Here is a 57,257-nt window from a genome sequence, read left to right on the forward strand (position 1 = left end):
AGGTGATGTTTGATCCTGCCTGCATCGCACATGCCGCTGGCTGAGATGATGATCTTTGGATCGGGATTGAAGTTCAATTGGCGTGATTCGTCACTTGTTCGGGTAAATACCAGATTTTTAAAATCGAGAGGGTTATCCCCTTTCAATATGTATTCCCTTGTCTCATCATCAAAGACCTGTGCATTTCTTCGGAATATTTCCGTTGCACTGGTGGCAAGCGGACTGTCCACATATACCATGAGCTTGTCCAGCTCATGTTTGAATTCCTGATGCTCCTCATAAAATATATTCAGTTGATAAATTAGTTCCTGTGTTCGTCCTACCGCAAAGGATGGAATAATGACACTTCCTCCACGCCTTGTTGTGTTTAATATAATCTCAAAAAACTTTTCCAGGCTTTCTCCGCTGGACTCGTGAACACGATCTCCGTAGGTGGCTTCCATAATCAAGAAATCTGCTTCCTCGATGGTTTCCGGATCCCTCAGAATGGGCCTGTTCTTCACACCCAAATCTCCGGAGAAAACTAGTTTTGTAACATGCTCCCCTTCTCTGATCCAAAGCTCTACAATGGAGGAGCCCAGAATATGTCCCGCATCGCGAAAGCGCACCTGAATATCCGGATTGATTTCATAAAGCTGTCCATATAGCACCGGCTCGAGATTTTTTGCAGCATCCGCTGCGTCCTGGAAGGTATACAAAGGCTCTACGAAAGGCTTACCGGAGCGTTCTGCTTTTCGATTGGTCCATTCGGCTTCCTTTTCATGGATATATCCGCTGTCCTTCAGCATGATCTCGACCAGATCAGCCGTTGCATCGGTGCAATAGATTTTTCCGGAATATCCTCTCTTTGTTAGTAGCGGTATTCTTCCGCTGTGGTCGATATGAGAATGACTCAGGATCATGAAATCAATTTCCGAAGGTTGAAAACCAAAGTCCATTGCGTTTAATTCTTCAAGGGCTTTGCTTCCCTGAAACTGTCCGCAATCAAGCAGTATTTTATACTGATCTGTCGTAATAAGATGGCAGGTACCGGTAACAGACATTGCTGCTCCTAAAAATTTAACTTTCATCGTTGTCCTCCTCTTATGTAACTTGTTGCTTTCATGGCAGCCCGCCTGCAATCTGCGGCAGTCTTTTTATCCATTATACATCCAGAAAGAAAAAAACAAAATAGGAATCAAATAAAATAAGTGGCTACGCCACTTCCGCTTCAGTTCGCGAGCTGAGCACCCTCCTTTATCGGCGAGGGGTGCCCCCTCTGCACTCCCCATTTTATCTAACAGGAAATGATATTTCCTACTAGATAAAATAACGCTGCACAGGGTCTCCCGTATGCAGCGCTTGTTTCTTGCCTTATTAATTTTTCAATCAAGTGTGTTCTGGCCTCAGCCAGTCGGAAACTAAAGCACCTTGCTTAAAAAGTTTTTTGTTCTTTCGTTTTGCGGATTTCCGAAAATTTCTTCTGGTGTACCCTGTTCGACAATCATGCCTTCATCCATAAAGAGAACGCGATCGGCAACTTCTTTCGCAAAGCCCATTTCATGGGTGACGATGACCATGGTCATGCCGCGGTGTGCAAGATCCTTCATTACCTGAAGCACCTCTCCGACCATCTCAGGATCCAATGCAGATGTCGGCTCATCAAAGAGCATGATTTCAGGCTTCATTGCAAGAGCCCTTGCAATGGCAGCACGCTGCTTTTGACCACCGGAAAGAGATGCAGGAAAAACGCCTGCCTTATCCTGCAGCCCAACCATCTGAAGCAGTTCTGCACCAGATTTTTCTGCTTCTGCCTTCGAAATTTTGTTGACACGAATCGGACTGATCGTGATGTTTTCAAGGGTTGTCATATGGGGGAACAGGTTAAAATTCTGAAAGACCATGCCTAACTTTTTTCTGATCTTATTGATGTCCACATCCTTTTTATTGATCTGCTCACCATCGATATAAATCTCACCGGAGGTGGGTGTCTCCAGTAGATTGATGCATCTTAAAAACGTACTCTTGCCGGAACCGGAGGGTCCGATAACGCAGACTACTTCATTCTCGCGGATGGTTTCTGTGATTCCTCGTAGAACCTTTAATTTGCCGAATTCTTTTGTGAGATTATTTACTTCGATCACTTTGCGCCATCCTCCTTTCCATATATGCCACCAAACGTGACAGGGGAATTGTTATGCTCAGATATACGACGGCGGTTCCTAAATATGCCGGCCAAAACTCAAAGGATTGGGAAGCCCAAAGCATACTCTTTCGGGTTACCTCTACGACAGCAATAATACTTAAAACCGCAGTTTCCTTCAGCAGAGAGATAAACTCATTTCCAAGAGCTGGCAGGATGATCCGGAACGCCTGGGGAACGATAATAAACCGCATTGCTTGAACATGGTTCATCCCCAAAGACCTGGCAGCTTCCATTTGACCTTTGTCCACCGCCTGAAGCCCGCTCCTGATGATCTCCGCCACATAGGCCGAGCTATTGATTCCGCACACGAGAATTGAGGCCAGGACAGCATCATCCCATCGGAAGGCAATCCCATAACTTTGCAAAAGCGCCGGAAATCCCAAATAGATGATCAATGCCTGAACAACAAGAGGGGTTCCTCTCAATAATTCCACATACACCGAAAATACTACCCTCACCGGCTTCAAAGAAGACATTTTTCCAAGAGCTACGATGAGCCCCAGCGCAACGCCGATCAGAACTGCAGAAATCGTGATCTGAAGGGTCACGGCGATTCCGCTGTATGCAATTTGTAATCCTTTTAAATAGATACCCAAACTGTTACTCCTTAAATTAAATTCCTACTAAAGCGCTGAATGAATCAGCGTTTCCTAAATCAAATCCGGCGCCGAAGGCCGGTGTTTCTTACTTATTATTTCTTACTTCTGACTTCTTCCTTATTCTTTTTCGAATCACTTTAAATTGAGAATTGAAAAGTTTGCCCGTAGGCAAACTCTTCGCAGATTATTTCTATAATCGGGTTTCTCCCGGCTTATTCAAACCACTTTGCATAGATTTCGTCGAATTTACCGTTATCTTTCAGATTCTGCATTCCGGCGTTGATCTTATCGAGCAATTCCTGGTTGCCCTTCTTCACCGCATAGCCATAAGACTCCGCGTTCAGTACATCACCAACGATCTCGATCGTTCCAGGCTTTGAATCCATATAGGCTTTGGTAACAGGAAGGTCATTGATCAATGCGGCAATCGTGCCATTCTGAAGATCCATAACGGCTACATCAAGCCCGTTGTATATCTTCGCTTCACTGATCTTTCCCGCTTCAAAGAGCTCAGTTGCAAGATCTGCTCCTGTCGTTCCGATCTGGCCGCCCACCTTCATATCCTTGGTCAGGTCGTCAATGCTCTTAATTTCTGTATTTCCGGCTTTGATGGCTACCACAAGACCGGAATCATAATAGGTAGTGGAAAAGTCTACCTTTTCTCTTCTTTCCTCACTGGCGTTCATGCCTGATGCGATGATGTCAATATTTCCTGCTTCAAGTGCAGGGATCAGACCATCAAATCCCATGTTAACCCATTCCAGCTTGAAACCCTGATCTTCTGCAATGGCATTCATCATATCAACGTCAAAGCCTGCAAGTTCCTGTGTTTCCTCATCAATGGTATCAAATGGCGGGAATGTGGGTTCCATAGCCACTTTGTATGTAGGTGCATCGCCGCCTTCGGCCGCTGGTTCTTTTCCTCCGCAGGCTGCGAAAGACAGCGCCACAGCAATCACGAGCAATATTGCAACTATTTTTTTCTTCTCCATAATTTGTTCCTTCTTTCTCTCCTCATTTCATCAGCACGTTCCGATGTATAACCTTGATTCGATTGTTGCCTGATGATTTATTTTTCAACGCAAATGGTTAACATGTGAATAATTATACATTATTCACGATATTTATTCAAGTATTTTTTCAAATTGCTTTATGATAAATTACTCTGCAATTAATTTCTTTTTTCTGATTGCATTTTTCGTATGGAATATGTTATAGACCGACACCGATAGATTCTATCAAAAGAAATGCATCTTGTCTCTGTTAAAATGAAAAAACCGCCTGCCCATGGAAATGATCTTCGTTTCCAGAGAAAGCGGTTTGCCTTTTTATTTTTATTCCATCTCGTAGTTGCCTTCCATAGTGAAGACCGTTTCTTCGCAGATATTAGTAGCATAATCCGCAATTCGTTCAAGATGTGCTGCGATAAACAGGAACATGACACTTTGGTTGGTCCTGCTGGAATCCTGATCCACCATACCCATGAGCTCGTCATAGATATTGCGAAAGAGCTCATCAACCTCTTCGTCCGCTTTCCAGACCTTTCTTGCCAAGCGCAGGTCGCGGTTGACAAAAGCATCGATGGCATTCTTTACCATCTTTGCCGCCATCTCAGCCATTCTCGGGATATCGATCAATTCTTTCATATACGCTTCATTTTCAAACCTTAGTGTATATTTTGCAATATCCTCACAGTGGTCTCCGATCCGCTCCAGATCTCTTACCATTTGCATTATCGAAATCATGTAGCGAAGATCTCCCGCAAGGGGCTGCTGAGTCGCAAGGAATTTGAGGCATTTATCTTTGATCGCATCTTCCAAATCATCGATTTCCTCATCATTGTTTATGATGTTTCTCGCCAGATCACTGTCCTTTTCCGTAAGAGATTTTATCGCCAGACGGATCGCCTCTTCTACCAGCCTTGTCATCTCCAGCAAATCGTTTGTTATGATGGACATCTCATGGTCCATCTGCGGTCTTGCAACCATCATCCAAACCTCCCCGTAATATAATCCTCCGTCTTTTTGTTCGCCGGATTCGAAAAAATAACTTCTGTTTTATCGGTCTCAATGACCTTTCCATTCAGGAAAAAGGAAGTGTAATCAGACACTCTTCCCGCCTGCTGCATGTTGTGTGTCACGATAACTATGGTGTACTTTTCAGCCAATTCTTCCAGCAGGCCCTCAATCTTTGAGGTTGCCACCGGGTCCAAAGCAGAAGTAGGTTCGTCCATCAGGATTACTTCAGGTTCTACAGCCAGACATCTGGCGATGCAAAGCCTTTGCTGCTGTCCGCCGGAAAGACCCAACGCCGGCTTATGGAGCCTGTCTTTCACTTCTTCCCAAAGCGCTACTTCCTTCAACGTCCGCTCAACGATATGATCCAAGGTACTCTTGTCTTTTTCACCATGGATTTTAGGGCCATAAACGATATTTTCGTAAATGGTTTTGGGAAAAGGATTTGGTTTCTGAAATACCATCCCTACCTTCTTGCGAAGTTCAATGATATCATAGTCCTTGCCGTAAATATCTTGGTTGTCAAATTTGATCATACCATCTATTTTCACACCCTGAATCAGGTCATTCATACGGTTCAACGTTCTCAGAAAGGTTGATTTACCGCAGCCCGACGGGCCGATCAAAGCTGTGATCTTATTCCCATAGATGCTCATGTCGATTTCTTTCAGTGCCTGAAACGTTCCATAGTACAGATTCAGTTTTTCTATCTCAAATTTAGTTTCCATTGTTTCCTCCTAGTTTATTGCTGATCAGATTGGCAGAGGTATTGATAACCAGTACTATAAAGATTAACAGCGCCGCGGTGGCATAGGTTTTCTCCATGGAAAGACCTTCCGCTGCCAGAATGTACAGATGCACCGCCATAGTTCTTGTTGAATCAAAGACCGATGTAGGCAGCCGCAGGGAACCTCCCACGGTCAGCATAACCGCAGCAGTCTCTCCTATAGCTCTTCCAATCCCAAGGATCAGACCTGTCAAAATCCCCGGCCTGCAACATGGCAGAATGACCCTGACAATTGTCTGCCATTTCGTCGCGCCCAGAGAAAGACTGCCTTCTCGATAGGACATCGGAACTGTTTTCAACGATTCCTCCGTCGCTCTGATAAGCGTAGGCAGAACCATAATCGCCAGAGTCAGACCGCCGGAAAGCACTGACCAGCCCATTTTAAGGAAGATTACGAAAAATGCGAATCCAAAGAGTCCGAATATAATGGAAGGGATTCCTGCCAGGATCTCTGTGAAAAATCGAATCAAGTAAACGCCTTTTCCTTCTTTAGAATACTCGGTAAAGTAGATTGCTGCCGCTATGCCTATGGGCGTCGCAATGAGGATGCCAACGCTTGTTACCATAAGGGTTCCGATGATAACCGAAAAAATACCACCCTCTTTTCCCATACGTTTTGGATCCTGCGTCAGAAACTCAAAGTTGATATGGGATATGCCGTTCACAAGGATGTAGCCAATTATGATGATCAGTGATGCCAGAGTTACAGCGGCAAGCACGCCAATCAAACCATAGAACACCACATTTTTCGTATTTTTGATATTTTTTAATTCCTTCTGTTTTTTCATCTTGTACTGCCTCCCATTCCCCTCATACTGAGCTGAGCAAAGATATTAAGGAGCATGATGATCACAAACAGGATAATTCCAACCGCAAAAAGGGCCTGCTGATGCGTCGGGGACGCATACCCCATTTCCATCGCAATGGTTCCCGTCAAAGTAGCTACAGGATCCAATATTCCGCTTGGGACCTTGGCCATATTCCCTGTTATGAGCAGCACTGCCATAGTCTCACCGATGGCTCTGCCCATCCCCAAAATAATGGAGGATAAGATTCCAGACTTGGCTGCCGGAATCAGAATGCGAACGATGGTTTCCATTTTGTTTGCGCCTAAAGCCAGTGAAGCCTCCTTATATTCCCTCGGTACAGCGGCGATAGAATTTTCTGAGATGCTCACGATAGTGGGCAGAATCATGATTGCCAAAATGACTGCCCCCGCCAAGATACTGAATCCGGTGGCGAAAGCATCTGGATGAAAGATCCTATAAATCGGAAGCACTAAATTTCGAATGGCGGGAACGAGGACTACAAGACCAAAGAAACCATAAACAACTGACGGAATACCTGCTAGTAGTTCAATGGCGGATTTAAAAGCCTTCGCCCATCGCTTAGGAAGGATTTCTGCAAGAAATACAGCACATGCGATTCCTGTTGGAATACCAATCACCAAGGCACCTAATGTTACGGACAACGTTCCTGCAATCAAAGGAAAAATTCCATAAGATCCGTTGGTAGGGGACCAAGTCGTTCCGAAAATAAAGTTAAACACACCATAATCAGCCAAAACCGGCAGCCCCGACTTGAATATAAACAAGGTAATCAGTGCTACCGATATAGTTGCTGTCACAGCACATATCAATATTAATTTTTCAATTATCTTCTCATATGTCTTCATTTATGTTACCTATCTGATTCCTTTAAAATTAGAAACCGGTCAGAGGAAAATTACCGAGTTTCCGTCTGAAAGCGCTGTCTTAATCAAATGTCTGAATGGAATGAACCAGCGTTTCCTTAGGTCCAAAAATGACTTATCGTGGTTGGCCCGGATGCACCTGCCGCAGCATATTCCCAAGGAGACGGTTTATCTCCTTGCGCAGGCAACCTCTGCTTTGGGAATATATGCGGCGGGTGTGTTTCATCTTTTACCAATCACGTTATGTCGTAAATCTATTTAAATCTTGAGGAGAAGCTACAGTACGGATATAAATCCGCTCTCTTCTACAATTGCCTGCCCTTCTGCACTGAGGACGAAATCGATGTACATCTGTGCGGCTTCGCTGAGTTCGCCTCCTGTTACATACAGAAACGGTCTAGAAATTTTATATTCGCCAGAAACTACGGTTTCAGAAGATGGTGCAACGCCTTCGACCGTTACGGCCTTTACAGTGTCACTCAGTGATCCCAGTGAAACGTATCCGATAGTGTGGGGAGTCGTAGCTACAGTCTGCATAACAGCACCTGTGGAACCCTGTACAAGAGCATCTTTTGTGGTATTGTCAACTTCTTCGCCTGCTTCATTTTTCGCTGCAACCTTTGTAATCTCGGTGAATGCACCTCTAGTACCGGAGCCTTCTTCTCTGCTGACTACTACGATAGGAGCATCTTCTCCGCCAACTTCTTTCCAGTTCTTGATTTCACCTGTATATATTTTCTTGATTTGCTCAATCGTTAAATTTTCAACCGTTGAGTCAGGATTTACAACAACTGCCACGCCATCTTTTGCAATGACATATTCTTTTGTTACAGATGCTTTTTCTTCATCCTTTACTTCTCTTGACAAAGCTCCAAAGTCTGCGATCTTTTCCTGAATCGCCTTGATTCCCTGTCCGGATCCGCCGCCCTGAACCTCGACTGTGATTCCGGAGTTGCCATCCATAAATGCAGCTGCAAGTTCCTCGGAAAGGGGCTGTACGGAGGTTGAACCAGCAGTTACTACGGTTCCAGTTACTTGCTCAGCAGGAGGAGTTTCTCCAGTATCTGCACCTTGGTCTTTCGCACCGCATCCTGCAAGTGCAGCGACAGTCAATATCATTACTAATGTAATCGCCAATATCTTTTTCATTCTTCTTTTCCCTCTTTCTCAATTTGTTTAAATTTATTATTATTTCGTTCTATGGTTCTAATCATACAGAGAAAATGTTAAGAGTGAATGAGGCGAATGTTAAGAGTATGTTAAATGAAGAAATTATTTTCTCTCCTATATTTGATGTAACAAAAAACGAATCAATCAGTTTCAGCACAATGTTTGAACCAATAAAAAATGAGCAAATCAAGCTTAATGTAAGATTGATTCACTCATGGGGTCACCCGTTCTCTAAAAAACAGGCAGTACTTTATTCTGATCGTTTCTATTGTCTGTCCGGCATTTTGAAGGATTTACCTTTTTACACCCGTCAGAATTGTAAGATCCACTGTAATAGAAGGAATCTGCGTAAGATGAATTTCCGTTTGCATTTCCGGCTTGAGACTCCAGGTCAAAGGGGTCATCTTCAGGAGTTGGGGAAGAATGACTTCATCCAGCTGGACTTGATACTCAATATTCTGACTGGAGATCTGTTGAAATTTATTTGAAAAATAGTCTGCCACTCTATCGCTTGAGTAGTCGTTTTCTTCAAACATCAGGTTTCTCAGTTCCCTGAGATATGATTTCCCCGGAATTACTTTGATCAAAATACCATCGTCCGATAAAATCCGTTCAAACTCATGGTAGTTGGCTGGTGACAAAATATTTAAAATCACATCAAAGCTGTCCCTCTGAAACGGTAGCCTCGCCAAATCAGCTACGGACCAGATGATATCTGTATCACCTGAGGTTGCAAGTTTAATTCCCTCTTTGGCGATATCGACGCCAAACAAGGTGGAATTTATGTCTGGTACATGTTGAAGCAATTCAGCCAAGCTTCGCAGATGTGAGCCCTCTCCACAGCCTGCATCCAGAACAGAAATTCCATTCTTCGCCGAATTGTCATTGCTGTAACCGGAAATCCTCTCTCCAAGATGTTTAATTAATGGATCAAAGAATCCAAAGGAACAGACCTGCTTCCTCGCTTCAAATAATTCTTTTTCATACTTTGCGCTGCTGCCTGAGGCAAGGAGGTTCAGATAACCCTTTCTCGAGAGATCAAATGAATGATTCTTTTTACATATGAGGTTACATTCATTCTTCAAGGTCATCGCTCCGCTACAGATCGGACATTTGAATTTATTCTGATTGTTCTTTATATTTATCTGTGCTCTACTCTTTTTTGTTTCCTTGTTATGATACACTATAACACCTTTTTCTACTTGAATATCACCGTAAAGGTGGAGCCTTTTCCCAGCTCGCTTTCCACCTTGATCTCTGCTTCAAAAAGGGCTGCAATATGCTTGACGATGGCAAGGCCCAGCCCCGTACCCCCTTCTTTCTGAGAACGGGATTTATCAACGCGATAGAACCGCTCAAACAGCCTTGGCAAATGCTCTTCCGGAATACCAATGCCCTTATCCTGCACACTGATATAAACCCTTCCCTCTTTTCGTTCCGCTGTAACGGTGATGGTTCCGCCTGGCTGAGAATATTTTACTGCATTTTCGATCAAATTGAACATCAACTGTTTAAACCGATCATTATTTCCGCCGATATAGATCTCATAGGCAAAGGACGTTGTGATTTTAATGTTCTTCGCATCGATGATGGGCTCCATGGAAGCAAGAATCTCCATAATAGATTCTCGGACGTTGATATCACTGTCCGTATTGACTTCGCGCTTGTTCTCTATATCCGATATGATCAAAATATCTTCGATGAGCCGTTTTAGTCTTGCTGCTTCAATTGCAATAATATCAAGGAATTTGGTCCTGATCTCAGGATTTTCCGCTGCGCCGTCTTGCAGGGTTTCTACAAAACCAGAAATAGAGGTCAGAGGTGTTTTTAGCTCATGAGTGACATTTGCCACAAAGTCTTTCCTGATCTGCTCCGCCTTCTTGTTTTCCTTCATGGTAATTTTAAGTTGACGTTCCATCTGATTGATTGGTTTCAGCAAGGTATTGGTATAGGCAATGGCGATGACCACTGCAATGAGTACACCGATGACCGATGAAATCAGACTTGTCCGAACAATAAAATCGTTGATCATTCGCAACCGGTGGATTTCCAACGCAACTCGGGTAATCAGCACCTTGTCCCCTTTGTACTCCAGTGTGTCCGCCACATAAAGAAACTCGGCTCCCAGGGTATCGCTCTCACGATTGCTGTTTCCGGTTCCGGTAAGCAGCGCTTCTGTCACCTCTTCTCTTCCAAGATGGTTCTCCATTGTCACATAGGCTGGGCCCTCGACGGAATCTGCAAGCACCTTGCCCTTTGGGTCGATGAAGGTCAGCCGAATCCCCATTTCTGCAGAGTAATCCTTAGCCAGCTCCATATAATCCACGTTGATCCCCATCTCATATTCCTCAGTGATGGCCATGTTGATCAGCCTGCAGTAGGTAAGCATCTCCGCTTCCTTTTCAGCAATAAAATTGTTGATATTCACATTGATGGAAATTGCACTGGTTATGACCACGCTGATCAGAATCAGACAGATGGAAAACAGGAGAAACTTCTTCTTCATATACCCTCCTTTGACAAAGTACAACACGCGCGAAGCATTGAAACTGGTGCGCCGACGCCGTTCTCGTCCCTGCGTTGCGTAAAATTCTCTCAACTTCATTACGGCATCTTATATCCCATACCTCTAATGGTCTGGATGTATTTCCCTTCATTATCCTCATCTCCGAGCTTTTTCCGGAGATAGCGGACATGGACATCTACGGTTCTTGTTTCTCCGATATATTCAAAACCCCAGACCTTGTCCAGCAGCTGATCTCTCGTCATGACACGGCCTCTGTTTTCTGCAAGAACCCGCAATAGGTCAAATTCTTTCAGTGTCAATTCCAGTGTCTTCCCTCCCAGCTTCACTTCATGGCTCTCAGTGTTGATCACAAGGTCACCGATGCGTGTGCCCTCTTGCTCAGTATTATTTTCATACCGCCTCAGCACCGCTTTGATTCTTGCCATAAGTTCTCTGATACCGAAAGGTTTTGAAATGTAATCGTCAGCACCAAATTCCAGCCCCAGCACCTTGTCTATTTCCTCATTTTTGGCGGTCAGCATTATGATTGGTGTTTTTAAACCTTCCGCTCTCAACTCCTTACAAATATCATATCCATTCTTGCCGGGAAGCATAATGTCCAGCAAGATCAAGTCAGGATGCTCACTTCGCACCATGGCGATTCCTATGAGCCCATCTTCTGCCTCCATCCCCTGATAGCCATTCTGATTCAGGTTGTATACTACCAATTCTCTGATATTTGGTTCATCTTCAATAATTAAAATCTTTTGCATTGCACCCTCCATCCAGGTGTCCCCGTTTCGCATCCAGCTGGAAATCACTATTAATTTCCAGATAAGCTCTAAACTCTAATACTGTCACTTCAAATCATTTCGCATTGATTCCATCATCCGTGCAAGCCGTTGCCCCGGCTTGCTTCACCCCGATGCAATAAATGCATCCTATTCAAAATCTGCGCATTCCAAATCGTCATCTGGGTTTGAATTCGCAGATTTTGTACTTTGATCGCATTGATTCCATCATCCGTGCAAGCCGTTGCCCCGGCTTGCTTCACCCCGATGCAATAAATGCATCCTATTCAAAATCTGCGTATTCCAGCTCGTCGTCTGGGTTTGAATTCGCAGATTTTGTACTTTGATCGCATTGATTCCATCATCCGTGCAAGCCGTTGCCCCGGCTTGCTTCACCCCGATGCAATAAATGCATCCTATTCAAAATCTGCGTATTCCAGCTCGTCGTCTGGGTTTGAATTCACAGATTTTGTACTTTGATCGCATTGATTCCATCATCCGTGCAAGCCGTTGCCCCGGCTTGCTTCACCCCGATGCAATAAATGCATCCTATTCAAAATCTGCGTATTCCAGCTCGTCGTCTGGGTTTGAATTCGCAGATTTTGTACTTTGATCGCATTTATTATAACACATCAACTTTAAATGAAAACAAGAATCTGGGAAACTTCTGTTTAAAAGGCGGGGGCTCCAGAGCATGAAAGCAGAACAGCTCCGCTTTCGCGGAGCCATCCTGCTCATTAAGGTCGGTTATTTTGTTAAGAGTATCTCTTTATTCGTAGTTGTGCTTCAAAGCGATTTCAACAGGCTTTCTGCCTTCTTTCCAGGTAAGTTCGCCTGGAGTGATGCATCCCTGTACCGGACAAACATTGAGGCAAAGGTGACAGCCTACGCACTCTTCGTTGAGGTTCGGTCTTCTCTTTTTCTCATCCCAGTCAATCGCCTGGTGAGCAGCATCATAGCAGGAGACGTAGCATCTTCCGCAGCCGATGCATTTCTTGTGGTCAAACTGAGGCAGGATCTTGAAATCTCTGTTCAATTCTTCCGCAGGAATAATGTTGCCCAGTGCAAGACCGATGAAATCGTCAAGCTTGTCATAGCCTCTTTCGTCCATGAAATGGCTTACACCGCTGATCATGTCTTCAACGATTCTGTAGCCGTACTGCATGATCGAAGTGGTAACCTGCAGGTTTCTGCATCCTAACAGCAAGAACTCAACCGCGTCTCTCCAGGTCTCAATACCACCGATACCACTGATTGGTGCTTTGCCCACGATTTCATCCTGCAGCATCTGTGCGATGAATCTTAAAGCAATCGGCTTAACAGCAGCTCCGGAGTATCCGGAGATAGAGGACTTACCGTTTACAACAGGCATCGCTGTCATATTTTCAAAATCTATATTTGTGATGGACTTAACGGTATTAATTGCAGATACTCCGGCAGCTCCGCCTTCGAGGGCAGCACGTGCAGGAAGCACCATGTTTGTTACGTTTGGTGTCATCTTTGCAATGAACGGAATCTTTGTTGTAGAGGATACCGCTTGTGAATACAGCTTAACCAGCTCAGGTGTAGATCCTACATCAGATCCCATTGCATGGCTTGTCATCTGAGGACATGAGAAGTTTCCTTCGATCAGATCCGCTCCGGCCTGTTCGCACATTTTAGCAAGATCTTTCCATTCCTGCTCATTACTTCCCATGATGGTAGCAACCATGATCTTTTCAGGATAATCTTCCTTCAATCTACGCATGAACTCAAAGTTCTTTTCTGTAGGCTTGTCGGAAATCTGCTCCATGTTCTTGAATCCGAGCCATGGCAGACCTTCCTTATTGGTCTGGTCAAATCTTGGTGAGCATTCATCAGCAACAAAGATACCAACGGTTTTGAAGAATACTCCTCCCCAGCCGGCTTCATATGCTTTTCTTACCATATCGTAATTCCCGCCAACCGGTGATGAGGAAAGGAAGAACGGGTTTTCACATTTAACGCCTAAATAATCTATGGATAAATCTTTCTTAACAGCCATCTTACTTTACACCTTCTTTCTTTTCGAGGTAGCTAATGATTTCAGCTGCTGCTTCTTTCCCTGCGGCTACTGCTTCGACAACAGTCTTTCCGCCGTTTACAATATCGCCGGCAGCAAAGAGTCCAACCACGTTTGTCTTGCCTTTTGCATTAGCGGCAATGGCACCCTTATCTGTTACTTTAACAGGAGCAATTTTGGTCATATCTTCCGGAGCCTGACCGATTGCAAATACTACTGTATCCGCGGCAACCTTCGCTTCGGATGCTCCGTCTCTGCCTTTGAAAACAGCAAATTCAACGTTACCGTTACCCAGAATTTCTTTGGGAGCAAAGTTTGTGGTAATGGTTACACCCAAGGATGTAGCATACTGGATTTCAGCCATGTTTGCAGGAGCTTCTTCCAGTGTTCTTCTATAGTAAATCATTACGTTTTCAGCGCCCAGCAGCTTGGCTGTCGTAGCGCAGTCCATTGCAACGTCTCCGCCGCCAATGACAATAACTCTCTTTCCTGGATCAAAGGAACCCTTAGAATCCCTTGCAGATTTCAGGAAGTCGATGGCATTTGTAACGCCTTTCAGATCATTTCCGGGAATCTCAGGAACTTTCGCTTCCCAAAGTCCTGCTCCGACAAAGATCGCGCTGAATCCGCTTTTCTTCAGTTCTTCAACAGTAATGTCCTCGCCAACCTTTGTGTCAAAGACAAATTTCACACCGAGATCCTTAACGGCCTTGATATCAAAGTCAACCACATGCTGAGGAAGTCTTGCAGGAGTGATTCCATATGTAAGTACTCCGCCAGCCTTTTCAGCTGCTTCGAAAATAGTTACCTGATAACCTTCCTGTGCAAGTTTAGCCGCACAAGCCAGGGATGCAGGGCCGGATCCAATACAAGCTACTTTCGCAGCTTTCTTTTTTGCTGGGGCCTTCAAAATCTTCATCTTATGAGCTTTTTCCTGCTCTACGGCAAATCTCTGCAGTTTTCCGATCTCGATCGGCTTATCAATACCACATCTGCTGCAGTATTCTTCGCATAACCTGTCGTAAGGACAGACTCTGGCACAGCTTCCGCCGAGTACATTGTTCTCTCTGATGGTCTCTGCTGCACCTTTAACATTTCTGAATCTGATTGATCTGATGAATTTTCCGGGATCGGTTCCTGCCGGGCAGCCTTTGCTGCATGGGGCGTCGATACATAGTAAGCATCTTGCTGCTTCTTCCATAGCTGTTCTTGGTGTGAAACCATCTACAGCATCAGCAGTGTACTTCGCTTTTACTACCTTACTCAAATCTTTTCAACTCCTTTTCTCATTTTTGAATCTGACTTTCAAGCGCTTCTTTCCAGCTCTCATATGCAGCATATCAGGATGATAGCTACGTGACCCGTGGATACCTCCTGTCCCTAATGGACCGGTTTTTTCTAAAATACCGCCGGGTAAAAATAGGTACTGATTTTCCAAAAAGAAAGAACAATCGATATAGTATTGCTATAATTGTGAAACCAGTTACACTCAATTTCATTGTAACATCTTTTCTGAATTATGCAAGGCTTTTCTCTTATGAAATCTTCATTTTTTTTACGATTTTTTAGATCAATATACTCAACTTTGGTCATAATAATTAATTAAAAAACTCGCTGTGATCAGCTTATTTCAATGGATTCCATTCGTGTGAGGGAAATCCTTCCGGCTGCAAAAAATAACAAAAACCAGATAAGGCCTTCTGCGCTGCTCCTTATCTGGTCTAAATGAAATTTGTTAATGAAGTGGGTTTTGATGGAATGTGGTCAGATGGTTAAGGAAAGATACTGTTCTTCTATACTCTGCACAAACCCATCTTTGGTGATAATCCTGTAAAGAGGTGCTGATGCGAGCTCTTTTTCAGAGTACCGCTGGAGATATGCCTGAAATTCTTCCATGGAAATTTCCTCATATCCAACACCTGTTTTTCTATCTGAAATGCGAAATATTGTTTGCTCTGTACCCTGATAAAAATCCGGGTAGGTATTTGGGTTATAGATATAGAATCCGTTTGGAAGCTCATCGGGACTTATGTTAAGGCTCTCAAGCCGCTTGCCGTCCTCTAATGTAAGCCATTCCACCGCATCCAGATAAAAAGAGAACATCCCCTGCTTGTCGCTATATGTCTTCCAATTGGAAATGTAACCGATATAATGACTCTCCGGAGTCCTCTCAAAATCCGCCGGAACTGCATCATACTGCGGTTTCAGTTCATCTTCTGCAACATGCTGCCCCAGCACATGATTAATATAATCCAACGAAACTGCAATCGGATCAAGGCGCCATAGTTCCTGACCTGCCGCTACTTGCTCCTGCATCTGCGTATAATACTCCAAAGCAGTACCGCTTGTTTCCGGCGTGTCATAGTAAACGGTTCCATTTCCGTCCATCCATCTCTCAACACACCAGATGCCCGAATCATCTTTTTTTACCGGGCGAGACAGGAGCAACTGACAGGTTTCTCCAGTGGATAGCGGGAACTTCATCAGGATGTGTTCTCCGTCATAAGTCTCATGCGCTAAAAGGTTCTGATTTTCCAGGAACACACGAAGCATCGTTTCACGTCCTGCTCTGGTATCAATGCTGCCATTCATACTATCCCCTGTATTCACGCTTCCTAAAAAACGTGGTCCTTCCTTCTCTCTTGCAAATAAGAGAAGAGGTTTTCCCATGCTGCTCTCTTCGGTGAGCCAGCCATCGATCATACCCATTCCGCCTGCAAGCATGACCTTCGAGGGATCATCCGGTTTCAAGCGGTATTCGATACGCCAGACCTCGACGGGAACGTCCAGCATGAAATCAAATTCATCCAGCTTTTCAAAGACTGTAATTTTGTTGTCTATGATCCGAAAACCAGTAAAGTCAGATTGATTATAAGCCGCAATTTGATCATCCACAAACTGCTGTGCAAAATCCTCTACAGTGAGCATCCCGCTCTTTGGATTGCTCATCAGCCCAATAGATACCACAGCTACAACCAAAACTACAACGACAACAAGCGTCATTTTCGGCTTTTTATAGTTTAGTATATTTCTAATCCGGCCCTTCACATGATCTTCCCCAAATGCCAGTGGCCCTTCACCTGCCAACCGCCTTCCTCCAGAAAGGGCAAGCAGTGTCCTTGAATAATCTTTTTTAATTTCGCTCCCCATCCTTTGCAGGACACTCTCATCACAGGAGCATTCCATATCCTCGGTCATCAGATGATATGCAATCCAGACGAGAGGATTGAACCAATGTAGACACAGAATTGCAAAAGCGACCGGCTTGATAACATAATCGAGTCTCCTGATGTGGGTCTTCTCATGATTCAAAATAAAGGTGCGCTCCATTCCTTCAATCCCTGACGGCAGATAGATTTTAGGCCGAAACAGACCAAATACAAAAGGAGTTCCGATTTCTGGTAACTCGTATACGTTATTCTCAATATTTATAGCAGTCTTTAATTTTTTCGTCAGTCTGATGGTGGAACAAATACTGTAAAGCAGGAGAAGACTCATTCCTGCAAGCCATAGCACCGTGCTTAACGCAAGCAATCCATCCGTGATAAAGATTTTTTCATAAGTGATTGGATTTTTTACTTGATTAAAATAGATATCATTTTCATTATCCGTCCAGGAACGTTCTAATCCCCCTGTAATATTTGTAGATTGGCTGCCTGCCTCTACCGATATCCCTTCATCCCCTGTTTCCCAAACTGCCCTTTGATTCTCTGCAGGCACTATTTGCTCCCCCGTAAGCTCTTCCCGGATAACCGGCATCAGGTTCTCTGCTGACGGAATCAAGCTGAAAGAGTTTTCAATGGCGATGGGACTGATCAGTCGGAACAGTACTGCTGTCCAAAGTAAATATGAAAAAATCCGCGGGGCCTTTTTCATCGGCAGCCGTATGAGTACCACAAACAAGATGACATAGCTGGCAGTGATACTCATACTGAAAATCTGTAGAAAAACCGTCTCCATTAAGAATCCCCCTCATGCGCCTCGATCAATCTGTATAACTCTTCAATTTCCGTCTTGCTCAGTTTCTTAGTTCTTGTAAATGCTGCAACAAACCTTGGCAGAGAGCCTTCAAAGGTTTCGGCTACAAAACGCTTGCTCTGTTCTGAAAAAAAATCTTCTTTTCCGATCAATACGATTACCAATCCAGCCTCATTGCGAAAAATCCCCTTTTCGTCCAGCCGCTTGAGCATAGTATATGTTGTTGACTTTTTCCATTTCAGAGCAGTTTCGCATAGCCGCACCAGCTCAGAAGATTTCAGAGGCGCATTCGCCCAAATAATCTCTGCAAATTTCAACTCCGCATCCGTGAGTTTTTGATCACCCATGAATATCATCCCATCCTTCCCCCTTGTGATCCAAGTTAGTCTACAAGATGTAGACCAACCAGCTTTAGTCTACATCTTGTAGACTAAAGTGTCAAGAAATATTTACCAAAAACGTGACTCGTGATGATAGACTCGTGTTGGTAGGCTCGTGTTTGTATTCCATGCCACATAAAAAGAGAGTGCATCAGGTGCTGCCGAATGCCTCTCTTCCTTTAACCTATCGATATATGAAATTGAAAAATAGGATATTACCAGTCCAGTTTGAATTTTTTATCAGGACAGACAAAGGTGCATAGCCCGCAGCCTGTGCATTTTTCTGGGTCCAGAAGGATTTGTCCCTCGATCTTTTGGATTGCACCATAAATACAAGCAGTGACACATGCCGTACATTCTCTTTGACAGACCGGTGTATCAACTCTGCTGACCACCGGCTCAATTTTAATTTCTTCAAAAGACTTTAGATTTTCCAGCGCCATACCTCTGATGCTCTTTGCTTCTTTGATCCCCTTCTTTGCCGACCATTGCTCAAGATCACTGACAATCTCCTGAATTCTATCAAAACCGTGGATCATCACAGAGGTTCCCACTTGCACAGCGGAAGCTCCCAGCATAATGTATTCCAAAGCATTCTTATAATCTTCAATGCCTCCAATTCCACAAATCTGTATATCATCTACTGTCTGCGCAATCGTGGCTACAGATGCAAGCCCCAGCGGACGGATGGGCACTCCCGAATATCCTCCATAGGTTGACAGGGTAGGTTCTGCGGTTTCTACATCGACACCAAGAATACATCTTACAGTATTAATTGCGCTGACACCCGCTCCTCCTGCACTTTTTACCGCTTTTGCCACCTTTGATATGTTGGTTGCATTCTGAGAGAGTTTCACCATGACAGGAATTTTTACACTGCGAACCACTTCCTTCGTCATCTGATACACCCGTTCCGCATCAGATGCTACGACTTCCAAAGATTCACCCATAGGAGAAGAAATGCCAAGCTCGATTGCGTCCGCTCCGAATTTTTCCATCTTCATGGCAAGATAAGCAAGCTCTGAAGGGGTATGCGCCGATACGCTGGCAATCACTACACTATCCCTGCTTTTGGCAATATCCATCTCTCTTTGCCAGCCTTCTACCTGGATATCACTGTAAAGCCTTATGTTCTGAGCACCCAGACCGTTGTAAGCAATCCGAGGTCTTACATCAATCAAAGCATCACTGACAATGGTTTCCGTGATTACCGCTCCTGCTCCGGCAGAAATTCCTTTTAGTAAGCTTCTCCCATCTCTATTCCATGGGCCGGCAGCTACGATAACAGGATTCTTCAATTTCAATCCCAAAAATTCCGTCTTCATTAGAATATCTCTCCGATTCTCTCTTTATGCCCGCAGGATTTTCGTATCTTCAGTTTTGACTGAAGCAGGATCTCCCTGTTCGTAATGTCTTCTCCCTTGGTATCAATTATATCAAATAACAATCTGGCACCGACAACACCCATCTTGTGCATTGGCTTCTCTACTGTCGTAAGCTTCGGCTCAATAAGATTTGACATACGGATGTTATCAAACCCAACAAAAGCAACTTCCTCTGGCACTTTGACTCCATGATCCTTCATTGCATCAATCGCACCGAAGGCTAAAATATCAGAAGAGGTAAAGATCGCTCTCGGTCTGTGTTTTAAATCATTCAGTCTCTTTCCTGCGATATATCCGCCTTCTATGGTATTGGGAGCCTCCTGAAGATATTCCTCCCGTTCCGTAATCCCTTCCTCTGCCAGAGCCTGACGATATCCATCCACTTTTCTTTTGTTTTCTTTCTCCGGAGTGGAGCCGTAAATAATGGCGATATCTTTATAACCGATATCAATCAAGTGTCGTACCGCTTTGTAAGAAGCTCCTTCGCAGTCGATTCTAACAATTGGAATACCCTTGATATCTCCTCTGTTTTCACCGATTAAAACCACCGGGATACCCTGCTTTGTGATGTTCTCAATATCGTCACTCTCAAGAAGAGAAGATACAAGTACGATACCGTCCACCCGACGTTTTACCAGAATATCCACATATTTTCTCTCTTTTTCGATGGCGTTTTCACCATTACAGAGCAATGTGTTGTAGTTTTTTTGATGGGATACATCTTCAACACCTTTTGCGATTTCCATGTAACTTGGGTTCAATATGTTCGGAATAAGCAGACCAATGGTATCGGTTTTGTTAAAATTAAGTCCTCTTGCAAACCAATTCGGAGTATACTCCAGCTCCTGGATCACATCGAGGATCCGCTGTTTTGTGTCTGGCGCAACGCTTTCAGGATGGTTTAGAACACGAGAGACCGTAGCGACAGAAACGCCGGCTTTTTTTGCAACCTCTTTAATATTCATTTTACCAACAATACTCCACTTCCCAATTTATCGAATTTATTATATTAAGAAAAGCGAGGAAGACTTTCCCCGCTTTTGGATCAACTCAGTCCATTTTCATTATGTCACTAAGCGAATGAATTATCAAGATAAAACTTGAGTAATTGTAGTATTGATACCGGTTACAAACCGATACAATTTTAGTTCTTTGTTTTTTCAGCCAATTCCACCAGGGTTCTCGTAATGTCGCCGTTTGACCTAGAAGAAACGATTCCCCGATCAATATCTTCAAAGCTTTTCACTCCGTATTGTGATGCGATCTCAGATTTCATGCGTTCAATTACAGCACTCTGTCTTAACGGAAGCTTCATACTTATCCCTCCTCTGGTTACCCCTAACGGGAGATTATCTTCGAATTATAAAATCAGCTTATGGAATATAAAATTTCATAAGCTGATTTATCTTTAAACTATCGATTTTTTATTTATCTACCTGAGAGCTGCTGTTCAGCCATTTCGACTAATCTCTTAGTCATATAACCGCCAACGTAACCGTTCTGACGAGCAGTAAGGTTTCCTTTATCCAGTGTATCGTAACCGGAAATTCCAAGTTCATTAGCGATTTCAGTTTTCATGTTGTTTAATCCGTTTTTAGCACTTGGCTTAACGGGGGTATTGCTGCTATTGTTGAAACTTGCCATTCGTTTTCACCTCCTTTGTGGTATTAATTTAACCTGTAGACGATTTTATATTACAAGTAAATTTTTCATGTTCTGTATGAGATTTCTTGCCTCATGAAATGATTCAACAAGTGATTCACTTCAAATTTGTAATCGTCTTACGTTACTATTATTTCTGGTCATCCGATTTTTATTTCACTCATTTGTTTCCATATTATATAACTCTTTCCGGCCCCGAAGCTGTAATCTTTTTTCTCCTCACTTGACAAAATAGGCTCCAACTCTTTATTTGCAATGGATTTCACAATTTTTGCAGCTGATATCCATCCCAAGGCCTTGGCTCATGAACATAAATAGAATAATTTTCCTGTTCGTTTCAAATACTAATGAAAGGCTGATCTAATGCAAGATGAACAGAAAGCCGTGAAACTTTTTCAATTAGCAGATATAAAACGTGTCTTGAATTAATCAGTGTTACACACCAATTCTTTTGTAAATCAATGAAAGGAGCAAGTTATTATGGCAGTATCGCATAAAGGTGCAATTTCATTTGGACTTGTTTACATTCCTGTAGCACTTTATACGGCGACACAGGACAATGATATTCATTTCAACCAGCTGCACAAGGAGGATCATTCCCGAATCAGATACAAAAAAACCTGCGGACACTGCGGCAAGGAAGTGACTAGCGGAGATATTATTAAGGGATTCGAATACGATAAGGACAAGTATGTTGTGGTCAACGATGAGGACTTTGAAAAGATTAAAACGGAAAAGGATAAGACAATTCAAATTATTCATTTTGCCGATCTTGCTACCATCAATCCCATTTATTACGAGAAGTCTTATCATACGATACCTGAAACCGGCGGTGAAAAAGCCTTTGAACTGCTTCGAACGGCCATGAAAGAAGAAAACAAGGTTGCTATCGCAAAAACAGTTATGGGAAATAAGGAAACACTTCTTGCAGTGATTCCAGCAGGGGATAACATTCTGATTAATACCATGTTTTTTGAAGATGATATCAAGGAAATTCCAAAATCATTTGCAAAACCCGCTCTTAATGAAAGCGAGCTAACCATGGCAAAGACTCTGATTCAGTCAATGGCGCAGCCTTTCGATCCTGCACTCTATAAAGATGAGTATCAGGAACGACTTAGAGATCTGATCCAGCAAAAGATTTCGGGAAAAGAAATTGTTGCTGCAAGACAGGATGCGCCGAGCAATGTCATCGATTTAATGGAAGCTCTAAAGAAAAGCTTGGAGCAAAGCCAAGGAAAAGCAGCACCAAGTATGGCCCCAAATATTATGGGAACTCCGCCCCAGCAAAACCAGCCGGGTGCTTAGCTGCGGAACGCAGATACTCAGCAAAAGAACGCGTACGTTACTAGAAAACAGACAAGGCCGGTGATGCTTTATCACACGCATCATCGGCCTCGCTTTGCATTCATCTCTCAAGAAATCAGTAGTTATTGCTTTGGTTATCGTGATAAGGAAGTGATCCTTTCGCTTTTTCCAGCATTTCACGGTAATGGCCATCATCTTCACTTTGAAGCGTCTCATGTCCGATTGCCTGGTACATCTGTCTGGTCACATTTCCATTATCCGATATCTGTGCCATTGCCGGATCCGAATCAGTTCCTCCCTCGGCCATTAGCCTGTCTGACTTCTTTGCAATTTCGATCTCTTCTCTTTTTCGTTGCAGCTCCGTCAATTTTTTTAAACGCTCATCCATTTTTCATCGCCTCCTGAAAATAATATAACCAGGAGGCCGACGACTATGTATTTTTCTTCTGTAATAGATAGATCACATTTATGAACGCAATCACGGCAACCGCAATTCCAAGTCCTGTCATAACTGGCGGTGTCAGCGGACTGCAGGTGCATCCCGAGCAGCAGTCACCAGCGCAAAATCCGATCAATACTTTTGCAATGAGAGTTGAAAGGATCCCCACCATGCCCAGAGCAGCACTTACGCCAAGCCTGACATCCCTCGATTCAGAGAAGATCAATAGAATAGAAAGAAATAGAATTAAAACACCTACGCCAAACTCAGCCTTTGCTGCCCAGCTGCATTTCATAGCCATTCTCTGACAGAGCTCGCAAATCTGCAGCGGTGTAAAATTGGGCACTGCCGCAATTAACACTCCCAAAATTGCTGTTGAAACACCTGCTAGAATTTTGTTTATCAAGATTCATCCCTCCTGTAATTTATTTTAAGAAAATGCCGATTCAATAAAATTTGCATCTGAAAGGAAATGGCATTTCCATAGGCTAGTACAAATTTATTCCGAAAGGGTTCACTGTATGTGTCCATCTATAAAGTTTTTCTGATTCTTGCCGATAAATTGTATACAGGATGCTTGATACAAGGCGAATTCTTTGGAGGGAGGATTAAAAAATGATTCATAAAGTAAATGGAAGCCAGCCATATCGGCCGGCAAATGATTTAAAAGGACGCACACAAGAAAAAGACGAAACTGATACCTCTGCCCAGAATACAAAATCAGACAGTATTTCAATACGAAACAGTCAAGACCCCTCCGTAACCTATTCAAAGGTCACAAAAAACAGACTGGATACTTCGGAAATTGATGCTTTGAAGGCTGAGGCAGAAAAGGCAACGGAACATCTTAGAAAACTGGTTGAGCGTTTGATCCTGAAGCAGAATGAAAATGCGAAGAGCTCACTTGATTCTTCAAAAGGGTCTCAATCTGATTCAGCGTTGACGTTGGGAGACTTAGGCATCACCTCTGCTGATATAGAAGCAGCACAGAAGGCAATATCTGAGGATGGTGAATTTGGTGTTAAAGCAGTGAGTGATCGGCTGTTCAATTTTGCGGTAGCAGTTTCCGGAGGAGATAAATCAAAGCTTTCTGAACTAATTTCAGCCATTGATGAGGGCTTTGCCGCTGCCCAAAAAATTATGGGCGGTGAACTTCCTGAGCTTAGCAAGCAAACCTATGAAGAAACGATAAGAAAACTGAAGGAATGGGCAAAAGAAACAGACGCATAGAAATACGCGGAATTCCAAGCTCATCTTGTTTGATCTAGTCTGCCTTAAGCCATACCCAGGTATTCAACTGAGTACCTGGGTATTTTTGATTCATTACCGGGTGATTCTACTCCCCTTGATTTACTGGTTCGGGTGCTGTCTGTCCCGGATTCACCGGTTCCTGATATCCCTGACCACCAAGGGCCAGGTTTCTCGCTATGATCCCTCTCGCCATATAGCTTCCAATGATTTCTGCTACATCGTCCAGACGTCTGTGAATCTCAATCTCTTTTTCGTGCTCACCAGTCATCATCGCAACCATCTCGTCGATCACAAGTCTAATATATTGATACAGTAAGCTTTTCCAATGGTTTACATCCCAATACACATTAAGTGGTGCGATATATTCCGCGAACTCATCTGCAGTCTGATACAATGTGACCGTTAATTCATCGACCAGCTGCTGGTTGCCTTCCTTCAATGCATGAATCAGCCTCCATTGTGCAGTAATAAAATTGGTAAGTAAGTTAAGAATCTGCTGAGAGATTGCAGTTCCGTAGAAAATTCTAAATGCGCGGTAAAACTCTGTGGGGATTGTGTAAAGGTGATTGACTATTGCTGTTTTATTAGCGGTATCGTTTACTGTACTAAGAATCAAGGACCGCGTCCACATTGCGAGCTGAGACCACAGTCTCAGAAATTCAAGCAGTATATTCAGCTGTTCGTAAGAGATCAGATAACCAATATCGGGGATCGGTAAAGTTTCCTGATTTTTTTTAACCATTTTCTATTGACCTCCGCATAATATGTTGTATAATATGACGTGCGGCTTTAAATCGTTCAGCCTGCGGCAGCGGACTGAAAATGTGAGAGGGTCAACAAAGTGCATAAAAATTAGCTTCCTGCTCTTTACAAGTCGCCTTAAAAGTTATATAATTAAGTCTAATCGGGGTGTGGCTCAGCTTGGTAGAGTGTTGCGTTCGGGACGCAAAGGCCGCCGGTTCAAGTCCGGCCACTCCGACCATTTTACCAAAAAGAGCATATTATTCAGATTACGGGGTGTAGCGCAGCTTGGTCAGCGTGCTTGACTGGGGGTCAAGAGGTCCGGAGTTCAAATCTCCGCACTCCGACCAGATGAATAAAGGCAAAATGAAAGGACGGTTTAACCGTCCTTTTTGCTTGCCATGATGTTGATAATACGAATACTTTCACCATGACCGAATAATTATTGTTGAAGTTTTGGTAAAGCTGTCGTAAACTGTAAATGATTGCAATATTGATGTACCTTCTGGGAATGGTGCTTGATCAAGTAATTCTGATTTGATTGGATAGAGCAACAAATGATGTGACAGGTTAATAGTTGACAGAGAAAGTTGCTTAATAATGCACAATATGGGCGCATCTATTTCATAATATAAGAGACGGTTTGTTTATTGTCAGTACAGTCATACAGAGCAGCAATTATAAAATATAAGGATGGTGTAATAATGGCAATTGTTGATGTAGTAAAATATGATGGTTCACCTGGAGTTTTTGCTTGGAAATATCCAAATGTGGAACTTGGCACTTGGACGCAGTTAATCGTTAATGAATCACAAGAGGCTGTACTGTATAAAGGTGGGCAAGCGTTGGATTGGTTTGGCCCCGGTCGCCATACCTTGGAAACGGCAAACATTCCTATCTTAAACAATCTTATAAACTTACCTTTTGGAGGCCGTTCGCCTTTTACTGCAGAGGTCTGGTATGTAAATAAAGTCAATTCACTTGATGTAAAATGGGGAACGCCAACACCTATCCAATTACAAGACCCGAAGTACAATGTCTTTGTGCCTCTTAGGGCGTTTGGTCAATTTGGAATTAAAATTTCTGACTCCAAACTGTTCCTGACCAAACTTGTAGGAACACTACCCCAATTCACATCAAACGATATAGTAAAGTACTTTAGAGGTGCATATTTAGCAAAAGTTAAAGATGATATATCAGAGTACCTTATAAAGAAAAAAATATCAGTAATAGAAATAAACGCGTACATAAATGAAATATCAGAATCCTTGAAGGAAAATATTTTACCAATCTTTTCTGAATTCGGAATTGATTTGGTGAATTTCTATGTAAACGATATCAGTGTCCCGGAAGATGATTCGGCTGTAATTAAGCTTAAAGATGCTCTGGCAAAGAAAGCCGAAATGGATATTATCGGATATTCCTATACTCAAGAACGCTCCTTCGATACATTGGAAGGTGCCGCAACAAATCAAGGCTCAGGCTCAGCACCTATAATGGGGGCAGGATTAGGCCTTGGAATGGGAATGGGATTAGGCAGTAATTTCGGTGGAGCATTTGGCGAAATGGGGAAAAGCATTAATACGAATCAAAGTAAAGAATGTCCGCATTGTCGTAAGCAAATCGGTTCTGAATACAATTTCTGTCCGTTTTGCGGTAAAGATACCACTCTTGCCGCGAATCAAAAAGTTTGTCCAAAATGTGGATCGAGCAATAACAGCGGATTAAAGTTTTGCGGCCAATGTGGCAATAGCCTAATAAAAACCTGCCCGAAATGTAATGAAGCAGTTGACGACAAGCAAAAATTCTGCCCTCATTGCGGAAATTCCTTGATAAAAAAATGTTCATCCTGCGGATGTGAATTGGGGGACAACTTGAAATTCTGTCCGGAATGTGGAAAGAAAGTAGATGGTGATAGTAATGAGTAGGAGTATTATGACAACTGTTATTGTTTTCACTATCGCAATCTTGGTCGTCATCGCGGGATTTTTCCTGCTAGATATTGAAAAGATTGCACTTAACTACTGGGCGTTTGGCTCATTACTGTTCTCTCTTGCAGTTTCCTTGCTTGCAACGCTTGCGCTGGTTGCTCCAAAGGAAAACAAAGGCAGCGTTTTTTATACAGGCGGGTTGAGTAGCGCGATTTGGATTTACGAGATCATGGTTGTTATCAGCGTCTTCTTCACGAATAAGTTCGTGGAGCATATGTATCGATTTGTCTTCCTGGAAATCGCTATCAATGCATTGTTTTTTATCAGTGCTTTAGTTATTTATAACGTATCAGCTCGGCTACAATATAATGATGCAAAGACTTATAAAAACTTACAAAGCGGCGAATACAACAAACCAAAAAGAGGAGGATTTTAGGAATGGAAAAAAAAGGAACAAAATGGGGCTGGACTATTTTTTGGCTGATTGTTTTTTGGCCGGTAGGTTTATTTTTAGTCTTTAAGAAATTAGCAAGTGATAAGTCGGTATTGATGAGTGGGAAAACGGGCGGAATTTCAGCTGCTGGTTGGATTTTGGCGGTTATAGGAGTATCCGGTTTTTTAAGTGCTATATTCAATCCCGAAGCTGATCCAAGTGGAGCAGCTCTTGGACTTATAATGATTGCCGGAGGCGCTGTGATATTAAAAAAAGCATCAAATACAAAACGAACCGCTATTAGATATAAAAAGTACATAGATTTGGTTGTAAACCAAAATGTCCGCAGCCTAGACGATATTGCCTCTTCTGCTGGAGTATCTTACGATATTGCAGTAAAAGATTTGCAGAATATGATAGATCTTGGATATTTAAGGGATGCTTCTATCCATCAAGATACCCGTGAAATTATTTTGTATCAGTACGTGCCTGTTTTATATGCGCAAGAATCAACGAATGCTCAGGCTAGCGCACAGGAAGTTGCCGTCAAATGTCCCGGCTGCGGTGCAAATAATGTTGTTTTCGTTGGCAAAGTTTCGGAATGTGAGTATTGCGGAACACCGATAAATGCCTAACGGAAAATCTCTGCAACTAGGATCAATTGGTCCGGAGTTCAAATCTCCGCACTCCGACCAGATGAATAAAGGCAATTGAAAGGACGGTTTAACCGTCCTTTTTGCTTGTCATCTTTTAACTCTATAGTTCAACATATCGAACTTTATTTCCATGATTTGTTATTACAAGTTCGAGATCTTTCGGGCGAATAAACACTGTTGCTGTATTTTCATTGGGATGAATTCCAATATGCTCATAATCCAGAAGTGATTTGTCAATCATAACTTCAACTCTTATCAAATCATCATTTAAGATTCCAAAAGGGGTAACGGAACCCTTGCTCAAACGCAAGTACTCGCTTAATGAATCCTTGGATGCGAACGTTAGAGGGCGGCTCTTTATTTTCATTCTTAAATCTTTCAGATTTACTTTTTTATCTTTTGAAATTACGAGCAATATATAATGTTTTTTCTTATCATCCCTAAGAAAGAGGTTTTTTACAATCTTATTTCTATAGCTGCTGTCTACAACTTCCAATTCTTCAATCGTGTATACCGCAGGATGCTCAATAAGATCATAATTGATACCCAGTTCATTTAGCTTTTCGAAGATTATTTGTCTGGGCCCGCTCATATAATCAAGCTTCCTTTCAAAATTAGTGAAGACTGTCCCATACCAGAGCATATCATAATTTACATACGGTTACAACCAATAGAGAATACTCCGCACCCCTTATGACCACGCAAGTGCATTCGTCCTCAAAGTATGGTATAATGTACGAAATAGGAGGTGACGTTATGGACAAAAGAATAATGGAACTTAAATTATTGTCATATAAACAAGCACTTAAGAAGGCTCGCGATAACGACGACAAAAGTGCAATCAAAAATTGGACCCAAGACATTGCAGCTCTTCAACAGCAGATTGAAGAGACCATATAACTCAAAGCAGCAGGAGGGAGCTTAGGCTTCCTTTTTTGTTGCAACTTCAGCATCATTTGTTGCAACTTCATTACCATCCTGAAAAACGTATGGAATGCTCAAAGTTCGAGAATACGCCGATTTTTTTCAGTTGCTCAACAATCTGGATTTCACTTTCAGAATTTGATCTGTTTTTCATATTTGGAAAAATAAAATAATTTGACAATTTGTTTCCAATCATATATAATTAAAATAATTCTAAATGTATTAATTGATGCTGCAGGCTTAAGTCAATTTCCATTTTGACTTAAACGCTGTGGCTTTTGTTTTTGCACGGGATAATATTTTTAAGGAGGTACCTCTTATGAATAATGGTACTGTAAAGTGGTTTAACGAAGGCAAAGGTTTTGGCTTCATCTCTAATGACAATGGATCCGGAGACGTTTTTGTCCATTTCTCCGCTATACAAAGCGAAGGATACAAATCTCTGTCCGAAGGACAGAAGGTGACATACGACACCGAAGCCGATTCCAGAGATTCCAGAAAGATGCGCGCTACTAACGTTTGCGTAGCCTAATCTTTACAATCAATCCGCACCTCATAGGGGGGCGGATTTTTTACTGCCTTTTCTGGGTTATACAAACTAGTTCTAAGACATAAGTGGATTTCGTTCATAAGCAGTAAAAGGCGGTTTGTGACCGCCCTTTTTACTTTTAGACTTAAAGGTATTTGGTTCAAATTGATGTCTAACACAAAGCCAATTCTAACCTGTTTTTTTCCTTCGTTCCGAACGCTTCCCAAGGATCACGCCTAGATGGAAGGCCCTAATAACAATATCAAAAAAGCTTACTCTGTCACGATCTCGTGTTATGAAAATCAAATAATCGTTCGCTTCGAAAGGATACTTTTGTTGATCTAAAATTTTTATCAATGCTTCTGCGTTTGATTCGACGAATGTAGAGTTTTTAATCATAACGACCCCCCTTTTTTATAAAGCTTCCGCATCATTATTAATGCAGCATAATAATATCCTGCATGAAAGCGGGGGGTATTTTTTGTAGAATTTTGTCGATTATCGCAGCACGCTCTCTCGCTATGTTAGCGGCGGAGTGGGCAAATTATTAAGCTTCTCTATTAGTTCTTTAATTACACCATTTCCCCCTAGATTTGTATATTGACTAAAAAGCTCCGCTGCATTTTCCCGCTCGTAAATGGGCATAGATCCAGCTTCCATATATTTATTATAGATTTGAATGATCTCTGCTCTAAGCAAAGCTTGTACGCCCAATTCTGTAGCTGCCTGCCGTAGCTGCATCTTTTTAAATTTCATAATAATTCTTGAGAAAATTCCAAAGGACACCGTAGCAAGAATGCCACTGATCCATTCAGGCCAGTACCTTTCTATGTAAGTCATAATCGACATAGAATTAATCCGCAATTCCGGTAGTTTCTGCAGCAAAGTTTCTGACCGAAAAGGCCCTGTTTCTAGATGTGATTTTCCAATGAATCATTTCTTTCTCCTCTCATTCTATCCCAAGCTCGTCCTATCATATCAACTGAAAGTGTCTTGCTTTTATGATTGCTTTATCTGTTGCAACATCTCGTCTGCCTGAATTGCTGCTGACGTAAACGAATTATTTTTCCACCAGGCTGCAAGAGACGTGACAATTGTTGCTGTTGTCGTAACTACCAAATTAACAGTTTCATCGTCAATAGGTAATGGGCTGTGACCAGTGATCGTAAGCATCTGATTGATCAATGCAATCCCAAGACACATGGTTCTTATCACTGTTCCTTTTGAAATTTTCATCTTGTATTCCCCTTTCCACCCATGATTCCCAAATATTGGGTATGGCCTTGAGCCCCAGCCATTCAGCAATATTGAGGTTGGTCTTAAGCTCACGCCAACTCTGCAATATTCAACTTGGTTTTAAGGTCAGGCCAATAAGGATAGTCCCTCAAATAATCTATTGTCTGTTCACTTAAATGGAGCGGCCCTTCAGATAGCATTCGTTTTTCAACCAACTCAGGTGCCCATCTGAAACCAGAAATAAATTTCAGCGTCTTTTCCGCCAATCCATATTTTTGCTGAAACGCAGCACCTATTTCGATAGGCGCAAGCCGAGCCTTGATCTGTGCAAAGGTGAGTCCTCTTGTTTCAATTGGCTCAGCATGCCATGGTTCGCTGCTATAAGGATGCCAAAGCCCATATCGATTCAGCACAGCCTCTGGAATAACTGGCGTAGTTGAACTTGCTCTCCGAAAAGGAGGCGTGGAGGAGTCGACAGCCAGAGCCAAACCATGCCTGCTCGTATATGGCTTGGCAGCAGTCTGCTGCAATTTTCCGGCCTTATACATTAACCACAGTTCGTCCTGATCTGATTTACTGCGGTATCCTCCCTGATTGGTAACAACAATAACAACTCCGTAGGCTTTGGCCAGTGCCGCCCATCTGCCGAGTACCACCGGGTCAAGATTGTCCTTGTCTCCCGCAACATAGGCTGTGTGGTCTGCCATGGGATATGCATCCTTGCTTAGTCTGGATTTCCAAATGTATATTTCTGACATGTCATCTCCTTCCTTGTTTTAATTAAGGGCAATAAAAAAGTGTGAATTAAGGTATCGGAAAGAATCTATTCACACTGCAGTTTTTTATTTAAAATGTAATTCGTGAACCACTTCAAGCGTTCTTTTGAGTACTTAGTCAAGACTATGAAAGGAGCGCGTCTGCTTCTGCCTGCGTGATCCAACCCTTTTCGAGTGCTTTGGTAATCACATCTGTACTACCCGTTTTTATGTACAGTCTTTTAATCGTCTCGAACATCCTCTACACCCCCAAGCTTTCCATCACCAAGATATCTACAGTTTCCTGCATGGCTTCCAGCAGCAATTCCGCATAGGTTTTCTGGGCCATAACCACACTGTAACGTTCTTCAATTACTTCTGGCTCTGTTCCCGTGGCCGGAGTGATAACGACCGGAGCAAGACCCATGCTGACCCGCAGCGTGTAATTCTCATGGAGATAGGTTTTCTCCCCTTGCTGCAATGTGATTCTTTTTGTATTTTCCGGTTCTATAAAGAGCGTGTCCAGATGATCAAACGCCACAGCATCTTTGGAAAACTGAAATTCCAAGCTGTCCCTGTTTGCTCCCTGAAAATAACGGGTTTGACCGTTTACCAAAATTGCGTCTAATTCTGCTCCATTGTTTAAAATAACTTTCATGATTAATTCTCCTTATTCTAACCATATCTTCTTAATGGTTGCCGCACACGAAGATGTTTGGGTCGTGCTACTGCTGCCTTGCAACACTATGTAGTATAGCCCTGTATATGATGCTATTGGCAAACTTATTTCGCCGTTTGTCGACCAGTAATTTTGGGAGGCAATAAAACTACTAAAGGATCTCTTAGGCCCACTGGTTATAGCCAGCACAAGTTTTGCCTTATCTCCAGTACTTGTGATATTCACAGCAGCTTTGATGTAATTATAATTTTGCAAATCCAATGGAAGAGCAGTTTCAGCATATATATCGCTCCCGTTGTATACATGCAGGTAAATATTATCTAAATTTTTTGCGAGCGTCCCTCGAACCGCATATACATAGCCTTCTCTCCACCCGCCAGTTACGGCTGTATATTCGTTACCACAGTTATACAGATTCACTTTTGATTCAAATACCTTTTTGTTTGCCCCACCCAATCCTCGACACTGCTCCTTAATCTCCCTGTTGACGCCACCCACCCCTCTGTACTGCTCTTTAATTTCCCTGTTGATGCCGGTAACTCCTCTATAGATAGTCACAGTACCACCACCTTAATAAACCTGATGTTGCGCACCTTCTGCAAGCGCAGAAATAGGTGCAACGGTCGACATAGTTATGTTTCCCTCATGATACACCCGATACACACTGCTGCCAAGCTTGTACAGTTGCAACAAATCGTGTACTGGCTGCGAATACTGACCTAATGCAAACTGTGTGTATTGGGACTCGTTCTTATAGGTTCTTAGGTAAGTGTAACCTCCGGTTTCGAAAAGCCTGCCCGAAAGCCCACTAACCGTGTCATCCAGAGCTATAACCGGTGCAACTTTAACAATTCCCAGCGGACCTGATAAAGTGCCTCCAGAAGTTGGAAGAGTGCCTGACGGCACACCGCTCAAATCCACAACCATGCCACCATCTTTGTATTCAGCGCCGGAAGGCTGAGAACCGGTTTTAGATAATACGGAGGACCGAACAGAAGTTAGCGCATAATTATTACTTGTACCAGTATTAGTGTCACTTATCACATCCGAAGCCCAAGCGTACACGCCGTGCAGCTTAGTCGAAATAGTGCAATTAGTAACAATTCCCTTGCTGGAATAGGCTGCGATTCCAATTGCCATCAAATCGTTTGACACAATATTGCAGTAGTTCACTACAAAATAGCTAATTCGAGACATATTTATTGCCGCAGCTGATGAATTTCGTCCAATAACGTTGAACCCTGTAATAGTTATGTATATCGCACTATTTCCACATGAAATACTTTTAACACTTCGAGACGTCGACACCCGAGTATCTCCGTTAATATAAATTCGGCCTTTTCCTGTAAATCCTTCGCACAACACGTCTTCATTGTACGTTCCCTCTACAACGTTAATTGTAATGGTATGATTAACTATCGGAGGAATTGAATCTATTGCCTTTTGTAATGTCTTAAACGCGATACCAGAGGCTAGGCCGCTGTTGCTGTCGTTTCCAGTCGTTGTATTAACATAATAAGCAAGATCCGTTGTTGTCATTGTAGGCCTAATGCTGATTAAGTTCTTAGCCTCACTGTTATTCTCATCTTGTTCTTTCAGCTTGGCATCGATCTCCTGCCAGTTTGAATTCATGACAGTGATATCAGGAGGACTGTCTGTCAACTCTGGCATTATAAACTTATAATTTCCCGTCAATTTTGACATGGAATCACACTCCTTTATTTACTGCTCTTAGTTTTTTTATTTTTAATAAATTGAGCTAAGAACTTGGTATATACTCTCGAACGACCTGCCAATCCTCCCTGGAGGATAGGCTTGACCAGTCCGAAAAGTCATTAAGAATATCTCCCCAGGTAGCAAAATACTTTATTACGGACAACTTAATATGACTGGGTACCAAAGGTGCTAAAGCTCTGGCAATATCTGCATAGCGATAATTTTTTGTACTGTCTGGGCTGAGAACCTGTATCTTCAGTAATCCATAAGCCTTGTCAGGATTGCTCTCTTCTTCAGCACCAAAGAACGTTACAATACAATCACTTCCAGCAATCGATTTTACAATATTCCTTATCGCAGGCACGTTCAGCTTGTTTCCTTTTTGGTTTAGTGAGATCAGGTAGCTTTTTCTTTGTTCTAAAGTCCCTAACCCCTTCATCCCCAAAAAACTTTCCATTCTGGAAATAGAATAATTTGATGCGGTTGTAATAAAGTGGTTGGATTTAATTTTGGATATTTCATCTCCCAAGTGATCCAGCAAATCATTTTCTGCATTGAAAACAGAAGCTATTTCAGTTGTATCCGAAATAAAATCCGGCACATAACTTCCGAGCTGGGTATTTTTTTCTGTGCCCGTAAGAATATCAAGGTACATTTCATAGATGTCATCAGACGCATCTAAATTGGTTATGTTACCATCCTCAATAATTGTTAAGGTCATCTGATAATTTCCACTGGCATTTGGTGCATTTTCATCTCTGTTCCAAGTGTTATCACCATTGTTAACAAGAGTATAGGTAACTCCATCAATTGTGTATTTAATAAAATTGATCATGTTTATCCCACCACCGTTAAGTTAAGTGCTGTCAGCACAGGAATTTCATCTTGATTTAGTGCGATATCAGACGTTCCGGAGTTAATTGTCAAATTGTTCAGCTCTGCAATCGACTCACAGTCAAGTATGACGCTTCCGATCCTCATGTAGCTCACACTATTCTTTGAGAAAGTAACTGAAGCTAAATATTTTGTAATTGCATCTAAAGTTCCGCTTGCCTCGGAATATCCTTCGTTTAACGTTACATTAGCAGCAACCAAAATATTCTTCTGAGTCCCGCCAGTTACAGTTACTTTACTTCCGATCGGAGCTACTCCATTACCCAGTCCCTCAGACTTTGGGTCGAGATATTCCTGAAAAGACACAACCAAGGATGGTTCAGCCGGACGCCTTTCACGGTTTGTGATTGCAATTTTAACAGTATTGCCTCCATTCCAAAGAGGAAATACTTTTGCTGCCCCAATCCCATCATAATCTGATGCCCATTCAAGATACTGAGCCGCATTACCATTCTGCGAAGGATTGATGATGTATGATTTTAATCTGCTTCTAAAATCCTCATCCGATTCCGTTTCAGTGCCAGAAGTGATAATGTCACTCAATACAGCTGTAACTCCGCTTACATTACTAATATTCTCAAGAGTCCCTCGATATTGGTTACCGATTTCACCAGATTGTTCACAGATACCACGGTAAACATTCTCAGAAAGAAATTCTACAATTTTATATGTTGTATCCTCAAGTCCCCACCTTGTTCCAAGGTCAACAGCAGCGGTAGTTTCTACTTTTCGCACTGCATAAGTTGCGCCTTTTCTGGTCTTCCCATAATCCGCAGCCTTTTTGTCAAGATAGTCATTCACCGTAGTATCCAGATAAAAGAGATCTGTATAGTTGCTGAGGTTTGAATATATCTCAGCAAGCTTATATGCACATGGCGCAAGCGCGTCATAAACAATACTTCCTTCCCGTTTGTCCACATCAGAGGTTACACTGCCGAGCATTTCAGAAAGGATTTTGTCATAGGTCATAGCTTCAAACACGGATATCGCCTCCTGTTCTTTAATTTGCTACTGAGTTAGCACTAAGCGGTTATCACCTTTGCGGTCAGCAGTTCGACCAAATCAGTGTACTGATCCTGAGTGATTCTGTCATTGAGCAGGAAAACATCGAGCTTGACCTGCATTTCGTCCTTCTGGTCCTGACTCTTGTACGTGGTGTTGTCGATCACCTTTTTGCAATATGTATAGGTCATAAATTAATCCTCCTTTATAATCCAAGTTCGATCATCGACAGGCGAAAATCGAGATCAACAAGATATTCTTCTGTTGTTGGTTCTGGTGCTACATCGATGGGTTCAGGAGCCGGGCGGCTTTCAACATCATCCCTGATCCGTTGGATAAGCTCCAGTTCTTCTACCGTAGCCCCTTCCTCTGGGATGCAGACGATTGATCCGTCAGGGAGCGGTATGATAGCCACTCCCGCGGTATAGTTGGTTGTTGATATGTCAATCTCATGGTCTTTATATAGCATGGTTATAACCTCCCTCGGCAATCAAGAGTTAAATTTCCAGAAATAGACCCTCCGTTATTAAAAAGTGCTGCTCTTATGGTGGAATTTGAACCAACATATGATGCAAAAATCATAATGTGATTTCTACTTATGATAGGCGATGCTACAGAAAAAGAAAACTCTGACAACGGAATATTTGCTATTGTTGACCCATCAAAATATACAATCTGAGTAGGCTGAAACGTCAATATAGGCAGAACCTTTTTAGGAGTAATCTTTAATGTTAGTGTTAATCTTGCTTCAACCGCACTTCGATTCATAAATCTCCCTTGCCATGCAATATTATTAAAATACTCATAAGTACTTTCATCCACCAACGTATCCAGAGCGCTATCTGCTTTCTGCCGACTGTTTAGTCCTTCGGCAAGATCCGATACCGCACTCAGCACGTCCTGTTGATACTGCATCGTAATCGCGGTCGGCGTGGTGTGCATGGTTTTGAGAATTGGATAATCAACGGTATATACAGCATTCACATCGTAGTTTGTCGCCAATATAAATGCAGAGCTTTGTCCATTTGTTTCTGACGATGATCCACTTAATACTGTCCATCCACTATCACGAATCTGATTTCTATAAACACTATTTATAGTCTCTGCTTTTGACTTTAACCATGTGGCTGAACCACCTAGACCATAATTACTGTTTATCCTATAATAACTGTCAGCGGCTAAAGGATTCGCCACCTCCCCAAGCACCATCCCGGTATCCACGTACACGTAATTGTCCCCTTTGTCCAGTTTCGGAATGTCACCGTGGATATGGACGTTTACATCAGTGATCGGTTCGGGATTTGAAAGTTTGTAGTGTAGCTGGTAGCCTTCGTAGCCGGGAGCTATGTTGTTTTTGCACCAAGTTATAAGAGAGGTATTCGTTGAGCCGTTGTCGCATTTCATTATCTTCATTCCATTTGTAACAGGAGTATACAGGTTATTAGTCACAGTTATGGAATTAGCTGAAACAGCAGCTATAAGATCGTATCCGTATCCGGGAATAAAAATATAGTCACCAACGGCAAACTTGGTATTGCCCTCTCCGAGTGTGACATTAATCACTTTTTGGCCTGATGTGTTAGTACCAACAGCAAGAGATGTTACTGCACCGGTAGGTAATGAACCGTCCACTATGCTTACCCAGCCAACGTACCTCACTCCACTGTATGCTACAGCTTTCCACCCATTCATAAACGCCTTGACTTCGTCTGCATTTGGGTTAAACGATTCTCCCCAGCCAGTGGTTACATCATTTAGTCCAAGGTAGACGACTCCATTGTATAAGGCACCTTGATTCCCACCGTTTATTATTTGTATCTGGGGAATGATTGAACCATCGTAGCCAATCATTTTTGTTAGAGAGGTGTCATTTACGTTATTAAGAAAATTGGCTATTGCGATTTGCTTTGATCCGGCAAAATCTAAGTTATACGCACAATCATAGTCTTTACCGAACAGCGTCCTGTGTTTCCAGTTCAGTAGTCCAGATACTTTACCGTTCTCATATGTGAATGTATCATCAGAAGTGAACTTTCCCTCGATAACGCAACGATCAATTCGACACGGCTTGTATGATGCTGGAGCTGTGGTTCCTTCTACGAGCACAAAACTATCATAATAGCAAGTATTGGCTCCTGCATTGGTCATTCTAACCTTTACTTGAGTATTTGAGCCTGTGTTAAATGTGCCACCAGTGCTCAATGCAATAGTTTCAGCCATATTTACAACCTGTGCATTACTGTTTGTTCCTGATTTATTTGCACTAAAATAATAGTTTGTATTGGGCTTTACATTTACTACATTCCCTATATTATTATAAGTGGTAGTAACAAATTTAAACTTACCATTTTCAATTGACAGCGTCCCTGTAGAAGGGTCAAACGGCACCCACCATGCAATTCCTTCCTCGCAATTTCCATTCCTAACAAGGTTGTCATGCCGTACTTCGATATATGGGTTCTGGAGGCAAGCGTATGAGTCAACGTAGGGATATTTTTCCATGAGCTGGGCTTCGGAGAATGTTGCGTATTCAGTGGCGGTGATTTCGTTGATTTGGAATCCGTCAAAATACGCATATTGGGTGTTTGCTCCATCAATCGCAATACCAATAGAATTCCCAGAATTGACATCAGATGGGGACATTTTAAATCCAGACCTTACAAATTTACTTGTATCAGTTACACGTGTGGAATATGCGTCATTCCCGCCACCAACGTTATTCTTATAAACTCTTATCCCAATACTTGCATTTCCATTTTTCAGGTAAGCACTCACAAAGTAATATTTAGAATAATCTAATGTGCTCAAAGTATTTAAAACTTTTACGACTGCACCAGTTGTTGAAGTGAGTGTAGCCTTTATGCCATTGCTACCAAAAACTTTATTAGTTGAATCTAAAGTTGCCGTTACCTGATAAGTTCCCCACTTACTCACATCCTCACAGTTCCCATCCTTGCCAAGCAGATTTACGTAGCTCTTGCCTTGCATGGTAAATTTGGGGATTGATGTCATGCCGTCAGACCTGCGGATTACAGAGTTCATTCCGAGTCCAATAGAGGGAGACAATGTAACTCCACTTTTTATCGTCGAATTGATTTCTTCATCTGCAGCCTGCCGGGCAGCTGCCTCACTGCTGATCAAATCCCTAAGCTCACTATCCCCCGCACTCCTGGCTGCAGCTTCTGCCGACAGGGCATCAGCGTTGTTTTTTAATGCCGCGTCGATCAACTCATTATCGTTATTCAAGTCATCCCGCTTCATGTAATCACTGCCAAGCCATTGATTCAGCTTATAGTTCTTCGTTCTATTGGTGCTTGCCATTATGGCGCCTCCTTATATCTTTCAAATTCATCCCAGGTCAGATTCAGGGAATCCCAATCCTCCCATGTATTATGGTAGCTTTCATACTGATTCCAAGAGATCCATGTATATTCAAATAGATAAGCCAGATGGGCAGGCTTAATCTGCTCTATTGTTAAAATGAGGTCACTCATGTTTTCGGGAATACCTAGAACTCCTACAAATTTAATGACGAAACGATTGTTTTGAACATCCTCAATCACTTCCACCTCTCCGTTGGAATAGGATGCGGCAGTGTCAATGATCATCTGCTTTGTCACCGTACCGATGCCGGTCACTTTTGCCTTAATTCGTTCTCTCCTGAACGAACTGCTCTTCGAGACGTCCACATCCAAACCGCAGATCTGTTCATAGCGGCTCAGCAGGCTCAAAGATGTATTAATAAAGCACTCATTTGTTATTTCTTGAAAGCCTCCTAATACCTCTGTCAACTCATCGTTCACTATATTTTGCAGTTCTTCCATGGTTGAATTGCCAGCATAGACAGGGGGTAGTATTTCCATCCAGCTCATATCAATCAACCTCCGTTAAAGAGATCGTTCCTACTGTAGGGACCTGCGTTTCTCCTATGGTAATATTGGCCGTACCTCCATTGACCAAAAGTGAATCGTAATCTTTCACCCCTGCGGTATCAAGCAGCAGACTTCCAACCTTTGCGTGGCTCACAGAATATGTCCTAAAGACTAGGCTATTCAGATATTCTGCTACCATGATCCGGAACGAGGCCTGTACATCATTATAATTCCTGGACCCATCGAGCCATATATTGGCAGATATTGTAATGGGAACGCAGTCAGGACTTTGAACCGTAACGGCAGCTCCAATGGGGCGAACCGTTTCGATAAATGCTGCTACAGAATTCGGCAAGCTTTCATCGATCTCCACATTGCTATCAACAACGAGTACTTTCACAGTTCCGGGGCCATTCCACAGGGGAAGAACCTTTGCATTGCCGGTACCCTGAACCTTTAACGCCCACTCTTTGTAGTGATCCGCATTTCCAGAGGTGCTGGGCGCTTGCGCTTTCGCATAGAACCTTGATCTCAAATTATCGTCCGTTTCTTCATCAGCTCCTGATGTTATGACATCGGTCAGCACTGCCGTTACTCCGGCGAGATTATCGATGTTTTCCAGTGCTCCGTCGTAGAGGTTTCCTATATCACCCTCCTGTTCACAGATGGCACTGTAGACATTTGTTGCTGTCAATTCCGTAATCTTATAAGTTGTATCGTTGATCCCCCATCTGGTTCCGATATTCACGGTGCCGTTTGTCTCTACTTTTCGAACAGCATGAGTTGCTGCTTTTCGAGATATGCCGTAGTCCGCCACAACACGATCGAGATACTCTCCAGAGGCTGTATCACCGAAGACCAGATCCAGAAACTGATTGAGGTTATAGTAGGTTTGGGCAAGCTCATAAGCGCAGGGGGCCAATGCATCATAGATCACGCTTCCCTCTCGCTTATCTACGTCAGCGCCTACCCGCCCAAGCATATGAGACATAATGTTTTCATAAGTCTTATCAGAAAACATCATAAATTCACCTCCTTTGTGATGGTGATTTCTCCATAAATACTAACCACATTGAAGGTACAAAGAAGTTGGTCCCCTGTCACAGCAAAGTTAAAATCATCAACACTCTCAATGCGATCATCCCGCAGCAGGCACTCCTGAACTCTCCTTTTGAGTTCCACCTTCACATAAGAAACATCTTTGCCGATGAGTGAATCCAGCTCAATTCCGTAGGAAAAGCTGTAAATGGGATACTCGCACTTTTCTGTGTTCAAGACCTTATTAACTGCTTGTTTCAGCGCTTCCCGCCCGTCAACATACCCTTGGATATTGGTTTCATTCAGCCTGTAGGTTCTATTTGTGTCTATTTTGTCAACGATTTCAATATCGGTTGAAAGCGATGCCTTTGGTATTGTCATTCGGTAATCACCTCCAGAACGTAGAATTGCTGTCCGCCATGGTTCCGCAGCAGCCTGACTCTTTGCCCGATGATAAGAGACGACTTTAGATTTCCAAGGATCAATTCATCAGGCAAGATCAGCTTATCACTAATTCTAATTCCGTCTCTCGTTACAGTGCCCGTAAGCAAGCAGCAAAGGGCAGCGGAATTCAGATAGTTATGTACGATTGTTTTGATTTCGTTGATCATAGTACCACCTCCAGGCTCATGGTATGGACCGGCAGAAAGTTGTGGTTAACCGATTTTACGAGAAGATAACGGCCGAGTTCGATGTCTCCAATTTGTCCGTAAACACTGGTTCCTGCCCGTACACTTGTATCACCCAGGCAGTTCAGGCTAAGGCTCTCGACCTCATGGTTATATAATCCCAGAAGTTGATCTGCCATGTCCTTGGTCTTTGCGTAATTCGCATTGTTGTCCAGTTTTTCATAATATTGCAGCAAACCATAACGTATAATGGAATTACTGTCTATCGCTATGTAGGTATCGTCTTTTCCGCTGGTATCATTTCTGCTGACCAGCTTGATTTGATTATAGAATTCATCATCAATTGACTGTTCATAGCTATAGTCGTAAACCAGGCTCTCATCTCCCAGCACCAGGCTCAATCTCAAGTTATCCAAATCTCGAAGGGTGATTTTTCCAAACTCATCTCGTAACGCATATTTTTTACCAAGGTATAATACGGTATCACTGATTCCCGAGTAGACCATGTCGAGCCAGGTCTTGTCGTAATGGGAGCTAGTCGCAAGCAAGTACCCGGAATCCTCTATCGTCCCATATTTTAAGCCAAGGGTATTGCACATCCTTTTTACGAGGGTTGCAGCCGTGTCATTTTTCACTAAGATCGTGTCTTTCGCCTTGCAATATCTCAGCTGATCATAGGCGGTGACACTAATCTCTTTGTCCCTCCCCCTACCGTGCTTGAAAACATAGCCGAAAAAAATATTGTTATCGTTAAATTTAAAGCTCACAGCACTTCCGTTGTTTACTGAAAGATCGTCATTGATGCAGGTAAATTCCAGTTTGCTGCACCCGTCATTTAGCGAATCCTTATAGGATACCTTCGTCACCAGCTGGCTGATCTCATAAGTGCTGTCATCTGTATTTAATAGAAATTCCATGATTCACCGCCTAATTTGGTATTGTCAGAATCTGACCAGGATAAATCAGGGCTGGATTCTTTACCTTGTCTGTATTGGCCTGATAAATCTTCGTGTACTTCGACCCGTCGCCATAATATTTTTTCGAGATTGCCCATAGAGTGTCACCCTTTACGACTGTATGGGTTCCGGAATTCTTAGGATTTTCCGTTTCAGCAGCTGCAGTTTCCTTCACAACATAATGACCGTCATCCATCTTGAGAAGTTGAGACGCCTTTCCGTAGGGCTTGTACTCAATCAGCGAAAAGGATACATATTTATCTCCCTCTTCACCTGCCCGCTCCGTGATATCCAGATCCCGAATCAATACCAGCGTGTTGATATCGTCGCCGATCCCATTGGTGGCGATAAAGCGGACTGGAACAAGCCCGCTTCTCCATCTCTCAAATCTCTTTAAATAGTAGTCTGCATCCTTAAACCGATTCGGTGTCCTCACATAGTGGTAAGCTTTTCGAGGGAGCTCGCAGTCAAAAGAGTATTCCTTTAATTCCATTCTGGTTGGAACTGCAATCTGATCCAGCCCAAGCACCTCATATTTCTCAACAGAAAGGGAGCTTTTTACCTTCACTTCGTCCGGATTGACCGGCAAGCGATACGTTCGATTGCCATAATCAAAAAAGATCGCATAGTCACTCATCAATATACCCCCTCACCTGCTGTGGCAATTTGTTCTCTCAGGATCCGCTGGATTCTGCCGGCCACCTTGTCAGCATCGGCTTCCTTATGAATATCTCCGAAAGATACCTGGATATTGGGCGCCACTGTAGCCGTACTGAATTTGTTGATATAGTCCCGTTCTGCGATATCCCGCAAATACTGAATATCCTCTTCCGCCATGTCAACAGCAAGATTTCCGTTTGAGCCAGTGCCCTGTACAGAAACTGGATTGCTGGGAGTGCCGAGGTCGCTGCTACCGGAAAAACCAGGTATATTTGACGCATCCGAACCGCCATATCCAAACGTATTTGATCCATCTGTACCTAGTCCAAATCCATTTGTAAAACTGCTTATTTGATCTTTAATATCTCCAATTTTGTTTTTTCCTGCATCATAAAGGCCCTTACCTACATTGGACCCCTTTTCAAATACCTCTGAGTAATTAAAGGTTTTCTTATATTCCAGACCCTCTGTAAAGCCTTTAAACTTGTCGATTGGATTTACATCAATGAGTTCAAGCCCGCTTAAGATCTCTATTAGAAAATTAATCTTTGATATGAATTTGTTGATTAGCGAAGTAATAAAAAGGTCAATCAACTTTATTGCTCCGATAAAAGCGTTCTGTATATAAACTGGAATATCTAAGAAAATAGCCACTAATGCAGATGCAAGGCCAAAGATAAACCCAAAAACGCTTTGTGCAGTAACTCCAAGTTTTCCAAGCACAAATATTATGGCAGCAACCGCAGCAACGATCAGGAGTATCGGCCAGCTAGCAGCAATCCATCCTGCAGCTTGCGCAAGAATGGGCGAAACCATTCCCCAAAGTGCAGGTATTAATGCCAGGAGCTTTGTCCTCAAACCGTTTAGATATGATATTGCCAGCGCGAATAAAATGGGTCCGATGATGTCCCATGCACCAATTATTGAATCAACCAACCAGCTTAAGACACTTCCTATTGCATAAATACCTAATATAATGCTATTTAAATAGGGCTCAAATTCACTTGATCCCATAAAGCTGCTTATGCTCTCTATAACGCCGCCAAAAGCTTCAATTGTAACATTTCTGATTCGGTCCAGTACCTCCGAAAACTTCATTGGCAAGTTTGAAAATTCACTATTAATATCATTTGAAGCAGCAAACATAGCATTTTTCAAAAGATCTGCCGTAAGGGTACCTTCTGCAGCCATTTTACTAAGCTCCAGCTTAGATTTTCCGGTGAAAGATTCCATTGCTTTTAAAATAGCCGGCGCATTTTTTGTAATGTTATCAAAAACTCCATCATCGACCGTACCTGTTCCCATTGATTTTATTACTTGATCAATTCCAGCAGATTGAGTTGCATCGTCAGTTCCGCCAAGCTTATATGATTTATGCATCAGCTCTGAAAATCCTAACGCTTCATCGTTTGACAAGGAGCTGTTAGTCATTCCTTTAAGATCAGAAAAAGTACGCACAATATTGGAATAAGAAGTTCTTGAACGATTCGCCGCAGCAAAGATCTTCTCCTGAAGATTCTCCTGTACTCCCAGCTCATTATTTACAGCCTTTATTCTCGTCTGCACGCGCGTATATTCATCTGCCATCTTCATGCCATTCTTTATAACATCAAGGATTAAATCGGCCTTAGACTCCGTATTTTTTAAGCTTTTATTCAGATTGTTGACTGAGATGTTTGTCTGATCAAATTTCATAGATGCCGTATCTGCCATTTTCGATAGCACTTGCATTGAAACCGAAGTTCTATCGTATAGCGCAAGTGACGTATTTAAAGTACTCATCACCTTTTCCTCCCCTTCTTCGGAATATTTTTTGATGCATTTTTTTCTTCCTCAACGCGCACGATAATGCTTCCATAAATGAATGCTTTTTCTTCATGGCTCATGGAGCTTAATTGTGAAGGAAGGATACGCAATTTTTGGAGGGCAAAGTGTGCCAAGTTAAACTCGGCATCGCCCTCCCTTATTCGTTTTTTACTTCATCAATATCCTTGTTGATATCTTTATCAAGGCCGCTGAGTTCCTGAACTGCCTGAGCCAGGTTTGCAAATTCTCCGATGAGCAGCATGTTTTTCAGCGTCTCAGTTTCACCAAGTCCGTACTTATCCTGGAGCTTTGCATCCGAAAGATTTGGTTCCACGACAGCACTTGCCGTCAACGCCTGGACATACTCCGTACGGTTAAAGGTCTCAACGCCTTTCTTGTCGACCTTTGTATATTTCTTGATCAGCTGTTCATTTTCCTTTTGCGTGATGGGCTTTATAATAAAGGGGCTCGGTTTACCGTCCTCCCCCAGAAACCGTTCCGAAACGATGACCTCACGATTCCCGATCTGAACCGGGTTTAAAAATGCTTTTATTGAACTCATTTTGTTTTCTCCTAACAATTGTTGAAAGAAGAGAGGAGCGCAAGGCTCCTTCTCTTATCTGTAGTTTTCCGGAAGCGCAAAGCTTTCCAGAACGTTGATTCCGTCATAGGTAAAGTCGGTGTCAAAAGTGATGGGATCATCAGAACTGTCATCAAGCACCGCCACCGGAATGGATGCGAATATAACATTTGACAGAACGACTTCCTGCCTTCCTACGGTGGACTGAGCGTCCTCGTTGTATACCTGCAGTGTGATTCCGTTGTAATTGCCTTCCTTAAGGTAAGCTAATGCCTGTTTCAGCACTTCACTGTTCATAAAATACATGGTCAGGCTTCCGGTTCCTTCTGCCCCAGTCACCTTGTGTTGCGTCATTCTGCTGCCCAGCATTCTTTTTGCTGATACGGTCAATCCTAGCTGTGCTTTCAAAGTGGATACCTCAAACAGTTCCCTGTTTGACCCGTTGATGGTAATATAGGCCTTCCCCTCATGAGAGGATATGGTATCCGCGATTCTTGTATAATTATCTGACATGATTTTATCCTCCTATTAAGCTAAGTTCACAGTGATATAGATTTTCTCGACGCTGTCTACTGGCTGAACATAGCTATCAATGACCACTGCATCAGAGTCAACACCGGCAGAAACCGTTACATCATCCTCTGTAAAATTCTGAATTGCAGACAGGTTCTGAAGCTCGGTAAAATACTGAACCAAGGTTGCCCTCAGCAGAGCCCTGCCGTCAGCGTTATTGTTGGTTTTGCCGACGTAGTTTGCCTCGAAGATCTCAACGATGTCATTATTGATTCCATCGATGGTTCTCATCACTCTGTTTTTTCTGAACATTTCACCTTTGTCCACAGTAAATGAAACCAGCGAATTGATGTCATAAACAGCGGTAACATTCTGAGCAGAATCAACCTTGAATATAAATTTACCGGCTGACACAGCAGCTTCCATTTCACTTTTTGTTAGTCTGGGAACGACATCAATGGCATCTGTATACTTTTTTCCTGTATTGGACTGATAAATTGTTGCTCCTGCAGTAACACCCGCTACCCAGGCTGTTGTGTGAGCACTGGTAAGTGTTGTGCCGTCCGATAATCTCACGCCCTGAGTCACATTGACGACTGCTTCAGAATCGCCTGAATAATCCGCCAGAACAGACTGAATCTTACGACCCTCTGTATCCCTCATGGCTGTGATCCAAGTCTTAATGGCCGCTTGGCTGGCAGCGTGGGTTGCTGCGGTAAAAGGATAGCAAAGAGTATTAAAGTCAACTGTTTTTAATGAATCCAAAGCACTGGTGAGCGCGCTGGAATCATGAGCTGAACCAAGGTTATATACGATAACCGTTTTTGCTCCCTTCAGAGCCTGATTGACCAAAATCTTATCCGCATCAGTTGCTCCGCTTGGATAACTGCTTGCATCCGTTGCTGTTACAGGATACATTTCACCTGCAGCACCAACAGACATCTCCTGAAGCAGTACGACAATTCCCCTCTCACCGGGCGTGATCGACAATGCCGTGTTGGTGAGAAAGTTTATGTACGCTCCCGGTAAAATCTTGTTTTGACTGGTCCATGATCCTCCCATGATGACCCTCCTTTTCAAACACTAGTTGTAGCTTCTATTTGCTGCATAGATACAGCTTCCTCAACTTTCATTTCTGAATAGCTGATATCAAAGGTTACATGCAATACTTGCTCTATTATCTGAGCACTTTTGTTCCTGACCCGGTATGTCCCCGCCGAATCAAAAGACCTGACGAGAATTTCCTGTACCCTCATCAGGTCTTTTTTATTTTCGGCGGTATCTAGATTGCTGTAATACCCTAGATCAAAATATAGTATACTTTGGTATTTGTTTTTTAGTTTCTTGCTGTAGGTCTGCTTCGTCAACAAGAGTAAGAAATATGGTTTCTCACTGCCCTCTGGAACTTTTTCGTCAAAGAGAGCATAGCCTTCTTCTGGCGGGAACAAGGCTGTAAGCTTGTCCTTTATGGACTGTTTTATTTCGTTGAGCATGGTTCAATCTCCTTCTTGAATATAGTATCGTCAGTGCTACTGCCAGTCTCCCAAAAACATAGAGGATTTCCCCTGAAGAGCGATTCTTTAAAATAATCTGCATTCCGTTATTAATCAGTATTTCCCTGACTGCCTGATGCTTATCGGGCGATAATCCGACAACTATGTGCGATCAGGCTTTTTCCAACATAGATACTAACATATCACTGGAGTTCGAAGTATTCCGTTCAGGTTTCAATTTCTTTATTTATTTTACTCTCCTGTTCCATTTGAGGCTTCCGATTGAGCAGGTTTAGAGGGTATTGATATTGGATGGATCCAAACGCCGTCTATGTAATAGTCACCAATCCAAAAACCTGGCTCTTCCGGAACAAGATCGTCGTACATTCCAGTTCCATCGCAGAGTGCCCGGAACTCTTTGACTTTTTCCATAGATTCAAAATATCCCATGTTGGTGCATACACCATTCTCAATAAATGCCCAATTGTTTTGAAACATATTTTTCCTCTCCCCGTTCTTAATATAATATAACTACTACTCCAGCTCCTCCAGCTCCTCCAGCTCCAGCCGCTCCACCAGCGTTTACACCGTAGTTTCCTCCAGCGCCTCCGCCGCCTCCGCCGCCTCCGCCTTTTACTGTAGAAGAAACACCGGCAGTACCCGCGGCTCCTACAGCCGTATTACTTGCACCGCCTCCGCCTTTTCCTCCAGCTCCAGCGCTATTTCCAGCGGCTCCTCCGTTTCCGCCAGTTCCAGCGCCAGAGGATCTTGAATCGCCGCCTCCGCCGCCTCCGCCGCCTCCGCCTCCATACATTGTTCGGTTTGGTCCGCAATAGCATCCGAGTCCTGCTAACTGGCTGTAGTATCCATTTCCACCACTCCCACCTACTTGTCCTGAGTTACCACCGGGATTACCATTTTCACGTGTATATAGTCCACCAGCTCCACCAGTCGCGCCATTTACGGAACTTCCAGTATAAGCTCCGTAAGATCCGCCTCCGCCTCCGCCATTACATCCATCTCCTCCAGTGCCTACTCCACCTGACCATCCTGTTTTACCGCCTAAACCTGTTTTTACAGTTGATATCCCATTAAAAGACGTTGTTCCTCCATCTCCTCCGTTTGCACCCGCAGCCCCAGCAGCCCCAGCAGCCCCAATCACGATCGGAATCGCAGAAGTTGACGTCACAAAAAAACTATCTATGGATACCCCGTAGCCGCCTCCGCCTCCGCCTCCGCCTCCTGCCGCGATTGAACTACCAGTTGTTCCACCTCCGCCGCCTCCACCTCCGCCGGACATCATAAACACGGCTATTTCCATATTAGATCTAGGAGGATTCCAGCTTCCAGTAGTACTTATTACTGTTATATTTTGTTTAGGAGGTATCATTTTCAAGGCATCATCAACTGTTGACACTCCAAACAATGCTGCAACTACCGATGATAATCCCATTTCACTGGCCAATAAGTCTTGCCACGTTGCAGTTCCTGTTGCTGAATATTGCAGTACTTGATTTGTAGCTCCTCCTGCTGGTATATGCTTATTCCCCGCCGTGGTCGGATGCACATATTTATTATCATCCACATATTGTTTGTTTGCCGCATGGGAGCTCTGGGTTGGGGCTGAAATGTTTAATGAACCATTAACACTAACATTTCCATCCTTACCAATTGCAAGTCTTTCTGCAGTTCCGCTCTGCACAACGCTAAGCTTGTTTTCCAATGCTTCAACATGCCATTCCTTTGAAAAGTTGCGGAAAAACTGTAGATGGTTGTTATCGCCATTGCTAATTAATGTTGGAAAGAATTTTACTCCTGTTAATATCTGCTCTCCACCTAGTTTTACATTTTGATCATCTAGCACTTCGAAATGTTCTTCCACTTCTTTCAACGCCGTATCAATGCGATCCATATTCTCATTCTGAACTTCAACATCATAGTAATCTGTCGTCAGCGGCTTTTTAAGCCCATAATTCTCAGTTGTTGTTGCCATTATATTCTCACCTCATTCTTTAATTGGCCATGTGTATAGGAAGACAACTCTGCGTGTGTATAAGCACTGAGCGCCTCATGCGTGTTAAATATGAATACATATGAATATGCCAGGTGCGCCGGTTTGATCTCCTCAATGGCCTTGGTCAGATCCGCCATATTAGGAGGCAGCCCAAAAGTCCCGGTGAATTTGACTTCAAACCGATTCTCATGATTATATTCAATAATAGCAACCTCGCCATTGGAAAAGCTCTCTGCCACATTCCGAATCATCGCTGCAGTAGTTGTCCCTGCTCCTCGCAGCTTGCTCATGACTCTTTCTCGACGAAAAGAATATGGCTTAGTAGCATCTGTCTCAAGGCCAAGTGCTTTCTCCCATGTACTTAATCCCCAAGTTGCAGTTGACACATTCATTTGCCGAAGCAATTCAGTTTTCGCAGAATAAAGTGAATCTGTCCATGTTCCAAACGCAGTTTGTAGCTTAACAGCTTCCGTAGAACTTTTGTAATAATCCGGCAGTAAATGAGTCAGATTCATGATCCAGTCACCTCCACTGATCCAAGAACGGGAACCTGATCAGGTCCGATTTTCACATTTTCCGTTTCTCCGTTGATTGTTAGTTCAGAGTAATTAATTACACCATCAATGCCAAGAAGCATCGCTGCAACCCGATTATATAAAATTGTATATTTTGAAAATGAAATATTCTTTAGAAAGGAATCGAGAGCCATTGTAAAAGTTGCTTCTACAACTGATACGGTTGTAGAGGTGTCAATTTCCACAGCAGCAGAGACATTAACCTCCAGCCCTTCAGCACTCTTAACCGCAATAGTTGCTCCGATAGGCCGATGTTCCTCTATATTTAAGGCACAATTATCAACAATCGTCGAATCCACAGGCATATTATCATCCCCAGTGATCAGCACCTTGACTGTTCCAGGTCCATCCCACAATGGCGTGACTTTCGCTGCTCCAACGCCATCCACGGCCAGAGCCCATTGTCTGTAATGGGAGGCATTCCCGGATGTTGCGGGGTTTTGGAGGAAATCGTAAAATCTAGCAACCAAAGCAGCATCAGTTTCTTCGTCTGTACCTCCGGCAGCCTTCGTATTCGTAACCGAGATGAGGCCGCTTACAGTGACGATCTGATGCGTAATTGTGCCAGCATCCACATTGTATTCATTGCCAATCTCCGCAGCAGTTGCATTTAGCGTTGCCATGCCGCCGGTTATCGTCACAGACGAATCGGTCTCAAACTGCAGTCCCTCTGCTGTAAGAAAGACCTTTCCTGCCTCGATTTTTGTATTGTCGATTCCAGTAAAGGTTAATTGTGTTGTCGCTTTCATTCCTGGTTTTCGCTTAATGCCGTATTCCGAACATCGCTTGTCTATGTATTCCCCGGATGTTTCATCAATATAAACGATTGGCACAACGGCATCGAGGGCCTGATAGTATTTCCATATTTCATGGGCTACGGTACTGACCATATCGCTTGTGTAGCTGCCTTCGCTGGTATTGATATCCGTATTCAGTCTGCTCAGGATATCGCTTTTGATCGCCTCAACTGTATAATGTTCATACATTCACTTCCACCTCCCCATAAATTGTTTTTAGGCTGGCCTGAATCTTTAGATTTCCTTCGGAAAACGCTGCTGTTACATCGGAAACACTTGATATATAAGGGCAAACCAGCAAGCACTCCTCAAAGTAACGTGCAGCTTCTGATTGTTTCAATTCCTCTGTAAAAGGTTGGCCAATCAGCGATTCCACCTCATTTCCGTAATCCCATGTATAAATTTCATGCCGAAACCGCGGTGTGTGTAGTGCTTTCCATGCCCATACTACCACCGCATCTTTCCCAGAAACAATCATAGGAGATCCGCCTTTATAAATCGGAATATTGTTTATAAAGTCCCATTTGACCTCTTTAAAAAGCGGCATAGCCTTTTCAGCTTCTGACGTCTGCGGTTGAATACTCGGAAAAAGTGTTTTGCTCATACCTCCACCACCTTGCAGATTATTATGTATCGTTGTTCATTTTCAATAGGGATCAGAAGCAGCTGCTCTCCAGTCTCAAACTCTGTCAGGCTGCTGCTTTTTAAAAGTGCATCCTCCTCCTGAATTGTTTGCGCCACATTGACCTTTAATGGGGCAGGAGTAATTACTTCTCCCAACCTGACAAATGCAGGAATCTGTTTTTTCGCTTCCTCCCGAATCCCCCTTACCAAAGAAGTGAAAGGATTGTCTTCCACTTAAATCACCTCCCCAAACTGTAAATCGCAACCAATCCCTGACCAAGTATCTGGTTCTTGCTTAGCCAAGCTTGCCCACGTCCTTTTCATTCATCATGTTTTCGAAATTTAGAACCAATTTATTGGTATACTGGCCTTTGTTCCACATATGAACATCGTTGTCGATATAAAAAAGACCGTACAATCCAGTATACGGTTCTTGAACAATCACAGTATTTCCCGTGATATTAAGCGGACTACCCAAATTTTCTACGGTGATCTTTTGTGATACATCGTAGTCTTTCAGTATTTTCTCAGCTTCCTTCGCTGCGTCTTCATCATCCGTCTTTCTGAGATAGCTTTGCAACCGTCCATAAAGTTTCACTGCCTCGCTATTTTCTTTTGTATCGATCAGCTGGTCTTTCGAATTATAGATTCGGACTTGATTGATCATACTTTCAATGCTTTCCGTGGTGGAGGCTGATATAAGATTTCTGCCGCTGCTTAAAATCAATGGCTCATTCGCCATTCCTTTTTCTATGACATCAAGCTCGAGACCTCTGAACCTGATCTGATACTTTTTCCCCGTTTTGACCGATGCAATGGTGTATGCAGTTTGAATCATGCTGTAGAGATCCACCCCAATGAAATTTCTGCTGATTTTCACCCCGGTTGCTGCTATCCGTCCAGGCTTAATTCCAAAGTCAGTGCAAATCCGTTTCGTAATTGCCTCCGGCGTCCAATTGGGGAACTTGTACACCGCTTCATTCCGCTTCAGATAGATTCCATAGTCGAAGCAGGTAACGTTGATGCTGCTCCCTGATGTGCTCTTATGTCTTGAGAATACAATGCCGTTGAACAGCTCCTGACTATCAAGCGTAACAACCACCTGGTTGCCGAGTTCACAGGATACCACAGGAAGATTTGTATCGATTGCAGAAGCAACCATGCTAAACTCCAGGGTTCTGGCACATTGCTGAAATTCTCCTGAGAGAGAGATGCTTGGAACCAGCTGCGAAATATCTACTGAACCGTTTTTCCCTGTAATTGAAAGTTTAATCATTAAAACCACACTCCTAAACCAGCAAACTCTTGTCAGGAATTTTGATGCTCTGACCCGTGTAGATCAGATTCGGGTTTTTTATATTGTTGTACTTCGCCAGTTTGGGATAGAGGGAAGCATTGCCATAGTATTTTTTACAGATGGCGCTGAGTGTATCACCTGATGCAACCTTGTGTTCATTTGGGGTGGGATGTGCTGCGGCAGGCTCTCTTGCATTATTTTGTGTGCCCACTGATGGGTCAATATTTGCTGCCAGAGTCCTGTATTTACGCAGTGAAATCGACGCATAGACATCTCTGGTTCCGTCTCTCTCGCCATATGCGATATCCTCAATTAGTACCGGGACATTTACCATGGTATCGGAGACAATGAAACGGATCACCTTTCTGGCGTCGCACCAAACCTCAAGTTCCTGAATGTACTTATACGGATCGGAATACATGAGATTCTGAATGAATGGATAATGCTTGGATGGAAACATGCAGTCAATTTTAAACGCACATAATGTACCATAACCCGCCAAATTGATATCGCCAAGTCCATGAATATTGATAGTTTCTATTTTCACTCCATGGGATACATTAAAGCTGCCCGGCGTAACAGGAAGAACAATTTCCTTGCTGGTATCCGGTTCTCTGAAGATAAATTTACGCAACCTTATTCCTCCCTTCTTAATATGCCATGACCATACGGGTCTTCTCGATCTCCCTGAATAATGCCCTGGCGATTTTCCCGATATCTGCCTCTTCCCTGACGGTGAAATTGTTTCCTGTTACGGTTACTCCGCCACCTTTTCCATAGCCGCGATTTTCACTTGCTGTGAGGACACGTTCTCCTTCATGAAGCATGGCTGGAAAATTGTTGTAGGGGACGTAGTTTAAGCCGTAGGCGCTTTGCTTTCGATAAGCGGCAGGAGTAATTCCCCTGACAGGTATTATCTGTGTCCCTTCCTTACCGGCAGCCATAAGCCCTTCCGTCAGTTTATTATTAATCTCTCTTACAGTTACCCATCCCGCATCATTTGCTTCTGCTGAGGTTTGTAAATTTGAGATCAGTTCTAAATTCGAATCCTTAACCTTCTGAACGTCTTCATCACCTGCATATTCGTTTGCTGAGATTGCCCCCGCCTCCATTTGCAGGTTCTTCTTTTGAAGAACACTTGTATCTGAGTTTTTAAATTCTTCATTCATTGTTTTAAAGCGTTCTATAGATTCATCTGAATATCCTGTATTCTTTAGGTCATTAATTACATTTTGATCAAATTGATCTGCAACAAGGGCTTTTTTCGCTTCGATATCATACGCTTGCTTTTTATTCTCCAGGCCTGCCATGAAATCGGCGTATTCCGTATCGATTTCTGCATTTTTTTTACCCTCATCAGATTCCAAAAAAGCTATTTGATCGTAGATATCACCTTTATTTTCGTCATCGTTCAACAACTTATTTTGATAAGCGTTTCCAGCCGCAAGTAAGTTCTCATCATTAAGGCCTTTCAATTTATTTATTTCATCCAGCAATATAGTGCCTTCTGCTTTACTAAGTGAAAGGCTCGCGGCACTGGTGATCATTTCGTTTTTTGCCTCGTCGATATCGTTGTACTGCTTGCCATAATAAGCTTTAAATGAGTCATCTCTTTTTGAGTAGTTTTCTAGTGCTCCGTTTATTAGTCCTATTCCAACTCCAATTGCAGCTCCCGTCAAGGCTCCGGCAATTCCTGCAAAGGCACCCATCTGCGCTCCCATGAGCCCCATAGAAAAGGCATTGCTAACCATTGTGCCCTCCTCATCTCCAAGGGCACTTTTCGAATATACTGATACAGCTTTATTAGTCGTATTAATGACAGCTTCAGAGAATTGATCTAACCCAAGCTTTTTCATCTCGCCAGCCAAACTACTCTCCTGTATGGTTTTTTTCAGCTTCCCAAAACTTTTTTCCGCATTTTGATTACCCTGAACAATATTTTCCGATTCCTTAGCCATAGTTTCAGAACCAACACCATGTACCATCTCATCCTGCAAGCTTTTTAGGGCAGCTTTTGTATTACTAATCTCCAAAATAAGGTTCTCAAGCCCCTTTTCGGCTGACGACGTGTCAATTGTCATGCTTTCATTAAATTTACTAAGTTTATTCCCCAGTGTCTCCAAGTCCTTATTGAATTTCTGTGTATCACTTCGCATGTTCTTCAGGGTTTTGGTAAAGTTGTCCTGTGCCACAATCTCAATGCTGATTTTCCGTGCCATCGTTTCGCCTCCTCCCGATTTATTCGATCTTTGAAACCTTGGTCATTGCCGCGCCACCTTGATAATTTGTTTTTTCCAATTGATACAACCTATACAACTGGTCTCGCAGCGTTTATCAGATCATCCATATGTCTTTCAAAAAAGGCCCTTATTACAACCTTATCGCCCGGAGGCAGGTTGTAATAAGCGCCTGGCAGGATGTGATGCCGCGAAAACAGGTAATACATGACCTGGGTTTCCGGATCTTCATCTATTTTTTTTTAATCTCTTCAATCGTGGTAGCTCGGTAACCAGACAGCAGTTCGACAGCTCTGGAGATATCCTCAATTTCGCCGGGCAGGAGCATTGCTTTTACCAGTTCTGCAGGAGTTGATGCCTTGTATTTTTCCTGCAATTCACGAGATTTCAGATTCGGTGAAACCACACCGGCCAGAAGGATATGAACATTCATATCCTCCTTTTGGTCCTTGATGATCTCTGCTGCACGGTTATACGGCAGTGCCTTCAACTGGAAAACGATAGGTGCGCCGCAGAGTGTACTGAGACGTTTTACCTTGTAGCTCTTTTCCGGCAGATCGGGGATTTCCGTTTTCAGCAGTAGTTCCAGTGTATCCATGGATTAGGCCTCCACACTGTCAAGGAAGTCATAGTCTGTAAAGGTGAAGGGTGCTTCCACCTTTCCGTTTGTAGCTACTTCCCAGTCGGCAAGAGTGAGATCATCAAAGGAAACGTTATTAAGCAGAATTCGCTCTGCACCGTAAGCGTCTGGGTCCTTTAATTTGGAAATGATGGTAAACCGCAGGTCCTTGCCGTTTTTCATGGAGTCGCCGATGACGAGCGCCATGCGGCTGTTTACCTTGTGCAGCTTCAGCGAACCGGTACAGCTGATGGATTTGACCTTTTTGTCTGTGGCCATCTTTCCGCAAAGATTGACATCCTCCTTATTGAAGCTGACTTTCGCCTGAAGCCCGTAGCATTCGGAAACATAGTCTCCGTCAAGCCAGACTTCGCCCCAGGTTCCGCTCATAATTCTTTTTGCGCTGTTCATACTCATATCCTCCCTTATTAAATCACAATCATAAGGCTGATATCTTCGATCGCATCCAGAATTGATGCAGATGCGGTAAGAAATACCTTATCTCCGGTGTTTGCTTCCTTGATTTGCTGTGCAGTCATGTCATCCGTGTTGATCCCCTGGGACTGGAGATAATCCTCCTGAGCCGCCAGATCAATTCCAACGGCAGAACCAATTTTCAGAACACCCTGTGTTTCAAGGGTTGCAAAGTACCCCTTGATGGCTCCGATCAGAAGGCATTTATTATCATAGCTGTTGGCATATTTTCCAATATAGGAATCCTGGGCTGTCATGCGGATATCACTGTTCATCATATCCACTGCTTCGACGATCTTTATTTTCTTAAAAGCAGCGCCTTTATCCTGAGTAGTGGTCTGGAGGCTGTTAACACCGCGTCCGACCTTAACTTTTTCCCCATCGTGGAAGATAATAAATTTACCGGCATCAATTGCAGCATCCATTTGATCCTTTGTCATGCCTTTTACGCCCGTAACCTCTGGAAGAGGTGCATAGGTACAGGAAATCGTAAGAGGCGTTCCTGCAACCAGTCCTGCGATACGGGAACAATACTGGGCGGCCGTGTATTCGATACCATCCACCAGAATCTCGCTGGAAGTAAAGTTGATGATGGCTTCGCTGTCAGCCTCAGTATTGGGCAGCACTGCTTTGGGTGTATAACCATCCGCTCTCTGTTCCTTCACCCAAGAGACAACAGCTGCAGCCTCCGTTTGATTGATGCTTGGAGGACCTGCCAGATAGTCGATATTCTGCGTGGCCATGTAGGAAAGACCTTCAGAGAGATCCTCTGACGCAGTTGGCAGTACATATAAAATAACCTTTTTCGGCGGATTGACGTAGCCGTTGAAAGCTCTTGCTACATAAGCCTTGTTCTCTGTTCCCAGCGCTGCCGGAATCTGCGATGTCTTGGTCAGAGCAAATGCTCCGTTGCTGGCAGCATCCTTTACGATAATCCCTACAACGCCCCTCTCAGAGCGCTCAATGGCTGAAGCTGCGGTTGTTTTAAATTCTATATTGATATTTGGAAGTCCCATGACTCTCCCTCCTTTAATTTAACCTTAGTACTTACAGAACCGATCAGCGTTTCATTTCCGGCTTCCTCCAGGCGGTCATCGCAATATTCGAATTGCAGTTCCGCATAGGCCTCACCCTCATTGAAACCGCTGCTGACGGCTTTCACCTTGACGGCCCGGTCTCCAATAACGATATACCCTTTCCGAAACAGATTGAGAACGTCTGTCTGTCTCTCCATCAGTAGTTCCGAATCGGAGTGGTAGTGGCTGTCCACCGGAGCAAAACATGTAATTTGAAAAACCACCGTCTTCATTACTGTTTTGCAGCTGTTGTCTTTCTGTTCTGTAGAAACATGTTCGATAAAAAAGCTGGGCCGTATAAAATCCCCGGG

The 57,257-nt window shown here is 43.1% G+C and carries 64 protein-coding genes, 2 tRNA genes and 2 pseudogenes (2 of these 68 cut by a window edge); 10 read left to right on the top strand and 58 right to left on the bottom strand.

Annotated elements, in window-relative coordinates:
- The 20 genes from FRZ06_09820 to FRZ06_09915 form a co-directional block, all read right to left on the bottom strand.
- Positions 1–1,070, bottom strand: partial view of an MBL fold metallo-hydrolase gene (locus tag FRZ06_09820; protein ID QOX63627.1) — the 5' portion only. It extends 580 nt beyond the left edge of the window; 1,070 of the gene's 1,650 nt are visible here — the first part of the coding sequence; it begins with the start codon at positions 1,068–1,070; its stop codon lies off the left edge, out of view.
- Between the two features lie 330 nt (positions 1,071–1,400).
- Entirely contained in the window at positions 1,401–2,123 is a 723-nt protein-coding gene (locus FRZ06_09825; GenBank protein ID QOX63628.1) for an amino acid ABC transporter ATP-binding protein, read from the bottom strand.
- Entirely contained in the window at positions 2,107–2,781 is a 675-nt protein-coding gene (locus tag FRZ06_09830) for an amino acid ABC transporter permease (protein ID QOX63629.1), read from the bottom strand. The genes FRZ06_09825 and FRZ06_09830 overlap by 17 nt, the downstream gene beginning before the upstream one ends.
- Before the next feature lie 215 nt (positions 2,782–2,996).
- A complete protein-coding gene (locus tag FRZ06_09835; protein ID QOX63630.1) occupies positions 2,997–3,776 on the bottom strand; it encodes a basic amino acid ABC transporter substrate-binding protein in 780 nt (259 codons plus the stop codon).
- A gap of 342 nt (positions 3,777–4,118) precedes the next feature.
- Positions 4,119–4,775, bottom strand: a complete 657-nt coding sequence (gene phoU, locus FRZ06_09840; GenBank protein ID QOX63631.1) for a phosphate signaling complex protein PhoU — start codon at positions 4,773–4,775, stop codon at positions 4,119–4,121.
- Entirely contained in the window at positions 4,772–5,527 is a 756-nt protein-coding gene (gene pstB, locus FRZ06_09845) for a phosphate ABC transporter ATP-binding protein (GenBank protein ID QOX63632.1), read from the bottom strand. Before pstB ends, phoU begins: the two co-directional genes overlap by 4 nt.
- A complete protein-coding gene (gene pstA, locus FRZ06_09850; GenBank protein QOX63633.1) occupies positions 5,517–6,374 on the bottom strand; it encodes a phosphate ABC transporter permease PstA in 858 nt (285 codons plus the stop codon). Before pstA ends, pstB begins: the two co-directional genes overlap by 11 nt.
- A complete protein-coding gene (gene pstC, locus FRZ06_09855; GenBank protein ID QOX63634.1) occupies positions 6,371–7,261 on the bottom strand; it encodes a phosphate ABC transporter permease subunit PstC in 891 nt (296 codons plus the stop codon). Before pstC ends, pstA begins: the two co-directional genes overlap by 4 nt.
- A gap of 294 nt (positions 7,262–7,555) precedes the next feature.
- Positions 7,556–8,428 carry a phosphate ABC transporter substrate-binding protein gene (locus FRZ06_09860; GenBank protein ID QOX63635.1) on the bottom strand — a complete coding sequence of 291 codons (873 nt, stop codon included), beginning with the start codon at positions 8,426–8,428 and terminating at the stop codon, positions 7,556–7,558.
- A 314-nt stretch (positions 8,429–8,742) separates the two neighbouring features.
- Positions 8,743–9,633: a methyltransferase domain-containing protein gene (locus FRZ06_09865; protein ID QOX63636.1), complete on the bottom strand. Its 891-nt coding sequence runs from the start codon at positions 9,631–9,633 to the stop codon at positions 8,743–8,745.
- Between the two features lie 14 nt (positions 9,634–9,647).
- A complete protein-coding gene (locus FRZ06_09870; protein ID QOX63637.1) occupies positions 9,648–11,054 on the bottom strand; it encodes a PAS domain-containing sensor histidine kinase in 1,407 nt (468 codons plus the stop codon).
- Positions 11,054–11,740 carry a response regulator transcription factor gene (locus FRZ06_09875; protein QOX63638.1) on the bottom strand — a complete coding sequence of 229 codons (687 nt, stop codon included), beginning with the start codon at positions 11,738–11,740 and terminating at the stop codon, positions 11,054–11,056. The genes FRZ06_09870 and FRZ06_09875 overlap by 1 nt, the downstream gene beginning before the upstream one ends.
- Positions 11,741–12,515: 775 nt before the next feature.
- Positions 12,516–13,769: an NAD-dependent dihydropyrimidine dehydrogenase subunit PreA gene (preA, locus tag FRZ06_09880; GenBank protein QOX63639.1), complete on the bottom strand. Its 1,254-nt coding sequence runs from the start codon at positions 13,767–13,769 to the stop codon at positions 12,516–12,518.
- Position 13,770: 1 nt separating this feature from the next.
- Complete coding sequence (locus FRZ06_09885; GenBank protein QOX63640.1) at positions 13,771–15,054, bottom strand: dihydropyrimidine dehydrogenase; 1,284 nt, start codon at positions 15,052–15,054, stop codon at positions 13,771–13,773.
- Positions 15,055–15,551: 497 nt separating this feature from the next.
- Entirely contained in the window at positions 15,552–17,747 is a 2,196-nt protein-coding gene (locus FRZ06_09890; protein QOX63641.1) for a hypothetical protein, read from the bottom strand.
- Positions 17,747–18,112, bottom strand: coding sequence for a BlaI/MecI/CopY family transcriptional regulator (locus tag FRZ06_09895; protein QOX65892.1), 366 nt, complete (start codon positions 18,110–18,112; stop codon positions 17,747–17,749). Before FRZ06_09895 ends, FRZ06_09890 begins: the two co-directional genes overlap by 1 nt.
- A gap of 248 nt (positions 18,113–18,360) precedes the next feature.
- Positions 18,361–19,470 carry a hypothetical protein gene (locus FRZ06_09900; GenBank protein QOX65893.1) on the bottom strand — a complete coding sequence of 370 codons (1,110 nt, stop codon included), beginning with the start codon at positions 19,468–19,470 and terminating at the stop codon, positions 18,361–18,363.
- Entirely contained in the window at positions 19,470–20,495 is a 1,026-nt protein-coding gene (locus FRZ06_09905; protein QOX63642.1) for a LacI family transcriptional regulator, read from the bottom strand. The genes FRZ06_09900 and FRZ06_09905 overlap by 1 nt, the downstream gene beginning before the upstream one ends.
- Before the next feature lie 179 nt (positions 20,496–20,674).
- A complete protein-coding gene (locus FRZ06_09910; protein ID QOX63643.1) occupies positions 20,675–20,845 on the bottom strand; it encodes a small, acid-soluble spore protein, alpha/beta type in 171 nt (56 codons plus the stop codon).
- A 113-nt stretch (positions 20,846–20,958) separates the two neighbouring features.
- A complete protein-coding gene (locus FRZ06_09915) occupies positions 20,959–21,174 on the bottom strand; it encodes an alpha/beta-type small acid-soluble spore protein (protein QOX63644.1) in 216 nt (71 codons plus the stop codon).
- A gap of 498 nt (positions 21,175–21,672) precedes the next feature.
- Here FRZ06_09915 and FRZ06_09920 point away from each other — a divergent pair, with 498 nt between their 5' ends.
- A complete protein-coding gene (locus tag FRZ06_09920) occupies positions 21,673–22,500 on the top strand; it encodes a Ku protein (GenBank protein ID QOX63645.1) in 828 nt (275 codons plus the stop codon).
- Positions 22,501–22,615: 115 nt separating this feature from the next.
- Here FRZ06_09920 and FRZ06_09925 read toward each other — a convergent pair whose 3' ends face one another.
- Complete coding sequence (locus FRZ06_09925) at positions 22,616–22,888, bottom strand: hypothetical protein (protein ID QOX63646.1); 273 nt, start codon at positions 22,886–22,888, stop codon at positions 22,616–22,618.
- A gap of 43 nt (positions 22,889–22,931) precedes the next feature.
- On the bottom strand, positions 22,932–23,348 hold the full coding sequence (locus FRZ06_09930) for a DUF4418 family protein (GenBank protein QOX63647.1): 417 nt from the start codon (positions 23,346–23,348) through the stop codon (positions 22,932–22,934).
- Between the two features lie 206 nt (positions 23,349–23,554).
- On the opposite strand from FRZ06_09930, the gene FRZ06_09935 reads away from it, so the two are divergent.
- The gene (locus FRZ06_09935; protein QOX63648.1) at positions 23,555–24,169 is read left to right on the top strand and encodes a hypothetical protein; all 615 of its coding nucleotides are present in this window, start codon (positions 23,555–23,557) and stop codon (positions 24,167–24,169) included.
- 106 nt (positions 24,170–24,275) lie between these two features.
- Here FRZ06_09935 and FRZ06_09940 read toward each other — a convergent pair whose 3' ends face one another.
- Positions 24,276–24,932, bottom strand: coding sequence for a hypothetical protein (locus FRZ06_09940; GenBank protein ID QOX63649.1), 657 nt, complete (start codon positions 24,930–24,932; stop codon positions 24,276–24,278).
- A gap of 163 nt (positions 24,933–25,095) precedes the next feature.
- Between FRZ06_09940 and FRZ06_09945 the strand changes: the two genes are divergently transcribed.
- The 5 genes from FRZ06_09945 (at position 25,096) to FRZ06_09965 (ending at position 27,930) form a co-directional block, all read left to right on the top strand.
- Positions 25,096–25,172: transfer RNA gene (locus tag FRZ06_09945), tRNA-Pro, on the top strand.
- Between the two features lie 31 nt (positions 25,173–25,203).
- Positions 25,204–25,281, top strand: a tRNA-Pro gene (locus tag FRZ06_09950).
- Between the two features lie 354 nt (positions 25,282–25,635).
- Complete coding sequence (locus FRZ06_09955; protein QOX63650.1) at positions 25,636–26,859, top strand: SPFH domain-containing protein; 1,224 nt, start codon at positions 25,636–25,638, stop codon at positions 26,857–26,859.
- A 7-nt stretch (positions 26,860–26,866) separates the two neighbouring features.
- Positions 26,867–27,298 carry a hypothetical protein gene (locus tag FRZ06_09960; protein ID QOX63651.1) on the top strand — a complete coding sequence of 144 codons (432 nt, stop codon included), beginning with the start codon at positions 26,867–26,869 and terminating at the stop codon, positions 27,296–27,298.
- A gap of 2 nt (positions 27,299–27,300) precedes the next feature.
- Positions 27,301–27,930 carry a hypothetical protein gene (locus FRZ06_09965; GenBank protein ID QOX63652.1) on the top strand — a complete coding sequence of 210 codons (630 nt, stop codon included), beginning with the start codon at positions 27,301–27,303 and terminating at the stop codon, positions 27,928–27,930.
- A gap of 121 nt (positions 27,931–28,051) precedes the next feature.
- On the opposite strand, the gene FRZ06_09970 is transcribed toward FRZ06_09965, so the two are convergent.
- Positions 28,052–28,543: a prolyl-tRNA synthetase associated domain-containing protein gene (locus FRZ06_09970; GenBank protein QOX63653.1), complete on the bottom strand. Its 492-nt coding sequence runs from the start codon at positions 28,541–28,543 to the stop codon at positions 28,052–28,054.
- 651 nt (positions 28,544–29,194) lie between these two features.
- On the opposite strand from FRZ06_09970, the gene FRZ06_09975 reads away from it, so the two are divergent.
- Positions 29,195–29,407, top strand: coding sequence for a cold-shock protein (locus tag FRZ06_09975; GenBank protein QOX63654.1), 213 nt, complete (start codon positions 29,195–29,197; stop codon positions 29,405–29,407).
- A 186-nt stretch (positions 29,408–29,593) separates the two neighbouring features.
- Here FRZ06_09975 and FRZ06_09980 read toward each other — a convergent pair whose 3' ends face one another.
- From FRZ06_09980 to FRZ06_10090, 23 genes are all read right to left on the bottom strand, one after another.
- A complete protein-coding gene (locus FRZ06_09980; protein ID QOX63655.1) occupies positions 29,594–29,803 on the bottom strand; it encodes a hypothetical protein in 210 nt (69 codons plus the stop codon).
- Between the two features lie 120 nt (positions 29,804–29,923).
- Complete coding sequence (locus FRZ06_09985) at positions 29,924–30,253, bottom strand: hypothetical protein (GenBank protein QOX63656.1); 330 nt, start codon at positions 30,251–30,253, stop codon at positions 29,924–29,926.
- Between the two features lie 150 nt (positions 30,254–30,403).
- Positions 30,404–30,640 carry a phage holin gene (locus FRZ06_09990; protein ID QOX63657.1) on the bottom strand — a complete coding sequence of 79 codons (237 nt, stop codon included), beginning with the start codon at positions 30,638–30,640 and terminating at the stop codon, positions 30,404–30,406.
- A gap of 89 nt (positions 30,641–30,729) precedes the next feature.
- Complete coding sequence (locus FRZ06_09995; GenBank protein ID QOX63658.1) at positions 30,730–31,398, bottom strand: hypothetical protein; 669 nt, start codon at positions 31,396–31,398, stop codon at positions 30,730–30,732.
- 259 nt (positions 31,399–31,657) lie between these two features.
- Positions 31,658–32,053 carry a hypothetical protein gene (locus tag FRZ06_10000; protein QOX63659.1) on the bottom strand — a complete coding sequence of 132 codons (396 nt, stop codon included), beginning with the start codon at positions 32,051–32,053 and terminating at the stop codon, positions 31,658–31,660.
- Between the two features lie 12 nt (positions 32,054–32,065).
- The gene (locus FRZ06_10005) at positions 32,066–32,632 is read right to left on the bottom strand and encodes a hypothetical protein (protein QOX63660.1); all 567 of its coding nucleotides are present in this window, start codon (positions 32,630–32,632) and stop codon (positions 32,066–32,068) included.
- 12 nt (positions 32,633–32,644) lie between these two features.
- Positions 32,645–33,778 (bottom strand): hypothetical protein, encoded by a 1,134-nt coding sequence (locus tag FRZ06_10010; GenBank protein QOX63661.1) that lies wholly within the window; start codon positions 33,776–33,778, stop codon positions 32,645–32,647.
- A gap of 55 nt (positions 33,779–33,833) precedes the next feature.
- Entirely contained in the window at positions 33,834–34,625 is a 792-nt protein-coding gene (locus FRZ06_10015; GenBank protein QOX63662.1) for a DUF2313 domain-containing protein, read from the bottom strand.
- A gap of 2 nt (positions 34,626–34,627) precedes the next feature.
- Entirely contained in the window at positions 34,628–35,665 is a 1,038-nt protein-coding gene (locus FRZ06_10020; protein QOX63663.1) for a baseplate J/gp47 family protein, read from the bottom strand.
- Between the two features lie 226 nt (positions 35,666–35,891).
- Positions 35,892–36,155 (bottom strand): hypothetical protein, encoded by a 264-nt coding sequence (locus tag FRZ06_10025; GenBank protein QOX63664.1) that lies wholly within the window; start codon positions 36,153–36,155, stop codon positions 35,892–35,894.
- A gap of 2 nt (positions 36,156–36,157) precedes the next feature.
- A complete protein-coding gene (locus FRZ06_10030; GenBank protein ID QOX63665.1) occupies positions 36,158–39,007 on the bottom strand; it encodes a phage tail protein in 2,850 nt (949 codons plus the stop codon).
- A complete protein-coding gene (locus FRZ06_10035) occupies positions 39,007–39,558 on the bottom strand; it encodes a DUF2313 domain-containing protein (protein QOX63666.1) in 552 nt (183 codons plus the stop codon). Before FRZ06_10035 ends, FRZ06_10030 begins: the two co-directional genes overlap by 1 nt.
- Before the next feature lies 1 nt (position 39,559).
- On the bottom strand, positions 39,560–40,579 hold the full coding sequence (locus FRZ06_10040) for a baseplate J/gp47 family protein (protein QOX65894.1): 1,020 nt from the start codon (positions 40,577–40,579) through the stop codon (positions 39,560–39,562).
- Positions 40,579–40,977, bottom strand: coding sequence for a DUF2634 domain-containing protein (locus tag FRZ06_10045; GenBank protein ID QOX63667.1), 399 nt, complete (start codon positions 40,975–40,977; stop codon positions 40,579–40,581). The genes FRZ06_10040 and FRZ06_10045 overlap by 1 nt, the downstream gene beginning before the upstream one ends.
- A complete protein-coding gene (locus FRZ06_10050; GenBank protein QOX63668.1) occupies positions 40,974–41,207 on the bottom strand; it encodes a DNA helicase in 234 nt (77 codons plus the stop codon). Before FRZ06_10050 ends, FRZ06_10045 begins: the two co-directional genes overlap by 4 nt.
- Positions 41,204–42,142 carry a hypothetical protein gene (locus FRZ06_10055; protein QOX63669.1) on the bottom strand — a complete coding sequence of 313 codons (939 nt, stop codon included), beginning with the start codon at positions 42,140–42,142 and terminating at the stop codon, positions 41,204–41,206. Before FRZ06_10055 ends, FRZ06_10050 begins: the two co-directional genes overlap by 4 nt.
- Positions 42,143–42,152: 10 nt before the next feature.
- Positions 42,153–42,818 (bottom strand): LysM peptidoglycan-binding domain-containing protein, encoded by a 666-nt coding sequence (locus FRZ06_10060; protein ID QOX63670.1) that lies wholly within the window; start codon positions 42,816–42,818, stop codon positions 42,153–42,155.
- Positions 42,818–44,623 carry a tape measure protein gene (locus FRZ06_10065; protein ID QOX63671.1) on the bottom strand — a complete coding sequence of 602 codons (1,806 nt, stop codon included), beginning with the start codon at positions 44,621–44,623 and terminating at the stop codon, positions 42,818–42,820. Before FRZ06_10065 ends, FRZ06_10060 begins: the two co-directional genes overlap by 1 nt.
- 181 nt (positions 44,624–44,804) lie before the next feature.
- Complete coding sequence (locus tag FRZ06_10070) at positions 44,805–45,209, bottom strand: phage portal protein (protein QOX63672.1); 405 nt, start codon at positions 45,207–45,209, stop codon at positions 44,805–44,807.
- 54 nt (positions 45,210–45,263) lie between these two features.
- Positions 45,264–45,740: a phage portal protein gene (locus FRZ06_10075; protein QOX63673.1), complete on the bottom strand. Its 477-nt coding sequence runs from the start codon at positions 45,738–45,740 to the stop codon at positions 45,264–45,266.
- A 15-nt stretch (positions 45,741–45,755) separates the two neighbouring features.
- Entirely contained in the window at positions 45,756–46,802 is a 1,047-nt protein-coding gene (locus FRZ06_10080; GenBank protein QOX63674.1) for a phage tail sheath protein, read from the bottom strand.
- Between the two features lie 14 nt (positions 46,803–46,816).
- On the bottom strand, positions 46,817–47,233 hold the full coding sequence (locus FRZ06_10085; GenBank protein ID QOX63675.1) for a hypothetical protein: 417 nt from the start codon (positions 47,231–47,233) through the stop codon (positions 46,817–46,819).
- Between the two features lie 252 nt (positions 47,234–47,485).
- A complete protein-coding gene (locus FRZ06_10090; GenBank protein QOX63676.1) occupies positions 47,486–47,731 on the bottom strand; it encodes a hypothetical protein in 246 nt (81 codons plus the stop codon).
- 23 nt (positions 47,732–47,754) lie between these two features.
- On the opposite strand from FRZ06_10090, the pseudogene FRZ06_10095 reads away from it, so the two are divergent.
- Positions 47,755–47,886: pseudogene (locus FRZ06_10095) on the top strand (flagellar motor protein MotB).
- A 558-nt stretch (positions 47,887–48,444) separates the two neighbouring features.
- Positions 48,445–48,531: pseudogene (locus FRZ06_10100) on the top strand (RNA-binding protein).
- A gap of 694 nt (positions 48,532–49,225) precedes the next feature.
- Here FRZ06_10100 and FRZ06_10105 read toward each other — a convergent pair.
- From FRZ06_10105 to FRZ06_10155, 11 genes are all read right to left on the bottom strand, one after another.
- Positions 49,226–49,762 (bottom strand): DUF2313 domain-containing protein, encoded by a 537-nt coding sequence (locus FRZ06_10105; GenBank protein QOX63677.1) that lies wholly within the window; start codon positions 49,760–49,762, stop codon positions 49,226–49,228.
- A complete protein-coding gene (locus FRZ06_10110) occupies positions 49,759–50,808 on the bottom strand; it encodes a baseplate J/gp47 family protein (GenBank protein QOX63678.1) in 1,050 nt (349 codons plus the stop codon). Before FRZ06_10110 ends, FRZ06_10105 begins: the two co-directional genes overlap by 4 nt.
- Positions 50,801–51,223 carry a DUF2634 domain-containing protein gene (locus tag FRZ06_10115; GenBank protein ID QOX63679.1) on the bottom strand — a complete coding sequence of 141 codons (423 nt, stop codon included), beginning with the start codon at positions 51,221–51,223 and terminating at the stop codon, positions 50,801–50,803. Before FRZ06_10115 ends, FRZ06_10110 begins: the two co-directional genes overlap by 8 nt.
- Positions 51,220–51,477, bottom strand: coding sequence for a DUF2577 domain-containing protein (locus FRZ06_10120; protein ID QOX63680.1), 258 nt, complete (start codon positions 51,475–51,477; stop codon positions 51,220–51,222). Before FRZ06_10120 ends, FRZ06_10115 begins: the two co-directional genes overlap by 4 nt.
- 61 nt (positions 51,478–51,538) lie before the next feature.
- Positions 51,539–52,519 carry an alpha/beta hydrolase gene (locus FRZ06_10125; protein QOX63681.1) on the bottom strand — a complete coding sequence of 327 codons (981 nt, stop codon included), beginning with the start codon at positions 52,517–52,519 and terminating at the stop codon, positions 51,539–51,541.
- Positions 52,520–52,532: 13 nt separating this feature from the next.
- The gene (locus FRZ06_10130; GenBank protein ID QOX63682.1) at positions 52,533–53,174 is read right to left on the bottom strand and encodes a LysM peptidoglycan-binding domain-containing protein; all 642 of its coding nucleotides are present in this window, start codon (positions 53,172–53,174) and stop codon (positions 52,533–52,535) included.
- Positions 53,175–53,190: 16 nt separating this feature from the next.
- The gene (locus FRZ06_10135) at positions 53,191–54,759 is read right to left on the bottom strand and encodes a hypothetical protein (GenBank protein QOX63683.1); all 1,569 of its coding nucleotides are present in this window, start codon (positions 54,757–54,759) and stop codon (positions 53,191–53,193) included.
- A 250-nt stretch (positions 54,760–55,009) separates the two neighbouring features.
- Complete coding sequence (locus tag FRZ06_10140; GenBank protein ID QOX63684.1) at positions 55,010–55,375, bottom strand: hypothetical protein; 366 nt, start codon at positions 55,373–55,375, stop codon at positions 55,010–55,012.
- 3 nt (positions 55,376–55,378) lie between these two features.
- A complete protein-coding gene (locus FRZ06_10145; protein ID QOX63685.1) occupies positions 55,379–55,813 on the bottom strand; it encodes a phage portal protein in 435 nt (144 codons plus the stop codon).
- 11 nt (positions 55,814–55,824) lie between these two features.
- Positions 55,825–56,886 carry a phage tail sheath protein gene (locus FRZ06_10150; protein QOX63686.1) on the bottom strand — a complete coding sequence of 354 codons (1,062 nt, stop codon included), beginning with the start codon at positions 56,884–56,886 and terminating at the stop codon, positions 55,825–55,827.
- Positions 56,862–57,257: the 3' portion of a hypothetical protein gene (locus FRZ06_10155; GenBank protein QOX63687.1), read on the bottom strand. 87 nt of this gene lie beyond the right edge of the window; the window shows 396 of its 483 coding nt (coding positions 88–483); its start codon lies off the right edge, out of view; the stop codon is at positions 56,862–56,864. Before FRZ06_10155 ends, FRZ06_10150 begins: the two co-directional genes overlap by 25 nt.

The sequence above is a fragment of the Clostridiales bacterium genome, assembly GCA_015243575.1.
Classification (GTDB): domain Bacteria; phylum Bacillota; class Clostridia; order Peptostreptococcales; family Anaerovoracaceae; genus Anoxybacterium; species Anoxybacterium hadale.

Coding starts and splice junctions, on each gene's coding strand:
- FRZ06_09835 (QOX63630.1), bottom strand. CDS start 3,776: ATGGAGAAGAAAAAAATAGTTGCAATATTGCTCGTGATTGCTGTGGCG.
- phoU (QOX63631.1), bottom strand. CDS start 4,775: ATGATGGTTGCAAGACCGCAGATGGACCATGAGATGTCCATCATAACA.
- pstB (QOX63632.1), bottom strand. CDS start 5,527: ATGGAAACTAAATTTGAGATAGAAAAACTGAATCTGTACTATGGAACG.
- pstA (QOX63633.1), bottom strand. CDS start 6,374: ATGAAAAAACAGAAGGAATTAAAAAATATCAAAAATACGAAAAATGTG.
- pstC (QOX63634.1), bottom strand. CDS start 7,261: ATGAAGACATATGAGAAGATAATTGAAAAATTAATATTGATATGTGCT.
- FRZ06_09860 (QOX63635.1), bottom strand. CDS start 8,428: ATGAAAAAGATATTGGCGATTACATTAGTAATGATATTGACTGTCGCT.
- FRZ06_09870 (QOX63637.1), bottom strand. CDS start 11,054: ATGAAGTTGAGAGAATTTTACGCAACGCAGGGACGAGAACGGCGTCGG.
- FRZ06_09875 (QOX63638.1), bottom strand. CDS start 11,740: ATGGAGGGTGCAATGCAAAAGATTTTAATTATTGAAGATGAACCAAAT.
- preA (QOX63639.1), bottom strand. CDS start 13,769: ATGGCTGTTAAGAAAGATTTATCCATAGATTATTTAGGCGTTAAATGT.
- FRZ06_09890 (QOX63641.1), bottom strand. CDS start 17,747: ATGGAGACGGTTTTTCTACAGATTTTCAGTATGAGTATCACTGCCAGC.
- FRZ06_09895 (QOX65892.1), bottom strand. CDS start 18,112: ATGGGTGATCAAAAACTCACGGATGCGGAGTTGAAATTTGCAGAGATT.
- FRZ06_09900 (QOX65893.1), bottom strand. CDS start 19,470: ATGAAGACGGAATTTTTGGGATTGAAATTGAAGAATCCTGTTATCGTA.
- FRZ06_09905 (QOX63642.1), bottom strand. CDS start 20,495: ATGAATATTAAAGAGGTTGCAAAAAAAGCCGGCGTTTCTGTCGCTACG.
- FRZ06_09910 (QOX63643.1), bottom strand. CDS start 20,845: ATGAAGCTTCCGTTAAGACAGAGTGCTGTAATTGAACGCATGAAATCT.
- FRZ06_09915 (QOX63644.1), bottom strand. CDS start 21,174: ATGGCAAGTTTCAACAATAGCAGCAATACCCCCGTTAAGCCAAGTGCT.
- FRZ06_09920 (QOX63645.1), top strand. CDS start 21,673: ATGGCAGTATCGCATAAAGGTGCAATTTCATTTGGACTTGTTTACATT.
- FRZ06_09925 (QOX63646.1), bottom strand. CDS start 22,888: ATGGATGAGCGTTTAAAAAAATTGACGGAGCTGCAACGAAAAAGAGAA.
- FRZ06_09935 (QOX63648.1), top strand. CDS start 23,555: ATGATTCATAAAGTAAATGGAAGCCAGCCATATCGGCCGGCAAATGAT.
- FRZ06_09940 (QOX63649.1), bottom strand. CDS start 24,932: ATGGTTAAAAAAAATCAGGAAACTTTACCGATCCCCGATATTGGTTAT.
- FRZ06_09955 (QOX63650.1), top strand. CDS start 25,636: ATGGCAATTGTTGATGTAGTAAAATATGATGGTTCACCTGGAGTTTTT.
- FRZ06_09960 (QOX63651.1), top strand. CDS start 26,867: ATGACAACTGTTATTGTTTTCACTATCGCAATCTTGGTCGTCATCGCG.
- FRZ06_09965 (QOX63652.1), top strand. CDS start 27,301: ATGGAAAAAAAAGGAACAAAATGGGGCTGGACTATTTTTTGGCTGATT.
- FRZ06_09970 (QOX63653.1), bottom strand. CDS start 28,543: ATGAGCGGGCCCAGACAAATAATCTTCGAAAAGCTAAATGAACTGGGT.
- FRZ06_09975 (QOX63654.1), top strand. CDS start 29,195: ATGAATAATGGTACTGTAAAGTGGTTTAACGAAGGCAAAGGTTTTGGC.
- FRZ06_09980 (QOX63655.1), bottom strand. CDS start 29,803: ATGATTAAAAACTCTACATTCGTCGAATCAAACGCAGAAGCATTGATA.
- FRZ06_09985 (QOX63656.1), bottom strand. CDS start 30,253: ATGTCGATTATGACTTACATAGAAAGGTACTGGCCTGAATGGATCAGT.
- FRZ06_09990 (QOX63657.1), bottom strand. CDS start 30,640: ATGAAAATTTCAAAAGGAACAGTGATAAGAACCATGTGTCTTGGGATT.
- FRZ06_09995 (QOX63658.1), bottom strand. CDS start 31,398: ATGTCAGAAATATACATTTGGAAATCCAGACTAAGCAAGGATGCATAT.
- FRZ06_10000 (QOX63659.1), bottom strand. CDS start 32,053: ATGAAAGTTATTTTAAACAATGGAGCAGAATTAGACGCAATTTTGGTA.
- FRZ06_10010 (QOX63661.1), bottom strand. CDS start 33,778: ATGTCAAAATTGACGGGAAATTATAAGTTTATAATGCCAGAGTTGACA.
- FRZ06_10015 (QOX63662.1), bottom strand. CDS start 34,625: ATGATCAATTTTATTAAATACACAATTGATGGAGTTACCTATACTCTT.
- FRZ06_10025 (QOX63664.1), bottom strand. CDS start 36,155: ATGCTATATAAAGACCATGAGATTGACATATCAACAACCAACTATACC.
- FRZ06_10030 (QOX63665.1), bottom strand. CDS start 39,007: ATGGCAAGCACCAATAGAACGAAGAACTATAAGCTGAATCAATGGCTT.
- FRZ06_10035 (QOX63666.1), bottom strand. CDS start 39,558: ATGAGCTGGATGGAAATACTACCCCCTGTCTATGCTGGCAATTCAACC.
- FRZ06_10040 (QOX65894.1), bottom strand. CDS start 40,579: ATGTTTTCTGATAAGACTTATGAAAACATTATGTCTCATATGCTTGGG.
- FRZ06_10045 (QOX63667.1), bottom strand. CDS start 40,977: ATGACAATACCAAAGGCATCGCTTTCAACCGATATTGAAATCGTTGAC.
- FRZ06_10050 (QOX63668.1), bottom strand. CDS start 41,207: ATGATCAACGAAATCAAAACAATCGTACATAACTATCTGAATTCCGCT.
- FRZ06_10055 (QOX63669.1), bottom strand. CDS start 42,142: ATGGAATTTCTATTAAATACAGATGACAGCACTTATGAGATCAGCCAG.
- FRZ06_10060 (QOX63670.1), bottom strand. CDS start 42,818: ATGAGTGACTATGCGATCTTTTTTGATTATGGCAATCGAACGTATCGC.
- FRZ06_10065 (QOX63671.1), bottom strand. CDS start 44,623: ATGAGTACTTTAAATACGTCACTTGCGCTATACGATAGAACTTCGGTT.
- FRZ06_10070 (QOX63672.1), bottom strand. CDS start 45,209: ATGAGTTCAATAAAAGCATTTTTAAACCCGGTTCAGATCGGGAATCGT.
- FRZ06_10075 (QOX63673.1), bottom strand. CDS start 45,740: ATGTCAGATAATTATACAAGAATCGCGGATACCATATCCTCTCATGAG.
- FRZ06_10080 (QOX63674.1), bottom strand. CDS start 46,802: ATGGGAGGATCATGGACCAGTCAAAACAAGATTTTACCGGGAGCGTAC.
- FRZ06_10085 (QOX63675.1), bottom strand. CDS start 47,233: ATGCTCAACGAAATAAAACAGTCCATAAAGGACAAGCTTACAGCCTTG.
- FRZ06_10090 (QOX63676.1), bottom strand. CDS start 47,731: ATGTTTCAAAACAATTGGGCATTTATTGAGAATGGTGTATGCACCAAC.
- FRZ06_10105 (QOX63677.1), bottom strand. CDS start 49,762: ATGAATCTGACTCATTTACTGCCGGATTATTACAAAAGTTCTACGGAA.
- FRZ06_10110 (QOX63678.1), bottom strand. CDS start 50,808: ATGTATGAACATTATACAGTTGAGGCGATCAAAAGCGATATCCTGAGC.
- FRZ06_10115 (QOX63679.1), bottom strand. CDS start 51,223: ATGAGCAAAACACTTTTTCCGAGTATTCAACCGCAGACGTCAGAAGCT.
- FRZ06_10125 (QOX63681.1), bottom strand. CDS start 52,519: ATGATTAAACTTTCAATTACAGGGAAAAACGGTTCAGTAGATATTTCG.
- FRZ06_10135 (QOX63683.1), bottom strand. CDS start 54,759: ATGGCACGGAAAATCAGCATTGAGATTGTGGCACAGGACAACTTTACC.
- FRZ06_10140 (QOX63684.1), bottom strand. CDS start 55,375: ATGGATACACTGGAACTACTGCTGAAAACGGAAATCCCCGATCTGCCG.
- FRZ06_10145 (QOX63685.1), bottom strand. CDS start 55,813: ATGAGTATGAACAGCGCAAAAAGAATTATGAGCGGAACCTGGGGCGAA.
- FRZ06_10150 (QOX63686.1), bottom strand. CDS start 56,886: ATGGGACTTCCAAATATCAATATAGAATTTAAAACAACCGCAGCTTCA.